Genomic DNA, 47,159 nt, shown 5'->3' on the forward strand with positions numbered 1-47,159 from the left:
CCAACTACGTGCTGGCCCGGCTGCTGATCGAGAAGGTCACCGGCCGCCCGGTCGCCGAGGAGATGCGGCGCCTCATCCTGGAGCCGCTCGGCCTGACGGGCACCCTCCAGCCGGCCACCGAGCAGGACATCCCCGCCCCGCACGCGCACGCCTACTACCGCTACGAGGAGGACGGCGAGCAGAAGACGGTCGACGTCACCCGGCACAACCCCTCCTGGATCTCCAGCGGCGGCGACATGATCTCCACCACCCGGGACCTGCAGACGTTCATCACCGCACTGGTGGGCGGCAGGCTGCTGCCGGCCGAGCTGCTGACCGAGATGTGCACGCCGGAGTCCAAGGCCGGCTACGGCCTGGGCGTGTTCGTGCAGCCGACGCCGGGCGGCGGCACCGTCATCACCCACAACGGCGGCATGGCCGGCCACGCGGCGCTGATGTACAGCACGCCCGACGGCCGCACGACCCTGACAGCCGCGCTGAACTACGTCGACGACGCCGCCATGTCCATGGCGGCGGCGTTCCAGCAGGCGACGCAGCGGCTCGTCGCCGAGGTGTTCGGCCGCGGCCAGGCCGGACCGGCTCAATAACCGGGGCCGAGCACCGGAAACACCCCCGGGGACGTACCTGCCGGTAGGCGAGCTGACGGGACACGCGGCCGCCCACCGGCACCCGGCCTCCCATCCCCGCATCGCCCGGCGAGCCGTTCGCCCGGGCACGACACCGAAGACGAGGAACGATGAGAACCCAACTCACATCAGCGACCAAGGCGCCGCGGCGCGTAGCCGTCACAGCGCTGGCCGCCGCGCTGCTGGCCGGAACGGCCACCCCCGGATCGGCCATCGCGGACAGCGGCGTGACCGTGCCGACAGCGGCCGCCAGGCAGGACCGTCCGGAGCTGCAGAAGGCCATGCAGGCGTTCGTCGATGCCGGTTTCACCGGGGTGCAGTTGCGCGTGAACGACCGGCGGGGCGAGTGGGTCGCCGGCACCGGAGTGCGCGAGCTGGGCGCGGCCGCGAAGCCGCCGACGAACGGGCGGTTCTGGACAGGCAGCGTCGTCAAGACCTTCTCCGCGACCCTGGTGCTGCAGCTGGTGGCCGAGGGCAGGATCGGACTGGACGATCCGGTGGCCGGCTACCTGCCCGAGTTCGGGCTGGACCGGCGGATCACGGTGCGGATGCTGCTGCAGCACACCAGCGGGTTGTTCAACTACACCGGCGAGTACTACGACGACGGCAGGTTCGTGCCGGGGATCCCCGCCGCCGGCGACGCATGGCTGAACAACCGGTTCCACAGCTACCGGCCGGAGGAGCTGGTACGGCTGGCGTTGTCCAAGCCGGCGCGGTTCGAGCCGGGCACGGACCAGAACTACTCCAACACCAACTACACGCTCGTCCTGCTGCTGATCGAGAAGGTCACCGGCCGCTCCTACGACGAACAGCTGCAGCGACGGATCCTGGGACCGCTCGGGATGTCGGCCACCAGGACCGCGGGCAACCGGACACAGCTGCCCGGGCCGCACGCCCACGCCTACTACAGCTACCAGGGCACGACGGTCGACATCTCCCGTCAGAACCTGTCCCTGCTGGTCGGCGCCGGTGACCTGATCTCCACCACCCAGGATCTGACCACGTTCTTCTCCGCGCTGAACGGCGGCAGGCTGCTGCCGGCCGAGCTGCTGGCCGAGATGCGCGAGCCGTACGGGAAGCTCGGCTACGGCCTCGGGGTGTTCGCCCAGGACCTGGGCCCGAACTGCGGCACCGTCTACCAGCACAACGGCAGCCCGCCCCACGGCTACGGCGCGCTGATGTACAGCTCGCCCGATGGCAAGACGACCCTGACCGGCTCGGTGACCTGGGTCGACTCGGCCACCCGGGGGCCGGTGAAGGACTTCCAGAAGCTGCTGGACGGGCTGGTCGAGGAAGTGTTCTGCGGCACGCCGGCCGGGTCGGCCAACGAGACCAAGCCGCTGCGGTGAGCCGAAACACTCGCGGATATCCGCCCGGTGCGCCTTGATCGTCCGGCCGCCCTACTCATACGACCCCGGCTCGGAGGCCGGCATGTCGACCAGGCGCGCCACGTAGGCGGCCGCCTGGCCGGGGATCTCACCGCGGCCGGTCGGGAACCTGCCATCACCCCCGGACGGCGCGGCGCCGTGGAACGAGGGCGGGCCCGGTTCGCCGTCCGCGGAGCACGGTGGTTGGATGTCCGCATGATCGTGCGTGACGCCCGCCCCGAGGAGATGGCGAGCACCGGAGAGCTCCGGGTCGCGGCCTACGAGGCGCAGCGGCTGCTGGACGTCAGCCCCGGCTACGCCGCCACCCTGCGCGCCCTGGGCGCCGGCGACGGCCCCGGCGAGGTGCTGGTCGCGGTGGAGGAGGACCGGCTGCTGGGCACGGTCATGTTCGAGCCCCGGCACGAGGGCAGCGAGGTGGCACGCGACCCCGCGGAGGGTGAGATCAGGGCGCTGGCCGTGGCGCCGGACGCCCGGGGGCGGGGCGTCGGCCGCGCGCTGGTGCGGGCCGTCACCGACCTCGCGGCCCGCCGGGGCGTCCGGCTCCTGCTGCTGTCGACGCAGTCGTCGATGACGGCCGCCCAGGGGCTGTACCTCTCGGAGGGCTTCCGCCGCCTCCCCGAGCGCGACTGGCAGCCCCTCCCCTCCTTCACGCTGCTGGCCTTCGGCCTCGACCTGCCCCGCTGATCCGATCCCGACGCACCTCGCGGAGCAGAGGTGGGGCGGTGAGAGGATGAACGGCGTGAACGTTGCAAAACGGAACAATGTGACGGTGACCGGACAGAGGGGCGCGCCGGTGGTCATGCTGGCGCACGGGTTCGGCTGCGACCAGAACATGTGGCGGCTGGTCGTGCCCGCCCTCGCCGAGCACTTCGAGGTGGTGCTGTTCGACTACGTGGGGGCGGGCCGCTCCGACCTGTCGGCGTGGAGCGAGGAGCGGTACGCGTCGCTGGACGGTTACGCCCGGGACGTCGTGGAGATCTGCCGGGAGTTGGACCTGCGGGACGTGACGTTCGTGGGCCACTCGGTCAGCTCGATGATCGGCGTACTGGCCGCGGCGCGGGAACCCGGCCGGTTCGCCCGCCTCGTCCTGGTCACCCCCTCCCCCCGTTACATCGACGACGGCGACTACCGCGGCGGGTTCAGCAAGGCCGACATCGAGGAGCTGCTGGAGTCCCTGGACGCCAACTATCTGGGCTGGTCGGCGACGATGGCTCCGCTGATCATGGGAAACCCCGACCGCCCGGAGCTGGGTCAGGAACTGACCAACAGCTTCTGCGCCACCGACCCCGACGTCGCCCGCGTCTTCGCCCACGCCACGTTCCTGTCCGACAACCGCGCCGACCTGGCGGCGGTCGCCGTCCCGACCCTGATCCTGGAGTGCACGCAGGACTTCATCGCCCCGCGCGAGGTCGGCGCCTACGTCCACGCGGCGATCCCCGGCAGCACGCTGGTCACCCTCGACGCCACCGGTCACTGCCCGCAGCTGAGCGCCCCCGAGGCGACCGCGCAGGCCATCCTCTCCTTCACCGGCGCCGCCCCGTGATGTGCCGCACCGAGCAGGAGCAGGAACCGGAGCGGGCCGGCGGCGACGGTAGCCTGACACAGGACGCGGCCTTCACGGCCCTCCTGGAGGACAGCGCCGTGGACCTGTACGAGAACGCTCCGTGCGGCTATCTCTCCACCCTCCTGGACGGGAAGATAGCCAAGATCAACTCCACCTTGCTCGCCTGGCTCGGATACACCCGTGAGCAGGTGGTGGGCCGCATGAGCTTCACCGACCTGCTCACCGTCGGCGGCAGGCTCTACCACGAGACCCACTACGCCCCCCTGCTGCGCATGCGGGGGGAGATCAGCGGCATCGCCTTCGACCTCAGGGCCGCCGACGGCTCCCGCCTGCCGGTCCTCGTCACCTCCGCCGTCAAGACCGGCACCGACGGGCAGCCCCTGCTGATCCGCACCAGCGTCTTCGACGCCCGCGACCGCCGCGCCTACGAGTCCGAGCTCCTGCGGGCCCGCAAGGAGGCCGAGGAGGCCCGGCGGGAGGCCGAGGAGGCCCGCCTCCGGGCCGAGCGGGAGCGCGAGCGGCTCCAGAACGTCCTCGTGACCCTCCAGCGCAGTCTGCTGCCCCCCGTCCTGCCGGAGATCCCCGGCCTGGAGACCTCCGCGCACTACCACACCGCCTCCCCCGACCGTCTGGGCGGCGACTTCTACGACCTGTTCTCCCTGGGCGACGGGCGCTGGGGCTTCTTCCTCGGTGACGTGTGCGGCAAGGGCCCGGCCGCGGCGGCGATGACCTCGCTGACCCGATACTCCCTGCGCGCCGCGGCGATCCACGACCCCGACCCGGTCACGGTGCTGACCACGCTCAACACCGTCCTGCTGGAGCGCTACACCGGCCGCGAGCCCCGCTTCTGCACGGTCGTGTTCGGGGTCCTCGAACCGGAGGGGGAGGGCTTCACCCTCACCCTGGCCAGCGGAGGGCACCCCCCGGCGCTGCTGCTGCGGGCCGGCGGCGGCGCCGAGTACCTGCCCACCCCGGGCGGCGTGCTCGTCGGCGTGCTGCCCCACCCGCCGTTCACCCGCACCAGCACGGTGCTCTCCCCCGGCGACACCGTGCTGATGTACACCGACGGTCTCACCGAGGCCCGCGTCGATTCCGGCCGTGCCCTCTTCGGCGACGGGGCGCTGCTCGACTTCGCCGCCCGGCTGGCCCCCGCGACCGCCAAGGACACGATCACCGCGGTCACCGGCCTGCTGCACGGTTTCGGCGACGGCCTGGACGACGACACCGCGACCATGGCCTTCGGCGTGCCCGCGTCCGGCGCGGCCGGGAAACCGGCGTGACCGCCCTGACCGTCGACGTCCGCGGCTTCCCGGCCGGCACGGTCCTGGAGGTGACGGGGGAACTCGATTTCACCACCGTCGAGGGGTTCCACGACGTACTCCGGCGTCTCGTCCTGCGTCCCGGGCAACGGCTGGTCATCGACCTGGGCGGGCTGACGTTCTGCGACTCCACCGGGATCACCGCCCTCCTGGCCGCCCGCAACGTCGCGCTGGACGCCGGAGCCGACATCGCGCTGGCGGCCGTCCCCGCCCCCACCCTGCGCGTTCTGGGCGTCATCGGCCTCGACCAGGTGTTCCCCGTCCACCCGGACGCCGGGGCGGCCGGTGTCCCCGCCGCTCCGGCGTCCGGCCCTCCGGCCCGTGAGCCGGAACCGCCGGATTCGCTGGGGACCATGGCCTGGGCGGGCCCGGAGGCGTGACGCGGAAGGGCGCCGACGGGGCGCGCCGCTTGCGGCCGGAGGGCGGGCGACACCGCCTGCTACCCGCGCGGCACCACGGTGCCTGAGCAGCGTGGCACCGCCGGCGCGTGGGAGGACCCGGTGTTCGAGAACGACAGGCGCGGGCGGCCGCGGCATCCTCATCCACCGGCACATCGAACGCGGATCCATCGTCGCTGACCAGGGCCATGCCACATCCGCTCCGCCATCTCCCCTCTCATGTGGTGAGAAGCTTGAGCCGGCCCGCGTGCGCCGGCTGTGTCGCGCACCGATCGCTAGCGGGGCGTCCCGTCGCGCTCGCTTCTCCGGGCGAGGCGTTGGAGCTGCCCTTCGTGCACGTCGCTCACCCACTCCCAGCCGGGCTTGGCCGATGGGCCGACCCGTGGGTCGGTGGGGGCTTGACCGTTCCGCAACGCGAGCACGTACGCGCGGTCCTGGTCGATCCGTGCCTGTACCTGGTCGGATCCGCCGACGGAACCGTGGCCCGGGACGACGACGTCAACGCCGCCCGCCACGCCCTCCAGCAGTCGCAGTGCGGCGAGGTAGTCCTCGATCGGGTCAGCGGTGCCGTCCACGTCGAGCATCGGAATCAAGACGTCGGAAAGCATGTCGCCGGCGACGAGAACCCCGCGTTCCTCGATCAGCAGCGCCGCATGGCCCGGGGCATGAGCCTGATGCTCGATGATCCGGATCCCGGGGCCGTCCCAGGGAATCTGCGCGGTTCCGGCGGGCAGGCCGGTGATGAGGCCGAACAGGTCCAGCGGTACCTGCCCGGCGATTTCCGTCTCCAGCAGGTGGGCGGCGATGCGGGCCTTCGCACCTGCGTCCGACAGCTGATCTCGGACAGTGGCCGCGCAGCGCGCCGTGCCGTAACGGGGCGCCTCGCCGAGCTTGGCGTGCCAGAGCAGGTGATCCCAATCCGGATGCGTGGAAAACCCCGCCACAACGGGCTGACCCAACTCGCGAAGGTCGTTGGCGAGGCAGTCGATCTCGGAGCCGGTCACCCCGGGGTCGATGAGCAACACACCGGCCCGGCCCCGCACCGCAACGGCGTTGCTCTGCACGAACCCGCTCTCGTGGACCCACACACCCTCCGCGACCCGCCTCAGCACGAGCCCGCCTCCTTCGCATCCAGGATGGCGTAGCGATGCATCGTGACGCCCTGCTCGAACGATCGCTGCTCCAGCAGGTCGAGATCGATCGGCAGGTCGTAGTCGTCGAACAGCGGCCGGCCGAAGCCGAGGATCGCGGGATGGGTGAAGAGCAGCAGCTCGTCGAGAAGCCCCGCCCGGAGCAGCTGCGTCGCAAGCGCCGCGCCGCCCACGCTGATGCCGCCGTCGGTCTCGGCCCGCAGGGCGGCGAGCTGCTCGATCGCGTCGTCTCCACCGATGATCCGGGTGTTGTGATCGGCGCTGCGGCGCGTGCGGGAGACGAGCACCTTGGGCTTGGCGGTCCAGATCTCGCCGTACTCACGCATGACATCCGGCAGCGACGCGTCCTCGCTCGCCCGTGGCCAGTACTCCTCCATGACCTCGTAGTAGACCCGGCCGTGGACCATGAGCGCGAGCGCCCGCGTCCGCGCGTTGGCCTCGCGGTGCAGTTCCTCGTCGATGCGCAGCCACTCACCGGCACCACCGTCCCCCGGGACCTGCTCGATCCGCAGGTCGAGGGACACCTGCATCGAGTAAACGAAGCGGCCCATCGGCTCCTCTTCCCAAAAGTGATTGCATTCTGCAACCACTATATTGGGAGCGAAATACCCGTCAAGGAGGAATCGTGGAACCACGGTCCGGGTGTCCGATCAACGCCGCCGTCGAGGTGCTCGGGGATCGCTGGTCGTTGCTCGTGCTGCGCGACGTCATCTTCGGCGACCGCCGATACTTCCGCGCGCTGCTCACCGGGTCGATCGAGGGCATCGCCTCGAACATCCTCGCCGACCGCCTCAAGCGGCTCATCGATGCGGGGCTCCTCACCCGCGGCGCCGCGGGCCGCGGGCAGCGCGCGCGCTTCAGCCTCACCGAAGCCGGCATCCAGACACTGCCGATCATCTACGCTCTCGGCAACTGGGGCCTCGACTGGCGCCCGGGCAGCGACGAGCTCCGGAGCCGGCAGCGGCTCATGCGCGATGAGGGTCCGGCGTTCATCGAGGAGCTCATGGACGAGCTTCGCGTCCGCCACCTCGGCGCCCCGCCGAAGCCGCACGACGGTCCAGGCCCGTTCGAGCGCCTCGACGCCGCCTGCGCGTCCCCGCCTGCTCAGCCCTGACGACGAGGAGTCGCCGTGGCGACGGCCACCACCCGCCCGGCCGAGCTCGGTCGGCCCTCGTCCTGACACGCCGCTCACAACCGCGGTCGGCCCCAACCTGGCGAGCCGATGCGATCCCGGCTCCAGCCGAGCCTCCGTGGGGTGATCTGACTCACACCCTGTCACAGCGGCCGAGGACGCGGTGACTTAAGGCCGAACACCTGGAAACCGAGGAGGCACCATGACCGGGAACACGCATGTGGTCGTGATCGGCGGCGGCTACGCGGGCGTGATGGCCGCGAACCGGCTGACGCAGCGCGACGACGTGACCGTGACGCTGATCAACCCGCGCCCGGAGCTTGTCCACCGGGTCCGCCTGCACCAGCTGGTGGGCGGGTCCGACGACGCGGTCGTCGCCTACCAGGCCGTCCTGGCCCGGCGTGTCCGGCTGGTGGTCGACACCGTGACCCGGATCGACGCGGCCGAGCGCAGCGTGACGCTCGCGACCGGCGGCACGCTCGCCTACGACTACCTGATCTACGCCGTGGGCAGCGGCAGCGCCGAACCGGGCGTACCCGGGGCGGCGGAGTTCGCCTACCCGATGGCCACCCTGGAGGAGGCACAGCGGCTGCGTGCGGTCATCGACGCCACGCCCGCGACGGCCCCTGTGACGGTGGTCGGCGCCGGTCCCACCGGCATCGAGACCGCCGCCGAGCTGGCGGAACAGGGCCGCAGGGTGACCCTGGTCTGCGGCGGCGTTCTCGGTCCGTACCTGCACAGCCGGGGCCGGCGCTCGGTTGCGAAACGGCTGGCCGAACTCGGTGTGGCGGTCGTCGAGGGCTTCGGCTCGAAGGTGACGGTGGTGACCCGCGACGCCGTGCGGCTCGCCGACGGCCGTGAGCTGCCGAGCGAGGTCACCGTCTGGACCGTCGGCTTCGGCGTTCCCGACCTGGCCGCGCGCAGCGGGCTGAGCACCGACGCCGTGGGCCGGCTGCTCACGGACGAGACGCTGGCGAGCGTGGACGACGCGCGCATCGTCGCGGCCGGGGACTCGGCGGCGCCGTCCGGCCTGCCGCTGCGGATGAGCTGCCTGAACGCGACGCCGCTGGGCGCGCGGGCCGCCGACACGGTGCTCAGCCGGCTCGCGGGTGAGCAGCCGGAGAACCTCCACCAGTCGATGTACGCCCAGTGCATCAGCCTGGGCCGAAGGGCGGGCATCTACCAGTTCGCCAACAGGTCCGACGTCGCCGTGTGGCTGCACATCGGCGGCGGCCCGGGGGCCAGGATCAAGGAAGTGGTCTGCAAGGGCATCCCCGAGCACCTGGCGGGAGAGGCGCGCAAGCCCGGTTCGTTCAGCCTGCACCGCATGCGGGGAGGTGTCGCCAAGCGCCGGCGGTTGCTGCGCGCCCACCGCGCCGAGGCACCGGCCGCCGCCGGCCGGGCAGCCTGACCGGTGCGTGCTGTGAGGATCCCGCGGTGGACGCACGCGGACGCGGTCGGCCGCCGGGACCGACGACCGCGAAGGACGGGGAGATGGGACGAGAGTTGAGCGGTGACGCGACCGACCCGGCGACCGAGGCGTTCCTCGCCCATCGCAACCTGCTCTTCACCGTCGCCTACGAGGTGCTCGGATCGGCGGCCGACGCCGAAGACGTCCTGCAGGAGACCTGGCTGCAATGGGTCAAGGCCGACCAGGACCAGGTACGCGACCAGCGCGCCTTCCTGGTCCGGATCATCACCCGCCAGGCGCTCAACCGGCTGCGCACCATCAAGCGCCATCGGGAGGCATACGTCGGTTCCTGGCTGCCCGAGCCGCTGCTCACCGCGCCGGACGTGGCCGAGGACGTCGAGCTCGCCGAGAGCGTGTCGATGGCGCTCATGCTCGTCCTGGAGACGCTGTCACCGACCGAGCGGGCCGTCTTCGTGCTGCGCGAGGTGTTCGACATCGGCTACGAGGAGATCGCGGCCGCCGTGGGCAAGACTCCCGTGGCCGTTCGCCAGATCGCGCACCGCGCCCGCCGGCACGTCGATGCCCGGCGCCCCCGCCGGGTGGTCTCCTCGAACGAGGGCCGGGCGGTCCTGGAGTCGTTCCGGCGCGCCGTCGAATCCGGGGACCCGCAGGCCCTCCTTGAGGTGCTCGCCCCCCAGGTCGTCCTGATCAGCGACGGCGGCGGCTTCAAGCACGCCGCGCTGCGGCCGGTCACCGGTGCCGAGCGGGTGGCCCGTATGTTCGCCGGCGGCATGGGCAAGTTCGAAGGCACGTTCACCACCGAACCGGCCGTGGTCAACGGCAGCCCGGCACTTCTGGTCCGCCTGGACGGTGAGATCGACGGCGTCATGGCGATCAGTGTCGTGGACGCCCGCATCACCGGCCTCTACTACGTCCGCAACCCCGAGAAACTCTCGCACGTCACATCCTCGACCCCGCTCACCCTGCGCTGAACACCACTGGTCTCCGACAGGCGGGGGTCGAATCCTTCCCAAGACCCGACAGCGATGTGAGGAGGGCCGTATCGAGGCGCTGGGACGCCGCGCACCATGCAGGCGGAGCCCGCCCCCGTGAGGTCCTTGGGCTCACGGCCCCGAGGTGGCGGGCGCGGCCGGTTCGGGGGTGAGGCGGTTCCGCGGGGCGACGCGCGACCGGGTGGGCCGCCAGGTCGTCACCAGCGCCAGGGCCAGCAGCAGCTCGGCGATGTCGCCGCCGTAGTACATGATCTCCGCGGCGCCCAGCAGCTCAGGCCCGGGGGCCGTCACGGCGACGAACAGCCCGGCGTACATCAGTTGCGACAGCGTGGCGTGCGCGGCGATCGACACGCCCAGCACGACCAGCCGCTTCGGCACCGAGGGGCGCCGCGGCGCCGGGTCCGGCCCGGCGATCACCCAGGTGAACAGGAAGCCCGCCAGCACGAAGTGCAGGTGGACGAGCGGGTGCAGCAGCGGGTCGGCGCAGGCGATGCCGTACAGGGGGGTGAAGTACAGCGCGGCCATGCCGCCGACGTTCAGCGTGAACGCCACCCAGGGGTCGGTCAGCACGTGCGCGGGACGGCTGCGCAGCACGGCGGTGACGCGGCGCGCGCGGGCGGCGGGCAGCGACCGCAGCAGCAGCGTCACCGGGGCGCCCAGCACCAGCCCCAGCGGGGCGAGCATCGCGATGAGCAGGTGCTGCAGCATGTGCCCCCGGAAGTCGGTCTCGGCGAACGCGGCGACCGGCCCGGTCAGGCCCGCGGCGAGCAGCACGGCCCCGGCGGTGAAGGCCGCCGTGCGCCACCGGCTCCACCCCCTGGGCTCGCGCCGCCGCAACGCCGCCGCCAGGTACGCCGCCAGCAGTACGGCGACGCCCGCCACCGGCAGCGTGCCGGAGAGCCCGCCGTGGTGCGCCTCGTGCGCCAGGAGTGAGGCGTCGCCGGCCCGCCGGGTGAGGAGGCCCGCGGCGACGGGCGCCTCGTACGCCGGGGGGATCGCGGCGGAGAGCACGGCGAGGCTCACGGCGGGGCTCACGGCGTCGCCGTGGTGGTACGCGGGGTGTCGCGGCAGAGGTCCACCGTCGGGCCGCCGCGCTGCAGCAGCCAGCCGGCGACCATCAGCAGCACGCCCAGCAGCAGGAAGCCGATGTCCCACCACGTCTGGTAGGCGTCGGTGCGGACGTGGTGGATGCCCAGGATGTGGTGGTCCATGATGCCCTCGACGAGGTTGAACAGCCCCCAGCCGAACAGGATCCAGCCCCACAGCATCCGTGAGCCCCACACCCGGCCCCGGGAGTGGGTGACCCGCGCGTGCAGCAGGCTCAGGCCCACCAGCACCGCCAGCCAGCAGAACACGTGGAAGAACCCGTCCCACAGCGTGTTCATCCGCAGGCCCGGGACGGTGTCGGCAGGGTAGTACCTCACCCCGATGTTGTCGGTGTTCGTGCTGGTCAGCATGTGGTGCCACTGCAGGACCTGGTGCAGGAGGATCCCGTCGACGAACCCTCCGAGCCCGACCCCCAGGAGTGTGCCCGGCAGGGCGATCTCCCGTCTCGTCGCCCCCGTTCCGGCCGTGGTGTCTGTCATGTGCGAACCTCCTCGTCCGTCTCCGTCCGGTGCCGCCACCGCGTCGTCCGTCCCGAGCCCGGCGACGGCCCACCGGTACCTGCCGCCGATCCGGACGAATATGCCTGAACTCTCCTCGTTCCGGCGGGATGACGTGGGAGAACGGGCCGTGAAAAGCCCGGAACAGATCGAATGTAGGTCTCTGGATCATCGCGGCGAGGTGCGGAAACGCCGCCGCGGAGGGTCCTTGGCCCGGCCCTTACCCGGGCGCGGCGTGGGCCTGGACGCACGGACGGGTGGGGCCGGACCCACTTCGCGGCCGGGGACGGTCCGGGCGGCGGGAACGGAGGTCAGCCGGCGTCGGGAGCGGCGAACGCCCGGCGGGCGTGCGCGAGCAGCTCGCGCACCGCGGGGTTGGACGTGCTCTTCCACACCAGGACGAGCAGGGCCGGCGTCTCGACGTCGTCGAGGGGCAGGGTGACGAGCCGGTCGCGATGGTGTTCGGTCATCGAGGCGCTGAGTACGGCGACGGCCAGCCCGCGGGCGGCGAGGTCGGCGACGGCGTCGGGGGCGCTCGCCTGCAGCGTGACCGCCGGTTCGAGCCCCCGCGCGGCGCAGGCGCGGTCGAACACGGTGCGCACGCCGGTGCCGGGCGGCATGCACACGAGCGGGTGCGCGCACAGCTCGGCCAGGGTCGTCCGCGGCCGTCCCGCCAGGGCGTGGTCCGCCGGGACCGCCGCGACGAGCCGCTCGCTGACCACCGTCAGCGTCTCCAGCCCCTCGGGGAGGGCGGCCGTCCCGGCGAGGGCCAGGTCGAGGGCGCCGGTGCGCACCCCCTCCACGAGCCGGTCGGAGCCGTCCTCCAGCAGCGAGATCTCCACGCCGGGGTGGGCCCGGTGGAACGCGGCCAGCGCCTCGAACAGCGGCGTGACGGTGCAGCCGACCACCATCCCGGCGCTGAGCCGTCCCCGGACGAGGCCGGTCACCTCCCCCACCGCCCGGCCGGTCGCGCCGGCGGCGGCGAGCGCGGCGCGGGCGTGTTCGAGCGCGGCCTTGCCCGCGACGGTGAGGGTGGCGACGCGCGCCGAACGGTCGAACAGCTCGGCGCCCAGCTCGCGCTCCAGCCGGCGGATCTGGGCGCTGACGCCGGACTGGCTGATGTGCACCCGCTCGGCGGCGCGGGTGAAGCTCCGCTCCTCGGCGACGGCGACGAAGTACTCCAGCTGACGCAGCTCCATAACCGCTGATTCTAGATCACAGCAGAACCATCTGTTGGACTTCTGCTCCGGGGCCGTCCAGGCTTGGAGACACCGGCGGCCCGCGCCGGCCCCCGAGCCGATTCAAGGAGCACGACCATGACGACCTTCGTCCTCGTCCCCGGCATGTGCCACGGTGGCTGGAGCTACCGGCCGCTCACCGAGCGGCTGCGCCGGCACGGCCACGAGGTGTACCCGCTGACGCTGACCGGAGTCGGCGAGCGCGGCCACCTGCTGACCGCCGGGGTGAACCTGGAGACGCACATCCTGGACGTGACCGCCGCGCTGGAGGCCGAGGAGATCCGCGACGCGGTGCTGGTCGGCCACAGCTACGGCGGCATGGTCGTCACCGGGGCGGCGGACCGCGTCCCGGACCGGGTGGACTCCCTGGTGTACCTGGACGCCGTCGTGCCCGGGGACGGCGACTCCTGCTGGGACCTCGTCCCCGACCGGGAGCGCGAGTGGTACCTGGACGTGACGGAGACCGGGTACGCGACACGGCCGCTGCCGTTCTTCGACCCGCGCGCCACGCCCCATCCCCTGGCCTCGCTGCTCCAGCCGATCCGGCTGGCCGGCGACCTCACGCGGTTCCGGCGCAGGGACTACGTGTACGCCACCGAATGGGACGGCGAGTCGCCGTTCGCCTCCGTCTACCGGCGGCTGAGCGAGGACCCGTCGTGGACGACGCACGCGCTCGCCGCCCGGCACAACCTCATGCGTGACGCGCCCGACGACCTGCTGAAGATCCTCCTTGAGGTCGCCGGGGCCGCCTGAACCCGCCCGGCGCTCCATCCGCCGCCGCCACGCCGAGGGCGAGGTGTCCCCGGCCGACCTGGCCACCGAGTACAGCGTCGGACGCTCCACCATCCACCGCATCATCCACGGGCCGGAATCCCCAGGTAGAGCGATCACACGCCGAAGCCGGACGCATACTCCCGCGCAAGATCATTATCAGCGCCGATGGCTGTCCGCTCGTTCCTCAACCCCGTGATCCCCCATGAGAGCTACCGCGATGTCCGTTCCAAGGGGATGGCACGCCCGGCTCCGATCCCTAACCTCTCTTAAGCCGCGGAAGACACCGCGGAAACCTGATCGAAAGGATCGCGATCGTGGCGTCCACGGAGCACCCGGAAAGCACCCTCCCGCAAGCCGGCCCCGCCACGGGCCGCGGCCGGTTGCGCAGGTTCCGGTTCCCCGTCCTGCTGGTCGCGTTGTTCGGTGTGATGGTGGTGACGGGCGGGATAAACCAACTCGTCTCGCCCATCCCTGTCCTCGCCCTGCCGGTGGGGGTCGGCCTGGCCGTCGCCGCTGTGGCCTGTTACCACTGGTTGTGCCGGGCCGTCGAGCTCCGCCCGGACATCCCCGAACTCGCGAAGACGGGCCGGTGGTCCCGGCTGCGGCGCGGGACGCTGCTCGGGTTCGGCCTCTTCGCCGGGTTGATGGTGCTGATCGCGGTGTTCGGTGGCTGGCAGGAGGTGTCCTGGGGTTCCCTCGGCGGCTTCCTCGGCACCGCAGGCATGATGGCGAGCGTCGCCGTCACCGAGGAACTGCTGTTCCGCGGGGTGGTGTTCCGCATCATGGAGGAACGTACCGGCACGGTGATCGCCCTGGTCGTATCCATGTTGCTGTTCGGTGCGATGCATCTGGTCAACGCCCACGCCACCCTGTGGGGCGCGTTGGCGATCGCCTTGACGGGCGGAGTCATGCTGGCCGCCGCCTACGTCGCCACCCGCTCGCTGTGGCTGCCCATCGGCCTGCACTTCGCCTGGAACTTCACCCAAGCCGGGATCTTCGGTGTCACGGTCTCCGGATCGGCCGTACCGTCGGAGGGCCTGCTGAACGTCACGCTGTCCGGCCCGTCCGCGTTGACCGGCGGCACCTTCGGCCCCGAGGCCAGCCTTTTCGCGCTGCTGGTCTGCATGGTGCCCACGATCCTCCTGCTGCGGCGGGCCGCCCGCACCGGCCGGATCCGGCCTCGCCCGAGCCGCGTCAAGCTCCCCGCCTGACCGGAACGACGCCGGCCGCAGGAGCCGGCGCCGCGTCAACCCTGATCGGCGGAGACCAATCCCACGCGATAGGCGAGAACGACCGCCTGTACACGGTCCCGCAGGTCGAGTTTGGCCAGGATCCGCGACACATACGTCTTGACGGTCTCGGCGCTGATGGACAATCGTGCGGCGATCTCCGCGTTGGACAGGCCCTCGGCGAGCTGTTCGAGTACTTCCAGCTCCCGCTCAGTCAGTGCCCGCACGATCTCCTGCAGGGCCGTCCGGGAGGAGTCGGTGGGGCGCAGGCGCTCGGCGAAGCGGCCGATGAGGGCACGGGTGACGGCGGGCGCGAGCAGGGAATCACCGCGCGCGATGGTGCGTACGCCGTCCACCAGTTCTTTCGGCCGCGCGTCCTTGAGCAGGAACCCGCTGGCGCCTGCCCTGAGCGCTTCGTAGGCGTACTTGTCGACGTTGAACGTGGTCACCACCAGCACCTTCACCGGATCGGCGACGCCGGGCCCGGCCAGTTGCCTGGTGGCCGCGATGCCGTCCAGGATGGGCATCCGGATGTCCATCACGACGACGTCCGGCAGCAGCCGCCGGGCGGCCTCGATCGCCGCGCGGCCGTCCGCGGCCTCGCCGACGACCTCCATGTCGGGCTGGGCGGAGAAGACCGTGGTGTAGCCGGTGCGCACCAGCTCGTGGTCCTCGCAGATGAGCACCCGGATCGGCGTACTGGTCATGCAGTGCTCCTGGACGGGATGGAGGCCCGGACGCTGAACCCGCCCCCGGGCCGCGCCGCGGCGGTCAGCTCACCGTTCAGCATGTGTACGCGCCGGCGCAGCCCGTCCAGCCCCCGTCCCCCGGACGGCACGGCGGGGCCTTCCGCGAGAGCGGACCCATCGGTGGTCACCTCGATGTCGATGTGACCGGCGCGGTGGTGGACCGTGACCCTGGTGGGCCGGCCCGTCGCGTGCTTGACGGCGTTCGTGAGGGCCTCCTGAACCACCCGGTACGCGGCCAGCTCGACGTCGATGGGCCGGGGCAGGCGCTCACCGTGCTCGGTCAGTTCGACGGGCTGGCCGGACAGGCGGGCCTGTTCGACCAGGTCGGCAACCCTGCCGAGGGCCGGCGTATGCTCCGTGAGCGCGGCGTCGCCGGTCGCCTCAAGCACACCGAGCAGATACCGGAGTTCCGTCAGCGCCCGCCGGCCGGTGTCGCTGATGGCGGCCAGCCCTTGCCCTGCGCGTTCCGGTGCGGTGCCGACCAGAAACTGCGCCGCGTCTGCCTGCACCACTATGGCGGTCACGTGATGCGTGACCACGTCGTGCAACTCACGGGCTATGCGGGCGCGTTCGGCGGCGCCGGCCGCCAGCGCGCCGAGCCGCCGCCGTTCGGCCTCCTCGGCCCGCCACCGGCGCATCCCGGCGCCGCCCATCCAGATCACGACCAGAACCAGGTAGAAGGCGAGGAAGTCCGGGATCCGGTTGGGGGATCCCAACCGGCTTAGAAGGATCGCGAGTGCGGCGTAGCCGGCGCTCACCGCCGCCGCGAGCATGCGACGGTGCCGGGACTGTTGGGCTCCGGCCGTATACAGAGCCAGGTAGAAGCCGATGCTGGCGAACGTCTGCGGATAGCGGAGCGCCTGATGAACGGCGAAGGCGACGCCGATGACGGCAAGGCAGGCCGCCGGGTGACGGCTGCGGAACGCCAGCGGCGCCGACTGCGCCACGGTCAGCACCACCGCCAAGGCGTCGGCCGGGCGCTTCGGCAGGTCACTGAGCTGCGCTCCGATGGCGGACAGCGTCGGTACGAATGCCAGCGCGGTGAGCGTCGCCGCGAGCGCGCCGTCCTTGGCCGAGGCCTGCCGGGCTCTCCACCAGACCGGCCATGAGCGGACGGCCAGGGAAACGCTCGCGATCATCGGTGTAGTTTAACGACCCTCTGCCTGTACCTGGGCGCTCACGGCCTTTCGCCATCGCGTGCGGGATGTCACAGATGGCGGTTGGTGGGGCCGGCCTTGCCAACAGGCCGGGTCCGCCCCGCCGCGCTTCGGGGTCCGGCGGACGCCCGGTCAGCTGGGCCGGGTCACGTAGCTGACCATCGCCGGACGGGCGATCCGGGTCGCACCGTCGTAGCAGGCGTGCAGGCTGAGCACGAGCGACGTGGACCTCGTCCAGAGGCCGTACAGGTTGCAGAACTCCGCGCCGTAGCCGAAGGCGGTGACCTGGACGTTGCCCATGCCGGCGTATCCCGCGTTGATGTCGCCGAAGGCGACCTGCCTCAGACCGGACCCGGCCCCCCTGATGTCCAGGCCCCCGGGCACCGAGTTGTAGCTGACCGGGTACGGCGTCGGCAGGTAGGGGGTCCCGGTGTCGGGGGCGTTGTCGAAGGTGTAGGCGAACTCCGAGTACGGCGCGAGGGGCGTCCAGACGACGGCGCTCTCCCGCTGGTAGGTCAGGTTCCACCCGGTGTTCAGCGGGGCGCCGGCGGCGTCGTAGCAGCGCACCGTGATGTTCTGCGCGGCCGTCGTCGCGCTCCAGCCGCCCATCTTGCAGCGCGCCGGGACGGCCGGGTCGACCGCGGTGACCTGGATGCTCCCGGCCAGGCCCGCAGAGCCGAGCCCCGGCAGGGTGACCCGCCACAGGCCCGGGGACGTCCCCGGCGTCACGGTGTTCACGGCGGTCGGCGCGGAGGAGTTGAACTGCGTGGCCACGGCGGAGCCGTCCCAGCGCACGTATCCCAGCGACTGGGACGGTATCGGGCGCGCGTACTTGCCGCTGTAGCCGAAGGTCATGGAGAACCGCGGGGTGACCATCGCGCCCACGCCGTACCGGTGGCACTGCACCGCCACGATCAGGTCGGCGTCCGACGGCCACTGGTCCTGGACCTGGCACCAGTCGGGGGAGGAGGAGATCGCCGTGACATGGGCCACTCCCCCGGCCGCCGCGCCGAACTGCGGGAACCTCACGAGCACCTGGCCGAGGTCTCCGGAGGTGGCCTGGGCCGTGAGCCCGGAGGCCCACGTGCCGAACTGGTAGGAGACGGTCGGGGTGGAGCCGCCCCCGACGACGGCCCACGCCCAGCGGGGCAGGTCGACGGCGGCGTCCGCGGCAGGCGCGGCGGGCGCGGCGAGCCCGGCCGCGACCAGGGCGGCGGCGCAGAGCGTGCGGGCGATCGCCTTCCACAACCGGAGCATGACGTCCTCCATCCGCGGCGGGGCGGTGGTCGTGAGCGTGGATGGCGCGGGTGCGCCCCTGGGCCCTTGATAACCCGCCGCCTGACCGCCGGGAAGGCCCAACCTTTTCGCCGCCGGGTCCCGGCCGGCCCGCCACCGGCGGTCCTGTCGCCGCCGCTGATCGCCGGCGTTGCCGGTCTTGCCGGACTCAGCGGGTCACGACGGTCTCCCGCTCCACACGCGACAGCTTCTCGGGATTACGCACGTGGTAGGCGCCGGTGACGTAGCCGTTCTCCACGCGCACCGCCACCACTCCGTCGATCTCCCCGTCGACCCTTACGAGCAGCCCGGGGCCGCCGTTGATCTGAACCGGCTCGACCGACCGTTCCGCGTCGCGCCTCCACCAGCCGACGGCCAGCAGGCGAGCCACGTCGTCGATCCCCACGACGGGCCGCAGCAGGGCATGTTTGACTCCTCCGCCGTCGCTCAGGGCGACGACGTCGGGGGCGAGGACGTCGAGCAGGCTCTGCAGCTCGCCGGTTTCGACCGCCCGCTGGAAGGCCTGGAGCGCGGCTCGGGTCTCGGCCGGGGAGGCGGTGCCGCGCGGCCGGCGCGCGGCGACGTGCGCCCGCGCCCGGTAGGCGAGCTGGCGTACCGCGGACGGGCTCCTGCCGACGGCGTCGGCGATCTCGTCGTAGTCCAGATCGAACACCTCGCGCAGCACGAACACCGCCCGCTCGGTCGGCTGCAGCGTCTCCAGCACCAGCAGCATCGCCATCGAGACGCTCTCGGCCAGTTCCACGTCCTCAGCCACGTCCGGCGAGGTCAGCAGCGGCTCTGGCAGCCACGGCCCGACGTAGGACTCCCTGCGCCGGCCGAGCGCGCGCAACCGGTCCAGTGCCTGCCGGGTGACGATCCGCACCAGGTAGGCGCGCTCCTCCCGCACGGCGCCGAGATCGACGCCCGCCCATCGCAGCCAGGTCTCCTGCAGGACGTCCTCGGCGTCGGCGGCCGAGCCGAGCATCTCGTAGGCGACGGTGAACAGCAGGTTGCGGTGGGCGACGAACGCCTGGGTGGCGGAGTCCACGGAGCCGATGTGGCCGGCGTGATCGAGCGGCTCGGCCGGGTCCGCACCTCGTTCGCCCCGCTCGGTCATGCCCTGCTCCCGCCTGTTCGTTCCCAGCACCGCCACACGCACAAGACGCCGGTCCCCACCGCTTCGTAACACCCACGGCAGGTGGCCTATGTCACACGGCCGCGCTGTTACGGGGATCGGGGCGCCGGCGTCTCGTGGTCGTCAGGACGCCGCGCGAACGCTCCGTACGGCACTACGACGAGTTGAGAACGAAGAAGGGAAGCCTTCCCCATGTCCACACCCACGACGGCCGACCGGCGGTCGCGCATGCCCAGTCCCCTCCCCTTCCTCCCCGAGATGGCGGTGGTCGGCGAAGGTCTGCACAAAGCCCTCCAGAACGGTGTGATCCCCCCAACGACCATCAGCCTGCTGCAACTGCGCGCCGGACAGATCCTCGGCAGCACGTACTTCACCATCAGGGAGACCACCGGCCTCCGCAGGCTGGGGGAACCGGAGGAGCGCATCACCGCCGTAGCCACCTGGCGGGACGCCACCTGCTTCACCGACGCCGAACGGATCGCGCTGGAACTCGTGGAGGCGGTCCTCACCCCGAACCCGTCGGGGGAACGCGTCCCCGACGAGCTGTACGCCAGGGCGTCGGCACTCCACGACGACAGGGCGATGTGGTCGCTCATCATGGCGATCGCCCACATCGGCTTCTTCACCCCCGCCGCTCTCATCGCCAAGCCGATCCCCGGCATGCCCCCCGGTCAGAACTACAGCGAGTGAGAAAGGCACACCCCATGAGCATCACCACGTTCGCGGTGGCCGGAGCGACCGGGCGGCTGGGCCGCCACGTCGTCGACGTCCTGACCGAGCGGGGACACCGGGCCGTGCCGATGTCCCGCGCCACCGGCGTGGACATCATCACCGGTGAGGGCCTCGCCGAGGCCCTCACCGGTGCCGAGGCCGTCATCGACGTCGCCTCCTGGCACTCCTCCGACCAGGACGCCGCGACGGAGTTCTTCCGTACGTCGGCCCGCAACCTGCACGAGTACGGCCGGAAGGCGGGGGTCGCCCAGATCGCCATGGCGTCCATCATCGGCGCCGACAAGGCCACCGCCGGTTTCCTCGCCGCCAAGAAGGTGCACGAGGAAGTCCTCCTGGCCGGTCCGATCCCCGTCCGCATCCTGCGGGCTGCGCAGTTCCACGAGTTCGTCGAACAGCTCCTGGACTGGCAGCGGGGCGACGTCGCCTACCTCCCGGAGCTGCCCACCCAGCTCGTGGCCTGCCGCACCGTGGCCGAGGAACTGGTCGACCTGGCCACCGCCCCCGCCGCCCCGGGAACACCGATCCCCGAGATCGCCGGACCCCGCAAGGAGATCATGGCCGAGGCGGGCCGGCTCCTCGGCGCCCGCCGAGGCGTCAAGGTCGTCGGCGTCGACGGGTCCGGCATGCCCGATGCCGACCTCGCCGCCGCCGGCGCGTTCCTGCCCGGCCCGCACGCCACGCTCGCCGGACCCACCTTCCGGGAGTGGCTCGACGCCCAGCCCTGAGCCGGCCTCGCCCTTGTTCCCGGAACCCCATCGCCCGGAGCCCCGGGAACAAGGGCTCCCCCCTCCCGAAGGAAGGCCGGCGCCGAGGAAGTCGCCTCCGGCCTGGTGACCGGCTCGTGGCGGCGGCTGGTGTTCGTCGACCCCGGTCTGCCGCATGACGTGGTCGACAGGGCCGCGTACTCGTTCTGCGTCCCAGAGCACCTGCGCCGCTCCCCGCGCCGGCGGGACACGGTCGCCGGGGACGGCGACCGCTGGGGCGAACCGCTGATCGTCCTGGAACATCAGCCGCCGCGTCGCATCCCCTCCCCCTCAAGGAGGGCGCGGAAGGTGCGCGGGGGCCGACCGGTGAGGCGCTGGACGGTGTCGGTGACGCGGTCCTCCGCCCCTCCGGCGATGGCACGGTCCATGCCGGCGAGAATCGCGGCGAACTCCACCGGCATCTCCGCCGTGAGGCGATCGCGCATCTGCTCGTAGGACAGATGGCGGTGGACCACGGGCCGACCGGTGACCTCGGTGATGATCGTGGCGATGTCGTCGTAGCCGAGCGCCTCGGGCCCGGTGAGGACGAGATCGGTGTCGGGGGTCTGCTCGTCGGTCAGAGCGCGGACGGCGACCGCCGCGATGTCCTCGGCGTCGACGAAGCCGACCCGGCCGCTTTCGGTGGCGGACCAGATGATGCCCTCGTCGCGGATGCTGCGGGCGTGCGCGTGCGTGCCGGTGAAGTTCTGCATGAACCACGAGGGCCGCAGTACCGCCCACTGTTCGAAGAGGTCGGGCAGGGCCTGGTGCACCGTTCCCACCGCCGGGCCGCCCTCGGGGACGGCCGATGAGCTCAGCAGCACCGCGCGGTGCACACCGGCGACGCGGGCCTGACGGAGGAACGGCAGCATGACCGCCGCGGGGTCGGAGTCGCCCACGGGCGGTAGGAGATAGACGCGGTCGACGCCGTCGAGGGCGGCCGCGTGGGTGGCGGGGTCGTACCAGTCGAAGGGGACCGGCTCGGCGCCGGCGACCGGGGTGGCCCGAGGGCTGGCGGCTTTGACGCGGTGGCCTGCGGCCGTCAGCCGTGCGGTGATGCGGCTGCCGGTGGTGCCGGTGGCGCCGATGACCAGAACAGCGGCGGCGGTGGTCATCGGCTGCTCCCGGCGAAGTCGGCGCCGGGTTCCTGGACGGCGAGGGGGTTCCAGTAGTCGCGGTAGGAGATGATGCGCCCGTCTCGAACGGTCACGACGACGACGTAGGTCATGTCGAAGGGAGCGCCGGTCTCCACCAGGCGGCCGACGCCGCGCATCTCGACCACGATGGTCTGCGGATCGGTGGTCTGGTGGATCCGCAGGTCGGGGAAGTCGTGCAGATCGATGTGGTCGGGATAGTGGCGCATGTAGGCGGCGATGGCCTCCTTGCCCTCCAGGCGCCGGGGCCAGCCGTCGGGGGCGAAGGGGAACTCCGCGAGGCCGTCCTCGGCCCACAGGACGACCCACGCGGGAATGTTCTTGTCGAGCAGCAGTCGCAGGCTGCAGCGGAACAGGTCCGCTGGGGAAGTCGGTGCGGACATGGGTATCCTCCAGCTCATAGAATGCGGACCTTGGGTCCGCTTTCACGATACGGACTACGGGTCCGCTTTGCAAACGAAGGAGCAGCATGCCCGAGCGCAGGTCCCGTAAGGACGCCGCCCGCAACCGGGAGGCCGTGCTCGCGGCCGCCGACGCCCTCTTCACCCGCCGCGAAAGTCCCGAGGACGTCACCATGGCCGACGTCGCAGCGGCGGCCGGCGTCGGCAAGGGCACGCTCTTCCGAGCCTTCGGCGATCGCGCCGGGCTGCTCCGCGCGCTGTACGAGGCACGGCTCGAACCGATCAGGGAGGCCGTCGAGGCCGGCCCACCGCCCCTGGGGCCCGCGACCCCACCGCAGGACCGCGTACCCGCCCTGCTCGATGCCGTCCTGTGTTTCAAACTCGACAACCGGCGCCTCGCGCTGGCCCTGGAGGAAAGCGGGAGCGGCAGCCCGTACCAGGCGGAGCACTACGAGTGGTGGCACGGCATGCTCCACGCCGTACTGGAGCAGATCCCCGGCCTGACCGACGGCGACTTCAACGCCCACGCCCTACTCGCCGCCACGCGAGCCGACCTCGTCGAGTACCTGGCCGGAGAGGAGGGCGTGCCGCGGGAAAGAATGCGGGCACAGTTGGCGAACTTCGTCACCAGGTTCCTGGCCTCCGGCCCGCTGGAGGGGCCGCCCGCGGAGGAGTGATCGAGGATCGGGCAGGTCCCTGATGAGCGGGGCCTCTCGCAGACGGCCCCCTTCGCCGGAGCAGCCCGAAAGCGATCCGCCGGGCCTCTGCCGATCTTCGGTCGGTTCCTGGTGCTGCGTCAGGCCGTGTTCGCCTCTTGACGATCCTGTGTAACCGCTCGTCGTTGGTGTGGCGGTTGCGCCAGGCGATGGAACGGCGGGGCTCCGGTGCTCAGTCCGCGTACTCGAGGCCCGTCTGGCGCTCGGCGGTGACCTCCAGGCCGACCACGCCCTCACGCGCAGGTATGACCTTGAACACGATCCAGTCGCCGCCCACCTGATCCGCGGCCAGTGGTTCGACCGTGTACCCGCCCTCATGGACCACGACGCGGCGGAACTCCGCACTCAGGCCGTGCTTGCCGACCTCGGCCAGCACATCGTCGACGGTCCGGCCGCTCACCTTGACGCCGGCCAGCGGCTCTCCGGGACGGGTGGCCGACTGCCAGTCGTTCTCGTAGGACTCCCCCGGCTTGGCCGGCCTGCCCAGCTCGAAGTGCACCACGTCGGGCGTACCCTTGATCGCCGCCGGGACGGTCACCACCATGAAGCAGCCGCTGTCGGCCAGATCACAGTCCGCCGGCTCCTTGCGGGCCCCGATGGGCATGTTCACCGGGGCGTTGCCGCCACCCAGGCTCACGATCTCGCCGACCGCGCTGGGCGAGACCGGGATCACCCTGAGCTCGACGTTGAGGCCGAGGGAACGGAACGCCTCGGAGAACTTCCGCTGGTCCGCGTAGGGGTCCTTGATCCGGGCGACGTAGGTGTCGGCCTCCTCGTGGATCTCCACCGCGGAGTTGGCGTAGGAGGTCGCGACGCCGCCGAGCAGGCTCGGTCCAAGGACGGCGCCGAGGGTGAGGACAGCGGAGGCGGCGAGCCCGAGCAGCGCGCGATGCCCGAAGCGACGCCCGCGCGGGCGTCGTGGGAGCGCCGCCGCCGTCGTCGTGTCCCGCTCCTGAGCGATGATGTCGGCGAACAGCGCCTGCGCGCGGGCACCGCCGGCACGCCCGCCTGGTTCGTCCGGACTGATCCGGGCCAGCGGCCTCAGCAGCTCGTTGATCTCGTCGATGTCCCTCATAGTGATCTCCCCGTGGGAACGACCGCGTCGGTCGGCGTGAATCGAACGTCGGCTACTTCGAGCGCCCGGGACAGGCGTCTGCGCGCGCGGTGGAGCCGGATACGGACGGCGTTGCGGGAAAGCCCCAGCATCGCGGCGATCTCCCTGCGGTCCAGGCCCTCCCACGCGACCAGCGCGAGCAGCTCGCGGTCGTCCTCGGGAAGCGTCGCGAACGCCTGGGCGATCGCGTTCCTCTCGACGCTGCGGTCGGCGAGATCACCGTAGAGGTCGGCCATCTCCGCGTCGAGGTCCCGGTGCCGCGCCTGGCGGCGCAGCGCGCTGCGGCGGTGGTCGGCCAGCACGTTGCGGGCCACTCCGTAGACCCAGAGCCTCGCCTGCGCGCCCGGGGGCAGTTCCTCGATCTTGCGCCAGACGATGACGAAGGTCTCAGCGACCACGTCGGCCGCGTCCTGCGGCGAGTCGCAGCGGCGTCCGGCGTAGGCGGTGATCTGGTCGTAGGTCGCCCGGTAGACCGCTTCGAACCTGTGAGTGTCATCTGACACAGGCGGTCTCCATCGTGACATCCTCCACTTCCGGTACGGGTGAACGCTCTCTTCATGGGTGGAGGCGCCCCGATCATTTCGCCCGGAACCGGAGAATTTTCGCGCGGCCTCGTCACTCTCCTGTCCGGAGTGGCTCGCGGAGAGCGGCGAGGCCGGCCTCCCGGGTCGTCGGGCATGATCACTTCAGAATGCGGGCATGGCTGAGCGAGTTCGCGTACGCGAGATCGATGATGACGAAGGCAGCCGGCTGCTACGGATCGTGCGGCGGGGCTCCGGCTCCGTGGTCACCTGGCGGTGGGCGCAGATGGTGCTGTGGCCGGCGCAGGGCATGACCGTCCAGAAGGTCGCCGAGCTGGCGTTCACCAGCGAAGACCGGGTTCGCGATGTGATCCACAACTTCAACGCCGACGGGTTCGGCTCGTTGTATCCCAAATTGGTCAGGTTGCGTCTGATCAGCAGCCACCGATATCCCTGGGTCTTGTTGTCATCGATGCATGCCCAGGCCCAGGCGTACCGGTGTGGGCCTTTGGCGCCCTGACCGGCGCGGTAGCGGTGCCAGTGCCGGTCGGCCACTCGCGCCGCGACCTCAGCGGCGCTGACCTGCCCGCCCTCCAGATCTATGCGCCGGTTGCCGGCGATGGCCGGCACGTAGCCCATCCGGCGCTCCTCCAAGGCGGCGCGCAGGCGGGGGTCTTGGCCAAAGCTCATCTCGTCCGGGATCCCGGCTGTCTGACAGCGGTCGGGGTCGGCCGGCCAGGTGTGCTCGGGCAGGTAGAGCCGCCGGTCCAGCGAAGCCCGGCCGCGCGTGGTGACGGGGCACTAGAACCCGTTGCTCACTCAAAAGCGGGTCGGACCCCCGGGCGCCGATGCCGCGCGAGTCCCGGCCGCCCTACGCGGTCACGCCCGTGTGCCGGAGGTCGTGGGGCATCTCCCAGCCCGCGGCGAGCCTGGAGGGGTGGAGGTTGTCCCCGCCGCCGAAGAACTCGCAGAACTTCATGATGAGCGGGTCCCACCCGACCGGGTCGATGTGGTCCGTCCCCGGGATGACCAGCTCCTCCTCGACGTGGACCCGCACGACCTCGACCTGGAAGGCGGTGGCGTGCGGCTCGGGGACGCCGAACGGGTGGACCCCGATGACCCGGCACTCCAGCTGGATCGGGCACTCGGCCACCCGGGGCGCCCGTACCAGGTCCGCGGGCTGTTCGGTCAGCCCCGCGACGGCGAACTTGTCCGGCTCGTACCGGTAGCCCTGCCGTGCCTTGTATGGCGGGACCACCCGCGCCCCGGTGGTCAGCGCGAGCCGGTCGACGGCGTCGACCATCGCCGAGGAGGGCAGGTTGAGCACGCACTCGCGCTCGCGCAGAAGGTTCGCCGTCGTCTGCCCGCTGTTCCCCAGGCCCAGCATGCAGCACTCCCCCAGCCACCACGCCGAGGACATCGGCGCGAGGTTGGCGGTGCCGTCCTCGTTGCGGGAGCCGATGAGCACCACGGGCGTGCCGAAGTACATCACCTTCAGGTCGAGGGGCTTGTGCACTGAAGCGTCCTTTGCGAGTTCTGTCCGATCAGGTCGTCCCCACTATGCGGGAATCCGTCCCCGGGCCGCTGGCGGTGATCGGACGCCGTTCCCGGATCGGCGTCCGGCGCCGCGCCGATCCGTCCGGCAGTATCGAGGCTGTGGACGTCGGGACGGAGCCGGTGCCCCGCTTCGCCGTCGGCGAGGGGTACGCGGTGTATCGAGGCCCGGTGACGGACAGCGCCTTCCACCGTCATGCCGCCTTCCAGATCGCCATCGCGGTTCGGGGCGAGGTCGTCATGGTGGACGCGGTGGAAACCCGCCACCGGGCCGTGGCGCTGGTCGTGCCGCCGATGACGCGGCATCGCATGCTCGCCGCGGAGCGGCTGCTCACCTTCTTCGTCGAGCCGCACTGCGTGTTCGCCGACCGGCTGCGTGAACGCTGCGGTGACGGCGTCGCCGCCGTCCCCGCGCTGCGCGGCCTGCGCGAGGAGGACATCGGCCGGGCGGGAGTGCGCACGTCCGGCCGGCTCGATCCCCGCCTGGTGGAGGCGCTGGACACGCTGAGGAACCGAAGTGTCCCGATGCCGGAGCTGGCCGCGGCGGTGGGACTCTCACCCCAGCGCCTGCGTGCCCTGGCACGGGACCAGGTGGGCATGCCGTTGACGCGCTGGCGGGTGTGGGCCCGGTTGCGCCGGGCGGCCGAGGCGCTGCGGGCGGGCCGGTCGCCGGCCGACGCGGCGATCACGGCGGGCTTCGCCGACCAGGCGCATCTCACCCGCTGGATGCGCGAGATGATGGGCCTCACGCCCGCGGCCGTGCTGCCGCTGCTGCGCGGTCACTCCCGGCGCGCGACGTAAACCGAGATCGAGCCGGTGGCCGTGGGGACCACCTCGGCTTCGCGCACGTCGCCGAACCCGGCTGCCGACATCAGCCCCGGGAGAGCGCCGTCGGCGTTGGGCTGGGTGTCGTCCCTGCCGTCCGCGAGCTGCACGATCCGGAACGCCAGACGCATCGGCCTCGTCCGCTGCCGCCCGTAGTCGGCGATCACCAGCCTGCCGCCCGGCCGCAGCACCGCGGACATCGACGCGAGCACCGCCCGTTTCACCGCGACCGGGCACTGGTGGAGCACGAGGCTGGACACGACGGTGTCCGCCGAGCCCGCGCCCAGCGACTCCGCCAGCTCGTCACCCATGCCGACGTGCCATCGCACCGCCACGCCGGCGGCCTCGGCCTTGCGCCGCGCCACCGCCAGCACGTCGGGATCGGGGTCCAGGCCGACGATCCGCGCCCGCGGCTCCACCCGGCCCAGCAGCAACGCCAGCGAACCGGTGCCGCACCCCACGTCGACGATCACCTCGCCGGGCCGCGGCGCCACGTACATGACGGTCAGCGCCCGCCACAGCCGCTCGCGCGTCAGCGCGATCACGTGGTCGTAGAACCGGGTGGGGGCGAAGCGCCCCAGGGCGGGGGTGAAGGTGTTCTCGCTCATGCCCGCAGTCTCGTCCGCGTGACGCCACCCGGTCTTGAACGAACCGCTCGCGGGCGGCGGCCTCCCGGCCGGTGGGCGCGGCGCTGAGGACCGCCGAGCCGGTGGGTGCGTCGTGTTCCGGGAGGAGCACGGCCGGCCCAGAGGCGGGCCTGGCGCCGCTGGACGCGGTCCCCTCCCCCGGCGAGGCCGATCCGGCCGGGACGGCCTGACGCCCGGGACGGCCTGACGCCCGGGACGGCCTGACGCCCGGGACCGCCTGGCCCCGCCGTGCGGCCGCCGTCCCGGCCGCCCGCCGTACGGCGGGACCGCGCCGGCCGCCCGCCGTACGGCGGGACCGCGCCGGCCGCCCGCCGTACGGCGGGACCGCGCCGCCTTCAGCGGGTGAGCAGGTCCCGCAGGGCCGCGGTGACCTCGGCGGGCGCCTCCTCGGCCATGAAGTGGCCGTGGGCGACGGTGGCGTGCCGCAGATCGCTCGCCCAGGCGCCCCACAGCGCGGCGGCGTCGTAGCCGAGGGCGGCGCCCCAGTCCTGCTGGAGCACGGTCACCGGCATCCGCAGCCGGTTCCCGGCCTCCCGGTCGGCCCGGTCGTGCTCGACGTCGACGCCGGCCGAGGCACGGTAGTCGGCGACGATCGAGGGCACCGCGTCGCGGCAGGCGTCCAGGTAGGCGGCGCGGACGTCGGCGGGCACGGCCCCCGGATCGCCCGTCCACGCGTCGAGGAAGTGGCCGAAGAACGCGTCGGCGCTCGCGGAGATCATCCGCTCCGGCAGGCCGGGCGGCTGGGCCATCAGGTAGAGGTGGAAGCCGACGGCGGCGGTCACGCCGTGCATCGCCTCCCACATGTCCAGGGTCGGCAGCACGTCCAGGCAGGCCAGATGGGTGATCGTCCCGGGGTGGTCGAGCCCGGCGCGGAAGGCGACCAAGGCGCCGCGGTCGTGCCCGGCCAGCGCGAAGCGCTCGTGTCCCAGCGCGCGGGCCAGGGCGACGACGTCGGCGGCCATGGTGCGCTTGGCGTAGACGTCCGGGCCGGTCTCGGCGGGTTTGTCGCTGGCGCCGTAACCGCGCAGGTCGGGGCAGATGACGGTGTGATCGGCGGCGAGGCCGGCGGCGACGTGCCGCCACATCAGGTGTGTCTGCGGGAAGCCGTGCAGCAGCACGATCGGGCTGCCCGAACCGGCGACGGCGACGTTCAGCGACACCCCCTCGGCGACGGGGACGCGCCGGTAGTCGAATCCGGCGATGGCAGGCGGCATGGTCTCGCTCCTGGTTGTCTTTTCGGATGGGAACGTCCTCAGCCTGCCGGGCGCCGATGAGCATCCGATGAGCACGCGCCCGGGCCCACGGGACCGGATGCCCGCCGGGCCCGCCGCCGCGTGGCCGGGCGCCTCACGGCCGGACGCCGCACGGTCGGGGGCCTCACGGTCGGGGGCCTCACGGCCGGACGCCGCACGGTCGGGGCCTGCCGGGCCGGCCGCCGCACGGCCCGGCTCCGGCCGGACCGGCACCGCGTGGCCGGGTCTCCGCCGTTCCCGGCACCGTGGCCCGAGCCGGTAGCTTGACCGGGGGCGATGCCGGGGGGCGATGCCGGGGCGGGACGGCCGGACGCCCGGAGAGGACGATCGAGGGATGCGGGTCACGTTCGGGGTGCTGGGGCCGGTGGCGGCATGGGACAGCGCCGGGGACGCGATCGCGCTCAGGGGGCCGCGGCACCGCGCGGTGCTGGCCCGGCTGATCGTCGCCCGCCGCCGCGTCGTCCCGGTCACCCGCCTGGTGGAGGACCTGTGGGAGGACCCCTCCCCCGACGCGGTGGACGCTGTGGGCGCGGTGCGCACCTTCGTGGCCGCGCTGCGCCGCGCGCTGGAGCCGGAGCGCCCGCCCCGAGCCCCGGCCCGGCTGCTGGTCACCGAGGGGCCGGGGTACGCGCTGCGCGCCGAGCCCGGCGCGGTGGACGCCTGGTGCTTCGAGGATTCGGTGACCGCCGCCGCGACGCTGCCTCCCGCCGAGGCGCTGGCGCGGCTGGAGGAGGCGCTGGACCGGTGGCGCGGACCCGCCTACGCCGAGTTCGCCGACGAGGACTGGGCCCGCGCGGAGCGCTCCCGCCTGACGGAGCTGCGGCTGCACGCCGTCGAGCGCCGGGCCGAGGCCCGGCTGGCCCTGGGCCTGGCGGCCGAGGCGGTGCCGGACCTGGACGCGCACGTGTCCGGGCATCCCTGGCGTGAGGACGCCTGGCGTCTGCTGGCCCTCGCGCTGTACCGCACCGGCCGCCAGGGCGACGCCCTGGCGGTGCTGCGCCGGGCGCGGACGCTCCTGGTCGAACAGCTCGGGGTGGACCCGGGACCGCGGCTGCGCCGCCTGGAGGCGGACATCCTCGGCCAGGCCCGCCACCTCGACCCCGACTCCGCGACGGCCGGCGCGGCCCGGGTGTGGGCGCGGGCGGCCGCGGCCTACGACCGCGCCGTGGCCTCCGGCGCCCGGGCGCGGCTGGAGTCGACGGTGGGCCTGCTGCGCAACCTCGCGGTGACCGGCGCGGGCGGCCTGGAGGAGTCGCGGCGGCACCGGGTGGCGGCCGTCGCGGCGGCCGAGGAACTGGGCGACGCCGAGCTGACCGCCCGCGTGATCGGCGCCTACGACGTCCCGGCGATCTGGACCCGGGTCGACGATCCGGAGCAGGCCGCGCGGGTGCTCGCGGCGGCCGAGCGCGCCCTGGCCGCCCTCCCGCCCGGCGGGCACGAGGCGGCGCGGGCGCGGCTGCTGGCCACGATCGCCGTGGAGTCGCGCGGCGGCCGTACGGCGCGCGGGCTTCAGGCGGCCCGGCAGGCCGAGCGGCTCGCCCGCGACCTGGACGACCCCGCGCTGCTGGCGTTCGCCCTCAACGGCGTGTTCATGCAGACCTTCCACCGGACGGGCCTGGCCGCCCGTCGCGACGGGATCGGCGCCGAGCTGGTCGCCCTGTCCGCCCGGCACGGCCTGGTCACCTTCGAGGTGCTCGGGCATCTCATCCGCCTGCAGGCCCGCGGCGCGCTCGGCGACTTCCCGGCGGCCGACCGCCACGCGGAGGCCGCCGACCGCTTGGCCGGGCGCAACGAGCTGCCGCTGACGGGCGTGTTCACCCGGCTGTACCGGGCGATGCGGCTCGCCGAGGCCGGCCGCGCGCCGCAGGCGGAGGTGGAGGCGGCCTACGCCGCCGCGCGGCCGGACGGCGCCGGCATGCCGGGGCTGGAGCGCGGTCTGCCGCCGCTGGCGCTGCTGTGCCTGCGGGTGCGCCGGGACCTGCCGCTGAGGATCGACGGGCACACCGACTGGGGACCGTACGAGCCGTGGGTCCTGCCCCTGGCGCTGCTGGACCGGGATCGCCGCGACGAGGCGGCGGCGGCGCTGCGCGCGGTCCCGGACCCGCCCGGCGACCTGCTGCAGGAGGCCCTGTGGTGCCTGGTGGCGCGTGCGGCGATCGCCGTCGGCGACCGGGAGGCGATGGAGCGCGCCCGCGCCGCGCTCGTTCCCGCGGCGGCGGAGCTGGCCGGGGCGGGCAGCGGCGTGCTCAGCCTGGGCCCGGTCTCCGGGCACCTGGGCGACCTCGCCGCCGCACTGCGCCGCACCCGGTGAGCGGATCCGGGTGAGCGGAATCCGGCGGGCGGGCCGCCCCGGGCCGTGACCGTCCGGGGCGGGGGCCGGGGGCGGCTCCCCGCGGGGGACGTTCCCCGGCGCACACGGTCGAGTGGCTCACCGAGACGTTGACGGCGGTCCCGCCGGTCGGTCAGCATCAGTCCAGGTCAGCGGCGCGTCGCCAGGTGGCGCCTCGCAGCAGGCGCAGGCCGTTGAGGCCGACGATGACGGTGGAGCCCTCGTGCCCGGCGACGCCGAGCGGCAGCGGCAGGTCGCCGAGCAGGTCCCAGGCCACCAGCACGGCGATGAACGTGGCGGCGATGACGAGGTTGGCGGCCACCAGGCGGCGGGCGCGCCGGGCCAGCGCGAGTACGGCGGGGACGGTGGCCAGCTCGTCGCGCGTGATGACCGTGTCCGCGGCGTCCAGCGTCAGGTCGGCGCCGACGCCTCCCATCGCGATCCCGGCGTGGGCGGTGACCAGGGCGGGGGCGTCGTTCACTCCGTCGCCCACCAGCGCCACCCGCGCCTGCCGCTGCAGCTCGCGGACCGCGCTCACCTTGTCCTGCGGCAGCAGCCCGGCACGTACGTCGATGATGCCGGCCTGCCCGGCCACGCGGGCCGCCGCGCGGGGGTTGTCACCGGTCAGCAGGACGGGGGCCATCCCGGTCAGGCCGGTCAGCCGCTTCACCGCCTGTGCCGCGCCGGCGCGCATGCGGTCGGCCAGGCCGAGCACCGCCACGGGGCGGCCGTCCAGGAGCATCAGCACGGCGCTGTGCCCGTCGTCTTCGAGTTCGGCCACGGCCTGACGGGCCTGCTCGGCATCGCCGGACGTGGCGCCGCCTGCGGTCTCGACCAGCAGGTGGGCGGGACTGCCGATCTCGACCAGGTGGCCGTCGACGCGGGCGCGCACCCCTCGCCCGGGCAGGGCGGCGAAGTCGGCGGCCGCGGGCAGCGGCAGGCGCCTGTTGTGGGCGGCGGCGACGGCGCGGCCGAGCGGGTGTTCCGAGCCCTGCTCGACGGCGGCCGCCAGCGCGAGCAACCGATCGGCCTGCGTCTCGGCGCCGTCGTCTGATCCACTCCTTGCGGTGGTCGCCGTGCCGGGCAGGACGCGCAGGTGAGCCAGGTGCGGACGGCCCTCGGTCAGGGTGCCGGTCTTGTCGAAGGCGACCCGGTCGATGTCGGCCAGCCGCTCCATGACCACAGCGGACTTGACCAGCACGCCGTTGCGTCCGGCGGTGGCGATGGCGGCCAGCAGCGGCGGCATGGTGGCCAGCACCACCGCGCACGGCGAGGCCACGATCATGAACGTCATGGCCCGCAGCAGGGCCTCTTGCACCGGCGTGCCCCAGAACAGGGGCAGCGCGAACAGGACCAGGGTGGCGGCGACCATGACGACGGAGTAGCGCTGCTCCACCTTCTCGATGAACAGCTGGGTGCGTGCCTTGGTGGCGCTGGCCTGCTCGACCATGGCCACGATCCGGGCGATCACCGTCTCCGACGCCGGCCGCGTGACGCGGACGCGCAACGCGCCGGCGCCGTTCACCGTACCGGCGAACACCTCGTCGCCCGGCTGCTTGTCCACCGGCAGGCTCTCACCGGTGATGGTGGCCTGGTCGACGTCGCCGGACCCGTCCACCACCTGGCCGTCGGCGCCGATGCGCTCGCCCGGCCGCACCACGATGACATCGCCGACGCGCAGGTCGGCGGCCGCCACGACCTCCTCCTCACCGTCATCATCGATGCGGGTGGCCTGGTGGGGTGCGAGGTCCAGCAGGCCGCGCACCGAGTCGGCGGTGCGTTTGGTGGCGACGGCTTCCAGCGCGCCGGAGGTGGCGAAGATGACGATCAACAGCGCGCCGTCGAAGACCTGCCCGATCGCCGCCGCGCCGATCGCCGCGACGACCATCAACAGATCGACGTCCAGCGTCCGCTCGCGCAGCGCCTTCAGCCCGGCCAGGCCGGGCTCCCAGCCGCCGGCGGCATAACAGGCCAGATACAGCCCCCACCACAGCCAGGAGGGGGCTCCGGCCAGTTGACAGATGCCGCCGCCGGCGAACAGCGCGGTGGCCGCGGCGGCCCAGCGCACCTCGGGCAGCGATCCGGCTCCGGTCCGCCACCAGGCCGTCATCTTCGACGTGACCGTGGATGAGGGAGCGGCCCGCGTCGCGGCGGACGGAGAGGGACTCAGTTCGGTTGTCACCGTGCCAGGTTATATGCGTATATACGCAGATATGCAAGTAGGCAGATCCGGAGGTATGCTGACCGCATGCACAAGTCGCTGCCCGACTTCGAAATGCCCAACGAGGAGCAGGTGCACCTGGCGGCCGAGTCGTTCCGATTGCTGTCCGACCCGACGCGCATCAAGATCCTGTGGGCGTTGCTGCAGGGCGAGTCGTCGGTGGCCTGCCTGGCCGAGCTCGCCGACGCCGCCCCGACCGCCGTCAGCCAGCACCTGGCCAAGCTGCGTCTGGCCGGGCTGGTCAAGGGCCGGCGTGAGGGGACCTTCGTCTACTACAGCGCCGCCGACGAGCATGTGCGCCGCCTGCTGGCCGAAGGCCTCTTCCACGCCGACCACATCGATCGCGGCCAGGACTCCTCCGCCGCGGTCTGGCCCGCACCCGCCGCCTCCTGAGACGACGCCGCCACGACACACCGCCGCGGGCCCGGGCGCCGACACTCACCGCCTCGGGGTCACGGCCTCCCGAATCCGGGCACCGACGCCCCGGTTCGCGCGAGGACAGGCGGTTGATCTCCGAAAAGGGGGCGACCGGGCGCCGTGCCCGGCGCGCTTGCTCAGCGGCTCAGCGCGGCCGGGTCGAACACGGCCTGGGCGGCGACGAAGGCCGCCACGGCGAAGACCAGGTAGGCGAACCAGCGGCGCAGCCGTACCGGATCCAGGCGGTGGCCCAGCCGGGCCGCGGCCAGCGATCCGGCCACCGCCGCCGCGGTGAAGGACGCGATGACACCGTAGTCCAACGTCGCCTTCCCGGCATGGGCGGCGAATCCGGCGGCCGAGTTGACCACCACGATCAGCAGCGAGGTGCCGACCGCGGCCGTCATCGGCAGTCCCAGGCCCAGCACCAGGGCCGGGATGATGAGGAACCCGCCGCCGACCCCGAACAGGCCGGTCAGCACGCCCACGGCGGCGCCGACGCCGACGGCCTTGGGCAGGCAGCTGCGCCAGTTGACGCCGCCGCCGGGCAGATCGCACGCCCCGCCCGTGGCGGTCCGCCCGGCCAGCATCCGCCGCCCGGCCACCGCCATGAGCGCGGCGAAGCCGATCAGGATCGCCTGCGGCGGCAGAAGCCGGTTGAGGGCGGCGCCGCCGAACGCGGCCACCGCGCCGGCGCCGCCGAAGACGGCGGCGATGCGCCAGCGCACCTGATGCGCGCGGATGCGGGGCAGGGCGGCGGTGGCCGAGGAGACGCCCACCACCAGCAGGGAGGCCGGTACGGCGGAGTCCAGTGGCAGGCCCGCGCCGTAGACCAGGGCGGGCACCGCCAGGATGGATCCGCCGCCGCCCAGCAGCCCGAGCAGGATGCCGATCACGGCGCCGAGGCCGAGAGCGGTCACCATCGCCGGCTCACCCGCGCCCGCCGGCCAGGGTGCCCAGCACGGTGGCGATGTCGGTGCGCGGGCCGCGGTTGTAGGGCAGCTTGGCCAGCAGCATGCCCATCGCGCAGGTGTTGGACAGGGCGGCGAAGGTCAGCCCGCCGCCGATGGCCGCGGCGAGCCACTTGGCCGGCGGGAACGCCGTGCTGACCAGGACGGAGCCCAGCACGATCGAGCCGGCCACCAGGCGGACCTGGCGCTCCAGGTCCCAGCGCGGTTTGCCCGCCGCGACCGGCGCTCCGGCGGCCTGCCAGGCGGAGACGCCGCCGGTGAGGACGCGCAGGCCGGGCAGGCCCGCGGCCGCGAGGTCCTGGCCGGCCTGCGTGGCGCGCTGGCCGGACCGGCAGATCAGCACCGTCTGCTCGTCCAGGTGTCCGCGCAGCTCCGCGCGGTGTTCACGCAGCAGGTCCAGCGGCACGTTGCAGGAGCCGGGGATGTGGGCGGTCTCGAACTCGCCGGGGGTGCGCACGTCGATCAGCCGGGGCGCGCGGCCGGACTCCAGCAGCCGTCGCAGGGTGGCGGCGTCCAGGGTGGCGGGGGTCGCCGGGTTCGCGGCGGTGGTCATGTGGTCCTCCTCGTCGGGACGTGATGGTGGTCGGCCGGTTCCGGTGCGGGCCACGGCGGTCTCGTGGGCACGGCCCGCCCCGGAACCGGTTCTTCGGAAGGCGCCGGCCGTTCGCCGGGCGGCGCCGCCACCCGGAAGACCACCCCCGGACGGGTCCGGGGGTGGTCTTCCGGGTGGTCAGCTCTCGGGGGTGACGACGGTCAGGCCCGCACCGGCGGCGCCGGCGTAGGCGTCGTCGATGTGCACCACCCGGTGTCCGGCCCGCCGCAGCAGGCTGGTGGCCGCGGCGGCCCGGTAGCCGGAGCCGCAGTGCACCCACACCGTCCCGTCCGGCACGTCGGCCAGCCGGCCCGGCAGGTCGGGCAGCGGGATGTGCGCGGCGCCGTCGATGTGCCCGGCGCGCCACTCGTTCGTCATGCGCACGTCCAGCACCGCGTCCGGGGCGGGCAGCCCGTGCGGCGCCTGCCCGGCGCGGGCGGCGGCCAGGTCGGCGAACGTGGCGACGGGCATTTCGCCGAGGCGGGTCTCGTCGCCGCCGGCCCACTCCTCCGGGTCACCGGTCGCGGCGGCGGCCGGGCGGTCGACGCCGATGCGGGCCAGCTCGCGCTGGGCCGCGGCGACCTGCTCGGGAGACTCGCCCAGCAGGGTGATGGGCGCGCCCCACGGGGCCATCCAGCCCAGCCAGGTCGACATCGGTCCGTCCAGGCCGAAGCTCAGGGTGCCGGTCAGGTGCCGCTGGGCGAAGGCCTTGCGTGAGCGCAGGTCCACCACCCACTCGCCGGCCGCGATCCGCTCCCGCAGCCGCCCGGCGTCGGCGACCCCGGCCGGGGTCAGGTCGATCAGGCCGGCGCCGGCGCTGTTGCGCGCGCCCATGTGGGCGTAGTAGGCGGGGTAGGCGTCCAGCCCGGCCAGGGTCTGGGCGACGAAGTCGTCGGCCTCCAGCCGCAGCGCCGGGTTGGCCCGCCTCTCGCGGCCGATGGTGGAGTCCGGGGCGTCGGACTGGGTGGCCGAGCAGAAGCTGCCGAACCCGTGGGTGGGCCAGACGTGCGCGCCGTCGGGCAGCAGGTCGGCCAGGCGGCGCACCGAGGCGTGCTGGTGGTGGGCCAGGGTGTGGGCGTGCTGTTCGCCGAGCAGGTCGGTGCGGCCGGTGGTGCCGAACAGCAGCGACCCACCGGTGAAGACCCCTTCGGGACCGGCGGGGCCGGACAGGACGTACGACAGGTGGTGGAAGGTGTGTCCCGGGGTGGCCACCGCCGAGACGCGCATGGCCTCGGACAGGGTGATCTCGTCGCCGTCGGCCACCGGCAGCCGGTCGAAACCGACGGTGTCGGCTCCGGCGACCAGGTAGGTCGCGCCGGTCACCTGGGCCAGGGCCAGGCCGCCGGAGACGTAGTCGTTGTGCAGGTGGGTCTCGGCCACGTGCGTGACGCGCACGCCGAGCCGGCCGGCCAGGGCCAGGATCCGGTCGATGTCGCGCTGCGGGTCGACCACCAGCGCGACGCGGCCGTCGTGGGCCAGGTAGCTGCGGTCGCCCAGGGAGGAGGTCTCCACCACCTCGACGTGGATCGTGGTCATCGTCGTTACCGCCTTCGCGTTGTCGGGGTCGGAAGCAGGGCCGGGTCGCCGCGGTACGGCTCGCGGGCGGCCGTCTCGGTGACCGTCATCGTGCGACTCCTTGTCGAAAATACCGGGTGGGGTATCCATCGGTCAGAAGAATATACCTAGGGGGGTATCCGTCGGTCAGGGGTATCCCCAGTTCGGAAGGGGTGCCCGCCCGCCGGGGTCGGCGAACGGGCATCCGGGCCGGACGTCCCCACCGGGCCCGCGAGGCCCCGGGACGCCTCAGGACAGGGCCAGGAACAGCTTCTCCAGCCGCTCGGGGGTGATGGGCGGCTTCTCGCCGTTCTCCCGCGCCAGCTGGCACTGCTGCAGTCCGGTTGAAATGATCTTGAATCCGGCCCGGTCCAGCGCCTTGGACACCGCCGCCAGCTGGGTCAGCACCCGCTCGCAGTCCTCGGCGTTCTCGATCATCGCGATCACCCCGCCCAGCTGGCCGTGGGCCCGCTTGAGCCGGTTGAGGGCGTCCGACAGGACCGCCGCGTCCATCTCCATGCTTCACCTTCTCGCCCGAGGTGCGCCCGGCCGTGGAAGAAACGCGAGTCTTCCCCACCCCGGGCGGGGCGGCCCGGCGGCGCCCCACTCCCCTGCAACCATACCCCCACCCGTATCCTTCCCCGCAGAACCGTCCGGCCCCGCCCCCTGCCCGCCCTCCTCCCGCCTTCCTCCCGCCCTTCTCCCTCCCGGCGAGCAGACGGTGGCAGACGGTGGCCGACGGGAAGCGGTCCGGCTGCGAAACCGAACGGGACCCTCGGCTCGGTGTCGCCGCGCATCACGTGCCGGAGGCGCCGGAGCCGGTCGCCGAGGGCCGGGCCGGCTCAGCGAAGATCGCCGGTGATGATCCAGAGATGCCCGAACGGGTCACGAATACGGCCCGAGCGTTTGCCGTAGGGCCGGTTCTCGATCGGCACGAGCACCTCGGAACCGTGTTCGACCATGCGTTCGCCGACCGCATCCGGATCGTCGACCTCGATCTCAAGGAGGACCGCGGAGCCGCCGAGGTCGCTTGGCGACAGCCACCCCCACGAGGAGACGGCGGGCGAGACCCGGAAGGGCGAACCACCGATGCGGTGCTCCACGACGGAGGGACGGCCATCGTCACCCAGAGGGGCCCGGAACACCTCCTCGGCGCCGAGGACGTCATGGTAGAACGCCGATGCGCGGTCCGGGTCGGGCACGATCAGACGGGGAATGAAACGGATACTCGATGTCATACCCCCATCGTGGGGCCGGGTGGCGGCGGTGTATTGAACATTTGGGAACGACCACACCCGTACCGGCCGGCCGTCAGCCGGAGACGCGCTCCTCACCCGGTGACCGGTCGCCGGCCGACGGACCCCGCACGGCCAGCCCCTCGGCGCGCAGCCACTCGGTGGGCGTGCACCCGGCCATGGCCCGCCACTCCCGGGTGAAGTGCGCCTGGTCGGCGAATCCCGACGCGGCGGCCACCGCCGCCAGAGCGACTCCGCCGGCGCCGGCGGCGGCCACGAGCCGGCCCCGGGCGGTCTCGAAGCGGACAAGCCGTTGGTACTCCTTCGGCGTCACCCCGAGCTCGGTCCGTACCACGCCGCTCAGGTGCCGCCGGGAGCACCCGAGCAGTTCCGAGGCTTCCCGCACCCGGGAAGTGCCGGCCAGGGCCGCGAGCGTGGCCCGCATCCCGTGGTGGTCGGCGCGCTCGCCGTACCGGGCCAGGCCGGCGAGCAGGGAGCGCTCGACAAGGGCGCGACGTTGGGGCCAGGACCGGCAGGCCGTCAGGCGCTCCGGCAGCTCGGCCATCGCCGGGACGACGTCGGCGAGGTCGATGACATGCCCGGCCAGCGCCGCCGCCGGGACTCCCAGCAGCGCGCGGACACCCGGTGGGCGGAGCGTCAGCCACACGCCGCGCGTGCACCCCTCTTGCCTGAGCTCGGCCGCGCTCAGGTGGAGCCCGGCCACAACGGCCCGGAGCCGTGTGCGGGACCCGGGCCGCCCGACCCACGCGATCTCGAGCGGGTCCTCCTCGGGGATCGTGATCGACACCGTGGACGAGGGAAGCCCGCGATGAACGCCGGCCTGCTCCGACCCGAGATCGTACGAATTCAGCGTCGCCACGAACGGCGCCAGGGCCGTGGACATCAGATTTGCGCACACGGTCACTCCGCCACCCTAGGTGCCGGAACCATGGGGCGTGATCTGTGAGCGGTCGAACGGCAGGCGCCGTCGTCCGTTCGGCGGCCCTCAGCCGATCTGTTCGGCCAGTCCGACGATGATGCCCTCGGGGCCGCGGACGTAGCAGAGCCAGAAGCCGTCCTCGTACCGCGTCACCTCGCCGACGAGTTCGGCGCCGTGGGCGCGCAGGCGGGCGACGACGTCCTCGATGTCGTCGACGGCGAACATGATGCGGCGAATGCCCAGCGTGTTCGACGGCGCGTCCTTCGGCTCGGGGCTGATCGCCTTCGGCGTGTGGAACATCGCCAGCTCGATCCGGCCGTGGCCGTCCGGGGTCCGCAGCATCGCGACGTCCTGCCGGACGTCGTCGACCCCGATGACACGCTCCACCCAGCGTCCCTCGATCGGCCCCCTGCCCTCCAGTTCCATGCCGAGTTCGACGAAGAACGCGATGACGGCGTCGAGGTCGTCGACAACGATGAGGACGTTGTCCATCCGCTGGATCGTCATGCCGGGTCTCTCCTCGGTGTGGTGCGGCCACGGCGGCCGCATCCATCCCTGGGACGGAGCCGCCGGGCCGTTCTCGACATCTTTCATGACATCTTCTTCGAGTCGCGCCCCTGTCACGGCGGTGCACCTGCTGGGAACGCGCGGCCCGCTCCGTCCGGCTCATGGACACGCCGGACGGGCGCGCCGGCCCCGGGCTCCCGGCCCCTCGGTCCGGCTCGCCGGGGCGGCGGTGTTCAGCGTGGGATCGTCCAGGCCGGCGTCCAGGTCCCGGCGGCGTCGTGGCCGGCCGCCGCGGCGGCGAGATGGGCCCGGAGGGTGGCCAGCGCGGGATGGGCGTTGTCGCGGTGCCACAGGAGCGAGTGCGGGTAGACGGGCGTGGGGTCGGTCACCGGGATGCGGCGCAGGCCGTGGTCGGCGGGCCAGACGAGGCGGGTCTGCCCGCCCATGAAGGTGGCCAGGGCCGGGGTGTCGGCGATGGTGTCCAGGAGCGCGTCGGAGCCGAAGTTGGGGCCGGTCGCCTCGATGGTGAGACCGAACTCGGCGACGAGGTCGTCGTAGTAGGCGGCCCACTCGGTACCGGGGACGACACCGGGCATCCAGATCCGGTGCCCGGTGAGCTGGGCGACGGTCACCGATCGGGCGCCCGCCAGCGCGTGGGCGGGGCCGGTGAGGAGCTGGAGCGGCTCGTCGATCACCCGGACGGACTCGATGTCCTCGGGAAGGGGGCGGCCGGGCATGGCGACGGCGCGGAAGGACGCGTCGATCACACCGGACCGGATGGCGGCGACGGCCCTCTCGATGTCGAACAGCATCACCACGTCGAGGTCGATCTCGGGGTGCGCGCGGTGGAAGCCGCGCATCATGCCCGACTGCGCGCTGCGCGAGGTGATCACGTCGACGCGCAGCGGACGGCTGCCGGCGCGCACGGACGCGACCGCGCGCTCGGCGACGCGCAGCAGCTCGCGCGCGTGGGGCAGGAACGCCTGCCCGTCGATGGTGAGCTCGGCGCCGCGCGGCGTGCGGGTGAACAACCGCACGCCGAGGTCGCGCTCCAGCGCGGCGATGCGTTTGGAGACGGCCTGCTGGGTGACCGCCAGCTCGGCGGCGGCCTCCTGGAACTGCCCCGCGTCGACGGCGGTGACGAAGGTCCGGACGATGTCGAGGTCCATGCGGACACCCTATGAGTACAACCACTGGTTGTGGCAGGGCGGCTCTGCGGTTGTTTGATCTCCAGGCCTGGCGCTCGCTTTGATGCTTCCGATCGCGAATCGGTTGTGCGGGTGAGAGACGAGGGGCGTCGGACATGCGGAACGGGCACCGGCTGGGACGGTCATTCGGGTGGCTGTGGGGAGCGTACGGGGCCAGCGCGCTCGGCACGTGGCTCGCCTTCGGCGCGTTCCCGCTGATCGCGATCCAGGTGCTGCACGCCGGGCCGGCGGAGGTCGCGGCGTTGTCCTCCGTGGGGGCGGCGGTGGGCGCGGCCGTGGCGGTGCCGCTCGGCCCGTGGGTGGAGTTCCGCCGCAAGCGGCCGGTGCTGATCGGGATGGACCTGGTGCGGTTCGCGGCGCTGCTGACGATCCCCGCCGCGTTCGCGCTCGGTGTGCTCTCCTTCGTCCAGCTCCTGCTGGTCTCGGTCGTCGTCGCGGCGGCCGACATCACCTTCCGCGCCGTCTCCGGCGCGTACCTGAAGACGTTGCTGCCGGCCGAGGACCTGCTCGTCGCCAACGCCCGGTTCGAGTCCACGACCTGGACGGCCACGATCGTCGGGCCGCCGCTGGGCGGTGCCGCGATCGGGCTCCTCGGTCCGGTGGCGACGGTGGTGGCCGACGCGGTCAGCTACCTGCTCTCGGCCCTGGGCATCCGCGCGACGGGCGGCCACGAGCCGCGGCCCGAGCGCCGGGAGGCCGCGCGCATGCGGGCCGGGGACCTGCTCGACGGCTGGCGGTACATCCTCGCCGACCCGACGCTGCGCCCGCTGTTCTTCAACACCGCTCTGTTCAACGGCCTCGTGATGGCCATCGACGCGCTGCTGGCCGTCCTGATGCTCGGCCGGCTCGGGTTCACACCGTGGCAGTACGGCCTCGCCTTCGCCGCTCCCGCGATCGGCGGGCTGTTCGGTTCGCGGCTGGCCCGACCGCTCGTCACCCGGTTCGGGCAGCACCGGGTCCTGGTCGTGTCCGGGGTGCTGCGCGCGTTCTGGCCCGTCGGCCTGGTCTTCCTGGGGCCGGGCACCGGAGGGCTGCTGCTGGTGATGGGCGTCCAGCTCGGGCTCATCTTCTGCTGCGGGGTCTTCAACCCCGTCTGCGCCACCTACCGCCTGGAGCGCACCGCGACCGACCGGATCACCCGCACGCTGTCCGCCTGGGCGGTGACGACCAAGGCCTCGACCGCGCTCCTGACGGCCGTCTGGGGAGTGCTGGGCGGACTGCTCGGCCCGCGCACGGCCATCGGCCTGGCCGGCGTGCTCCTGCTGGTGACCCCGCTGCTGCTCCCCCGGCGCGCCGCGGCGTCCCTCGCCGAGCCGGAACCGGAAACGGAGCCGGAAGCGGAGACGGCGCCGTCACCGGGCCGTGCCTGACAGGCCCCCGGCCGTCACCGGGCCGTGCCTGACAGGCTCCCCGGCCGTCACCGCGACCGGGCCGGCCGCCCCTCTTCGGAACGGTCCGCCCCTCCGCGTACGGCTCGGCGACGAGCACGACGGCCTTCGCCGTGGCCGCCGTGGCCGGTGTGGCCGCGGCGCGGCGAATCGTGGCTCACGTACCCGATGCGCAGTCGGCCCTCGGCACGCGATCGCGCGTGTCAGGGCGCCCTCATCACCCAAGGAGAGAAAATGACCGTCACTACCCCGGCGCTGGACCCCCGGACGACCGCACTGCTCGTCATGGACTACCAGCGGGGAATCCTGGCCTCGCTCCCCGGCCCGGCCGGCCCGGAAGCGCTGCTGTCACGGGTGGCCGGCGCCATCGCCGACATGCGGGCGCGCGGCGCCGTCATCGCCCACGTGCGGGTCGGATTCACCGAAACCGACTGGGCGGCGATCCCGCCGGCCAACAGGATGTTCTCCCTCATCGGCGGGCAGCGCCTCATGCACCACGCGGATCCCGCCACGAGCATCCACCACCGGCTCGCCCCCGAGCCCGGCGACATCACCGTCCGCAAGACCCGCCTCGGCGCGCTGTCCACGACGGACCTGGACCGGCGGCTGCGGGATCGCGGAATCACCACGCTGGTCATCGCCGGCATCACCACCAGCGGCGCCGTACTGTCCACCGTCACCGACGCCGCCGACCGCGACTACCGGCTCCACGTCCTCTCCGACGGCGTCACCGACCCGGACCCGCAAGTCCACCACACCCTGATGACCGGCGTTTTCCCGAGGCTGGCCCACATCATCGACACCGCCGAACTGCGCTCGCTCCTGCACGAGGGCCATCCCGGCCGGGCGGAGGACGGCGGGACGGCCGGGCCCGGCCGCTGACCGGGTCCGGGTCGCCGGCGACCCGGGGCGACTTCACCGGTGACGCGGCGGTGAAGCTCGCCGGGGCGGCCGAGCCGTTGCGCGGCCGTCCCGCCGCGAGCGATCCCGGCGGGAGGATTTCGCCGTAGGCACCGGCACCGGCCGGTGCCGTCACCTGCTCGGCACGAGTGACGGTACCGGCGGCCGGCGCCGTACTGGCCCCCCAACCCGTGTCCTGACACCTCATGCGGATCCCCGCTGGCATCCCGGCGCAGAGGGCATTTAAGGAAGATCGGTACAGAAATCAGCGGTAGAGGCTGCCACTTACGGCAACGTGGAAGCCGAGCCCGGAAGAATCGACGTTCTCTGCGGGACGAGCAGGCGCCACCGTACTTCCCGCAGGCTCGGCCCGTTGTCGCGGTCGCATGGACAACGGCTTGTGACGCCCGCCTGGGGCAGGCCCGTACGATCGCGCGCTGGCGCGCCCGTGGCCGAGCACCGCGGGCGCAGGGTATTCGGCGTGACCCGGTGGACCTCCCCCGTCTCCCGGCGGTCATCGGACTTCGGTGATAGGCCATCCGCTCGCCCCAAAACGCCCAAATTTCTCCTTGGCCATCAATTGTGGAAAATGCCATCCAGGATCCCTTAAATCAATTCGCCGTCACCTGTTACGGCAGACTTGGGGACGCCTTTCGTGGTTCACTTCAATTTCAAAAATATCCTTTACGAGCGGGAGGGCTTAAGTGCGGGAGGAGAACCCTGCGCCTCGGGACGAGGTGCTCTATCTGGCCGCCGGTTTAAGTGATCTCCTGGTGGAGGGGCTGCGAAGTGTCACCCACCACCTTCCCAGCCTGAGCCAGGTGCGCCAGGAACTGCGCGCCCGCGGCGAGTTGGCGGTCAAACGCCTGGGCACGACCCCGCAGCCGCATCTGGAACTGCTGGCCCGGCAGGTTGTCGAGCGCGGCCGGTATGAGTGACCTCCGGCTCCGGGTGGACCGGGCGCTGGAGCAGTTCGTCGAGGCGGAGATCGCCGAGTTGTCGGCGCTGGACGCCGAGCTGGCCCCCATCGCCGACCAGGTACGCGTCTCGATCGCCGGAGGCAAACGGATCCGCCCGGCATTCTGTTATTGGGGATGGCGAGCGGCGGGCCGGCCCGACACCGACGCGGTGGTCCGCGCCGCCGCGGCGTTGGAACTGGTGCACGCCGCCGCGATCGTGCACGACGACCTCATCGACCGCAGTCCGCTGCGGCGCGGCCGGCCCACGGCTCACGAGAAGCTCGGCGACGCCCTGGCAGTCATGATCGGCGATCTGCTGATGGCCTGGGCGGGGCAGCTGTTCCACACCTCGGGCCTGCCACTGACGTTCCTGGCCCGGGCCGTGCCTTCATGGACGATGCTGGGCCGTGAGCTGGTGGCGGGCGAGTGCCTGGAGATCCTCAGTACCGGAGGCGCCCCCGACCTCGCTCGGTCGCTGACCATCGTCCGGTTCAAGACCGGCTCCTACACCGTCGAGCGGCCGCTGCAGATCGGCGCCGTGCTCGCCGGCGCGAACCCCGCGACGCTGAACACGTTGGCGGCGTACGGACGTCCGCTCGGCGAGGCGTTCCAGCTGCGGGACGACCTGTGGGGCGTGTTCGGCGACCCCGAACGAACCGGCAAGTCGGTCCTCGATGATCTGACGGGCCGCAAACCGACCGCGCTGCTGGCCCTGACGCTGGACAGGGCGTCCGAGCCCGACCGCCGGCGGCTGCATGACCTGCTCGGCGGACCGCCCACCCCGGCCGACGCCGCGGAGATACGGGACATCATGCAGCGGTCGGGAGCCGTGACCCATGTACGGCAGATGATCGACGAACGCGCCCAGGCCGCACAGGCGGCTGTCGACAAGGCCCGGCTGACGCCGGACGCCGCTGAAGCCCTGACCCGACTGATACGCGAGGTGGTCGCGGATGCATGACTACACCGAGGAGTACATGAACGGGCTCCGGCTCGAAGGCGACCGGCTTGCCGACGCGACCGTCGAGGCCCTGTTCGCCGGTGGCGACGTAGGCAGATTCAACACCCTCATGCGCTGGTTCACCACCTCCGGTCAGGCACTGCCCGAAGGCCTTCCCGACGCCGCCCGCGAGTATCTGAACGCCACGGCCACACCGCCGGACTGGGTCGACTGGACGGTCATGGAGCAGGCCAGGCAGTTCTTCATCGACAACGACGTGCACATCTCCACCGCCCTGTCGTTCGCGGCGATGCCGGCGTGCTACATGATCCCGCACGTGGCCAAGCTGCTGTCGGCGACGCACTCGCTGGCCTACCCCTCCCGGCGAATGGCTGAGACCGGGCAGTTCACCGTCTATCTCATGCAGCCCGACGCGTTCCAGGCGGGCGGGCGGTTCCTCCCGGCCGCGCAGAAGGTACGGCTCCTGCACGCCTCCATCCGCCGCCACCTCAAGCAGGAGGACAGGTGGCCGGAGCCCGTTCCGATCTGCCAGGAGGACATGCTCGGCGGGCTGATGATGTTCAGCCTCCAGGTGCTGGACGCCCTGCACCGGATGGGCGTCCATATCAGCCCCGACGGGGCCGAGGCCTACTACTACGCCTGGAAGGTCGTCGGCACCATCCTGGGCATGGATCCGGCGACCATCCCCCCGGATCTGGAAGCGGCCCGCCGGTTCTCCGACCGGTACATGCTCCGTCACATGGGACCTTCCCCAGAAGGGGCGCAGCTGACGCGGCAGCTGATCGACATGTACGAACAGGTCGTCCCCGGAACGTTCCTCGACCCCGTCGTACCCGCCCTCATCCGCTTCCTGATCGGTGACACCGCGGCCGACTGGCTTCAGGTCCCCGGTTCCCGCTGGGACTCCATCGTGAAGATCGGTCCGGTGCTCCTGGACGCGCTCGAACGGCTCGAAGACAGCGGTCCCTGGGCCGAGCAGCTGTCCGACCGGCTGGGCCGCCTGGTCACGAAGCTGGAACTGTCGTCGCTGACCCGAGGCCGTGTCATGCACTACGCCATCCCCGAGGAGCTCAAACCCGACTACGGGATCGCCCCGCGAGCGGCACGCTGGACTCCGCCTCCGCCCGCCTCGACATCAGCCCCCGGCGGAACACCGGCAGGTGAACGGCCACTTCCGGCACCGGGGTCGCCGTAGTCTCAGGAAAGATCGGGCAGGTGCCGTGGATCCGTTGATCAGCGGACGGGCCGGGCGTCGGCCACTCGCATCGTGTGGGAGCCGATCAGATACAGGCGGTATTTCCCGGTGGGTCGTCGGGGCCTCTCCGGTCAGCGCGCCTGCGGCTGCAGCATGGCGAGCATCCGCTCCACGCCCGAAGAGAGCATCATGCGACCTGAGGTGCTGTGCTCGGCGTTCGGGTGCGCCTTGATCCACGGTCAGTACGGCACGACCGCGGCCTGGTGGATGGCGCGGATGGCCGAGCCCAGGTGATCGAGCCATTCGGGCTCGCCGTCCGCCAGCCGCCCGGACCAGGAAGGCAGCCTCCGCCGGCGAGCGGTGTCGTCGATCTCGCACCGTAGCGTCGCACGAGTGCGGTGCCGCAGATTGTCCAGGCCGTGCTCCAGCGTGTCCGACAGCCCGCAGGGTGTGAACAGGTCGACCATCCAACTCCGGGCGGGCAGCAGGGAGGCGAGCATGGCCGCCTGCGGCTGCGCCGTCAGCCGGTCTCGCGCATGCCGGCGCCAGCCTCTAAGAGCTCCTAACGCAATGAGCTGAGGCGGCGCCGGCAGATCAAAGCGCAACCGAGGCTGGGGAAGGCTTCGTGGATGTCGTCGCGGATCTCCCATCGGATGCGCAGGCGGCGGAAGTGGTGCGGAAGAGCAAAGGCCTGCTCGACGACCCAGCGGTGTTTGCCCAGGCCGGAGCCGTTCTCGGTGCCGCGCCGGGCTATGAGCGGGCGGATGCCGAGGGCACGGACCTGCTTGCGGTACTTGTCGTGGTCGTAGCCGCGATCGGCCAGCACGACGTCGGGACGCCTGCGGGGCCGGCCGCGCCTGCCACGCACCGGCGGGACCGCCTCCAGCAAGGGGATCAGCCGGGTGACGTCATTGCGGTTGCCGCCGGTCAGGATCACCGCCAAAGGGATGCCGGTGGCATCG

General features: G+C 72.6%; 50 protein-coding genes and 1 pseudogene. 23 read left to right on the forward strand and 28 right to left on the reverse strand.

Annotation, left to right across the window (positions count from 1 at the left end; all coding sequences use genetic code 11):
- From IEZ10_RS35550 to IEZ10_RS35575, 6 genes are all read left to right on the forward strand, one after another.
- Positions 1-587: serine hydrolase domain-containing protein (locus tag IEZ10_RS35550; protein ID WP_189250910.1), on the forward strand; the 587-nt coding region annotated here is incomplete at its 5' end.
- Positions 588-736: 149 nt separating this feature from the next.
- The gene (locus IEZ10_RS35555; RefSeq protein ID WP_189250911.1) at positions 737-1,975 is read left to right on the forward strand and encodes a serine hydrolase domain-containing protein; all 1,239 of its coding nucleotides are present in this window, start codon (positions 737-739) and stop codon (positions 1,973-1,975) included.
- 234 nt (positions 1,976-2,209) lie between these two features.
- Entirely contained in the window at positions 2,210-2,698 is a 489-nt protein-coding gene (locus IEZ10_RS35560) for a GNAT family N-acetyltransferase (RefSeq protein WP_189250912.1), read from the forward strand.
- 85 nt (positions 2,699-2,783) lie between these two features.
- Positions 2,784-3,557 carry an alpha/beta fold hydrolase gene (locus IEZ10_RS35565; RefSeq protein WP_308426336.1) on the forward strand — a complete coding sequence of 258 codons (774 nt, stop codon included), beginning with the start codon at positions 2,784-2,786 and terminating at the stop codon, positions 3,555-3,557.
- Entirely contained in the window at positions 3,557-4,858 is a 1,302-nt protein-coding gene (locus IEZ10_RS35570; RefSeq protein ID WP_189250914.1) for a SpoIIE family protein phosphatase, read from the forward strand. The genes IEZ10_RS35565 and IEZ10_RS35570 overlap by 1 nt, the downstream gene beginning before the upstream one ends.
- The gene (locus IEZ10_RS35575; protein WP_189250915.1) at positions 4,855-5,277 is read left to right on the forward strand and encodes an STAS domain-containing protein; all 423 of its coding nucleotides are present in this window, start codon (positions 4,855-4,857) and stop codon (positions 5,275-5,277) included. The genes IEZ10_RS35570 and IEZ10_RS35575 overlap by 4 nt, the downstream gene beginning before the upstream one ends.
- A 293-nt stretch (positions 5,278-5,570) precedes the next feature.
- On the opposite strand, the gene IEZ10_RS35580 is transcribed toward IEZ10_RS35575, so the two are convergent.
- Both IEZ10_RS35580 and IEZ10_RS35585 read right to left on the reverse strand, forming a co-directional pair.
- Positions 5,571-6,407 carry an MBL fold metallo-hydrolase gene (locus IEZ10_RS35580; protein WP_189250916.1) on the reverse strand — a complete coding sequence of 279 codons (837 nt, stop codon included), beginning with the start codon at positions 6,405-6,407 and terminating at the stop codon, positions 5,571-5,573.
- Positions 6,401-6,997, reverse strand: coding sequence for a dihydrofolate reductase family protein (locus tag IEZ10_RS35585; protein ID WP_189250917.1), 597 nt, complete (start codon positions 6,995-6,997; stop codon positions 6,401-6,403). The genes IEZ10_RS35580 and IEZ10_RS35585 overlap by 7 nt, the downstream gene beginning before the upstream one ends.
- 74 nt (positions 6,998-7,071) lie before the next feature.
- Here IEZ10_RS35585 and IEZ10_RS35590 point away from each other — a divergent pair, with 74 nt between their 5' ends.
- The 3 genes from IEZ10_RS35590 to IEZ10_RS35600 all read left to right on the forward strand — a co-directional run bounded on the left by IEZ10_RS35590 (position 7,072) and on the right by IEZ10_RS35600 (position 9,981).
- A complete protein-coding gene (locus IEZ10_RS35590; RefSeq protein ID WP_189250918.1) occupies positions 7,072-7,560 on the forward strand; it encodes a winged helix-turn-helix transcriptional regulator in 489 nt (162 codons plus the stop codon).
- A 220-nt stretch (positions 7,561-7,780) separates the two neighbouring features.
- Positions 7,781-8,989 carry an NAD(P)/FAD-dependent oxidoreductase gene (locus tag IEZ10_RS35595; protein WP_189250919.1) on the forward strand — a complete coding sequence of 403 codons (1,209 nt, stop codon included), beginning with the start codon at positions 7,781-7,783 and terminating at the stop codon, positions 8,987-8,989.
- An 83-nt stretch (positions 8,990-9,072) separates the two neighbouring features.
- Positions 9,073-9,981, forward strand: coding sequence for an RNA polymerase sigma-70 factor (locus tag IEZ10_RS35600; protein ID WP_189250920.1), 909 nt, complete (start codon positions 9,073-9,075; stop codon positions 9,979-9,981).
- A gap of 132 nt (positions 9,982-10,113) precedes the next feature.
- Here the strand turns inward: IEZ10_RS35600 and IEZ10_RS35605 are convergent, their stop codons facing one another.
- The 3 genes from IEZ10_RS35605 to IEZ10_RS35615 form a co-directional block, all read right to left on the reverse strand.
- On the reverse strand, positions 10,114-11,037 hold the full coding sequence (locus tag IEZ10_RS35605) for a cytochrome c oxidase assembly protein (protein WP_229811982.1): 924 nt from the start codon (positions 11,035-11,037) through the stop codon (positions 10,114-10,116).
- Entirely contained in the window at positions 11,034-11,588 is a 555-nt protein-coding gene (locus tag IEZ10_RS35610) for a DUF2243 domain-containing protein (RefSeq protein ID WP_189250921.1), read from the reverse strand. Before IEZ10_RS35610 ends, IEZ10_RS35605 begins: the two co-directional genes overlap by 4 nt.
- 329 nt (positions 11,589-11,917) lie before the next feature.
- Positions 11,918-12,805: a LysR family transcriptional regulator gene (locus tag IEZ10_RS35615; RefSeq protein WP_189250922.1), complete on the reverse strand. Its 888-nt coding sequence runs from the start codon at positions 12,803-12,805 to the stop codon at positions 11,918-11,920.
- 117 nt (positions 12,806-12,922) lie between these two features.
- On the opposite strand from IEZ10_RS35615, the gene IEZ10_RS35620 reads away from it, so the two are divergent.
- Both IEZ10_RS35620 and IEZ10_RS35625 read left to right on the forward strand, forming a co-directional pair.
- A complete protein-coding gene (locus tag IEZ10_RS35620) occupies positions 12,923-13,597 on the forward strand; it encodes an alpha/beta fold hydrolase (RefSeq protein ID WP_189250923.1) in 675 nt (224 codons plus the stop codon).
- Between the two features lie 335 nt (positions 13,598-13,932).
- Complete coding sequence (locus tag IEZ10_RS35625) at positions 13,933-14,829, forward strand: CPBP family intramembrane glutamic endopeptidase (RefSeq protein ID WP_229811983.1); 897 nt, start codon at positions 13,933-13,935, stop codon at positions 14,827-14,829.
- 35 nt (positions 14,830-14,864) lie between these two features.
- On the opposite strand, the gene IEZ10_RS35630 is transcribed toward IEZ10_RS35625, so the two are convergent.
- The 4 genes from IEZ10_RS35630 to IEZ10_RS35645 form a co-directional block, all read right to left on the reverse strand.
- Positions 14,865-15,554, reverse strand: coding sequence for a response regulator (locus tag IEZ10_RS35630; protein ID WP_189250924.1), 690 nt, complete (start codon positions 15,552-15,554; stop codon positions 14,865-14,867).
- Positions 15,551-16,735 carry a sensor histidine kinase gene (locus tag IEZ10_RS35635; protein ID WP_189250925.1) on the reverse strand — a complete coding sequence of 395 codons (1,185 nt, stop codon included), beginning with the start codon at positions 16,733-16,735 and terminating at the stop codon, positions 15,551-15,553. The genes IEZ10_RS35630 and IEZ10_RS35635 overlap by 4 nt, the downstream gene beginning before the upstream one ends.
- A 150-nt stretch (positions 16,736-16,885) precedes the next feature.
- Positions 16,886-18,010: a hypothetical protein gene (locus IEZ10_RS35640; RefSeq protein ID WP_189250926.1), complete on the reverse strand. Its 1,125-nt coding sequence runs from the start codon at positions 18,008-18,010 to the stop codon at positions 16,886-16,888.
- Between the two features lie 187 nt (positions 18,011-18,197).
- Positions 18,198-19,145, reverse strand: a complete 948-nt coding sequence (locus tag IEZ10_RS35645; protein ID WP_189250927.1) for an RNA polymerase sigma-70 factor — start codon at positions 19,143-19,145, stop codon at positions 18,198-18,200.
- Positions 19,146-19,355: 210 nt separating this feature from the next.
- On the opposite strand from IEZ10_RS35645, the gene IEZ10_RS35650 reads away from it, so the two are divergent.
- Entirely contained in the window at positions 19,356-19,853 is a 498-nt protein-coding gene (locus tag IEZ10_RS35650; protein WP_189250928.1) for a carboxymuconolactone decarboxylase family protein, read from the forward strand.
- A 14-nt stretch (positions 19,854-19,867) separates the two neighbouring features.
- Complete coding sequence (locus IEZ10_RS35655; RefSeq protein WP_189250929.1) at positions 19,868-20,620, forward strand: SDR family oxidoreductase; 753 nt, start codon at positions 19,868-19,870, stop codon at positions 20,618-20,620.
- Between the two features lie 281 nt (positions 20,621-20,901).
- Here IEZ10_RS35655 and IEZ10_RS35660 read toward each other — a convergent pair whose 3' ends face one another.
- Both IEZ10_RS35660 and IEZ10_RS35665 read right to left on the reverse strand, forming a co-directional pair.
- Positions 20,902-21,753, reverse strand: a complete 852-nt coding sequence (locus IEZ10_RS35660; RefSeq protein WP_189250930.1) for an NmrA family NAD(P)-binding protein — start codon at positions 21,751-21,753, stop codon at positions 20,902-20,904.
- Positions 21,750-22,175, reverse strand: coding sequence for a nuclear transport factor 2 family protein (locus IEZ10_RS35665; RefSeq protein ID WP_189250931.1), 426 nt, complete (start codon positions 22,173-22,175; stop codon positions 21,750-21,752). The genes IEZ10_RS35660 and IEZ10_RS35665 overlap by 4 nt, the downstream gene beginning before the upstream one ends.
- 86 nt (positions 22,176-22,261) lie before the next feature.
- Here IEZ10_RS35665 and IEZ10_RS35670 point away from each other — a divergent pair, with 86 nt between their 5' ends.
- A complete protein-coding gene (locus tag IEZ10_RS35670) occupies positions 22,262-22,870 on the forward strand; it encodes a TetR/AcrR family transcriptional regulator (protein ID WP_189250932.1) in 609 nt (202 codons plus the stop codon).
- Between the two features lie 211 nt (positions 22,871-23,081).
- Here the strand turns inward: IEZ10_RS35670 and IEZ10_RS35675 are convergent, their stop codons facing one another.
- Entirely contained in the window at positions 23,082-23,984 is a 903-nt protein-coding gene (locus IEZ10_RS35675; protein WP_189250933.1) for a hypothetical protein, read from the reverse strand.
- On the reverse strand, positions 23,981-24,526 hold the full coding sequence (locus IEZ10_RS35680) for an RNA polymerase sigma factor (protein WP_229811984.1): 546 nt from the start codon (positions 24,524-24,526) through the stop codon (positions 23,981-23,983). The genes IEZ10_RS35675 and IEZ10_RS35680 overlap by 4 nt, the downstream gene beginning before the upstream one ends.
- A gap of 196 nt (positions 24,527-24,722) precedes the next feature.
- Between IEZ10_RS35680 and IEZ10_RS35685 the strand changes: the two genes are divergently transcribed.
- Positions 24,723-25,064, forward strand: coding sequence for a helix-turn-helix domain-containing protein (locus tag IEZ10_RS35685; protein WP_229811985.1), 342 nt, complete (start codon positions 24,723-24,725; stop codon positions 25,062-25,064).
- Here the strand turns inward: IEZ10_RS35685 and IEZ10_RS40590 are convergent.
- Both IEZ10_RS40590 and IEZ10_RS35690 read right to left on the reverse strand, forming a co-directional pair.
- A pseudogene (locus tag IEZ10_RS40590) lies at positions 24,962-25,336 on the reverse strand (transposase family protein); the annotation flags it as partial. The gene IEZ10_RS35685 and the pseudogene IEZ10_RS40590 overlap by 103 nt on opposite strands.
- A gap of 79 nt (positions 25,337-25,415) precedes the next feature.
- Positions 25,416-26,060, reverse strand: a complete 645-nt coding sequence (locus IEZ10_RS35690) for a flavin reductase family protein (protein ID WP_229811986.1) — start codon at positions 26,058-26,060, stop codon at positions 25,416-25,418.
- 140 nt (positions 26,061-26,200) lie between these two features.
- On the opposite strand from IEZ10_RS35690, the gene IEZ10_RS35695 reads away from it, so the two are divergent.
- Positions 26,201-26,899 (forward strand): helix-turn-helix domain-containing protein, encoded by a 699-nt coding sequence (locus IEZ10_RS35695; RefSeq protein WP_229811987.1) that lies wholly within the window; start codon positions 26,201-26,203, stop codon positions 26,897-26,899.
- Here the strand turns inward: IEZ10_RS35695 and IEZ10_RS35700 are convergent.
- Complete coding sequence (locus IEZ10_RS35700) at positions 26,878-27,531, reverse strand: class I SAM-dependent methyltransferase (RefSeq protein WP_189250936.1); 654 nt, start codon at positions 27,529-27,531, stop codon at positions 26,878-26,880. The genes IEZ10_RS35695 and IEZ10_RS35700 overlap by 22 nt on opposite strands.
- A gap of 374 nt (positions 27,532-27,905) precedes the next feature.
- A complete protein-coding gene (locus tag IEZ10_RS35705) occupies positions 27,906-28,784 on the reverse strand; it encodes an alpha/beta fold hydrolase (RefSeq protein WP_189250937.1) in 879 nt (292 codons plus the stop codon).
- Positions 28,785-29,157: 373 nt separating this feature from the next.
- Here IEZ10_RS35705 and IEZ10_RS35710 point away from each other — a divergent pair, with 373 nt between their 5' ends.
- Entirely contained in the window at positions 29,158-31,134 is a 1,977-nt protein-coding gene (locus tag IEZ10_RS35710) for an AfsR/SARP family transcriptional regulator (RefSeq protein WP_189250938.1), read from the forward strand.
- 157 nt (positions 31,135-31,291) lie between these two features.
- Here the strand turns inward: IEZ10_RS35710 and IEZ10_RS35715 are convergent, their stop codons facing one another.
- A complete protein-coding gene (locus tag IEZ10_RS35715) occupies positions 31,292-33,334 on the reverse strand; it encodes a heavy metal translocating P-type ATPase (protein WP_444545406.1) in 2,043 nt (680 codons plus the stop codon).
- A 66-nt stretch (positions 33,335-33,400) separates the two neighbouring features.
- On the opposite strand from IEZ10_RS35715, the gene IEZ10_RS35720 reads away from it, so the two are divergent.
- On the forward strand, positions 33,401-33,766 hold the full coding sequence (locus IEZ10_RS35720; RefSeq protein ID WP_189250939.1) for an ArsR/SmtB family transcription factor: 366 nt from the start codon (positions 33,401-33,403) through the stop codon (positions 33,764-33,766).
- A 161-nt stretch (positions 33,767-33,927) separates the two neighbouring features.
- Here IEZ10_RS35720 and IEZ10_RS35725 read toward each other — a convergent pair whose 3' ends face one another.
- From IEZ10_RS35725 to IEZ10_RS35760, 8 genes are all read right to left on the reverse strand, one after another.
- The gene (locus IEZ10_RS35725; protein ID WP_189250940.1) at positions 33,928-34,710 is read right to left on the reverse strand and encodes a sulfite exporter TauE/SafE family protein; all 783 of its coding nucleotides are present in this window, start codon (positions 34,708-34,710) and stop codon (positions 33,928-33,930) included.
- A 7-nt stretch (positions 34,711-34,717) separates the two neighbouring features.
- Positions 34,718-35,311: a rhodanese-like domain-containing protein gene (locus IEZ10_RS35730; protein WP_189250941.1), complete on the reverse strand. Its 594-nt coding sequence runs from the start codon at positions 35,309-35,311 to the stop codon at positions 34,718-34,720.
- A 177-nt stretch (positions 35,312-35,488) separates the two neighbouring features.
- On the reverse strand, positions 35,489-36,886 hold the full coding sequence (locus IEZ10_RS35735) for an MBL fold metallo-hydrolase (protein ID WP_189250942.1): 1,398 nt from the start codon (positions 36,884-36,886) through the stop codon (positions 35,489-35,491).
- A 267-nt stretch (positions 36,887-37,153) separates the two neighbouring features.
- Positions 37,154-37,423 carry a metal-sensitive transcriptional regulator gene (locus IEZ10_RS35740; RefSeq protein WP_189250943.1) on the reverse strand — a complete coding sequence of 90 codons (270 nt, stop codon included), beginning with the start codon at positions 37,421-37,423 and terminating at the stop codon, positions 37,154-37,156.
- A gap of 323 nt (positions 37,424-37,746) precedes the next feature.
- The gene (locus IEZ10_RS35745; RefSeq protein ID WP_229811988.1) at positions 37,747-38,106 is read right to left on the reverse strand and encodes a VOC family protein; all 360 of its coding nucleotides are present in this window, start codon (positions 38,104-38,106) and stop codon (positions 37,747-37,749) included.
- A gap of 109 nt (positions 38,107-38,215) precedes the next feature.
- The gene (locus IEZ10_RS35750) at positions 38,216-39,064 is read right to left on the reverse strand and encodes a helix-turn-helix domain-containing protein (protein WP_229811989.1); all 849 of its coding nucleotides are present in this window, start codon (positions 39,062-39,064) and stop codon (positions 38,216-38,218) included.
- A gap of 81 nt (positions 39,065-39,145) precedes the next feature.
- A complete protein-coding gene (locus tag IEZ10_RS35755; RefSeq protein ID WP_229812002.1) occupies positions 39,146-39,571 on the reverse strand; it encodes a VOC family protein in 426 nt (141 codons plus the stop codon).
- 248 nt (positions 39,572-39,819) lie between these two features.
- Entirely contained in the window at positions 39,820-40,755 is a 936-nt protein-coding gene (locus IEZ10_RS35760; RefSeq protein ID WP_189250945.1) for a LysR family transcriptional regulator, read from the reverse strand.
- A gap of 134 nt (positions 40,756-40,889) precedes the next feature.
- Between IEZ10_RS35760 and IEZ10_RS35765 the strand changes: the two genes are divergently transcribed.
- The 5 genes from IEZ10_RS35765 (at position 40,890) to IEZ10_RS35785 (ending at position 46,197) form a co-directional block, all read left to right on the forward strand.
- On the forward strand, positions 40,890-42,164 hold the full coding sequence (locus IEZ10_RS35765) for an MFS transporter (RefSeq protein WP_189250946.1): 1,275 nt from the start codon (positions 40,890-40,892) through the stop codon (positions 42,162-42,164).
- A 252-nt stretch (positions 42,165-42,416) separates the two neighbouring features.
- Positions 42,417-43,064, forward strand: a complete 648-nt coding sequence (locus tag IEZ10_RS35770) for a cysteine hydrolase family protein (RefSeq protein ID WP_189250947.1) — start codon at positions 42,417-42,419, stop codon at positions 43,062-43,064.
- 722 nt (positions 43,065-43,786) lie between these two features.
- Positions 43,787-44,020: a hypothetical protein gene (locus IEZ10_RS35775; protein WP_189250948.1), complete on the forward strand. Its 234-nt coding sequence runs from the start codon at positions 43,787-43,789 to the stop codon at positions 44,018-44,020.
- A complete protein-coding gene (locus IEZ10_RS35780) occupies positions 44,013-45,002 on the forward strand; it encodes a polyprenyl synthetase family protein (RefSeq protein WP_189250949.1) in 990 nt (329 codons plus the stop codon). Before IEZ10_RS35775 ends, IEZ10_RS35780 begins: the two co-directional genes overlap by 8 nt.
- A complete protein-coding gene (locus IEZ10_RS35785) occupies positions 44,995-46,197 on the forward strand; it encodes an oxygenase MpaB family protein (RefSeq protein WP_189250950.1) in 1,203 nt (400 codons plus the stop codon). The genes IEZ10_RS35780 and IEZ10_RS35785 overlap by 8 nt, the downstream gene beginning before the upstream one ends.
- A gap of 239 nt (positions 46,198-46,436) precedes the next feature.
- On the opposite strand, the gene IEZ10_RS35790 is transcribed toward IEZ10_RS35785, so the two are convergent.
- Both IEZ10_RS35790 and IEZ10_RS35795 read right to left on the reverse strand, forming a co-directional pair.
- Complete coding sequence (locus IEZ10_RS35790; protein WP_189250951.1) at positions 46,437-46,697, reverse strand: hypothetical protein; 261 nt, start codon at positions 46,695-46,697, stop codon at positions 46,437-46,439.
- A gap of 62 nt (positions 46,698-46,759) precedes the next feature.
- On the reverse strand, positions 46,760-47,159 hold a 400-nt coding region (locus tag IEZ10_RS35795; RefSeq protein ID WP_189250952.1), incomplete at its 5' end, for a transposase.

This window comes from Streptosporangium pseudovulgare (assembly GCF_014648055.1).
GTDB classification, from domain to species: Bacteria; Actinomycetota; Actinomycetes; order Streptosporangiales; family Streptosporangiaceae; genus Streptosporangium; species Streptosporangium pseudovulgare.

Excerpts from the sequence above, each read along its gene's own strand:
- IEZ10_RS35785 (WP_189250950.1), top strand. The coding sequence starts at position 44,995 with ATGCATGACTACACCGAGGAGTACATGAACGGGCTCCGGCTCGAAGGC.
- IEZ10_RS35650 (WP_189250928.1), top strand. The coding sequence starts at position 19,356 with ATGTCCACACCCACGACGGCCGACCGGCGGTCGCGCATGCCCAGTCCC.
- IEZ10_RS35645 (WP_189250927.1), bottom strand. The coding sequence starts at position 19,145 with ATGACCGAGCGGGGCGAACGAGGTGCGGACCCGGCCGAGCCGCTCGAT.
- IEZ10_RS35660 (WP_189250930.1), bottom strand. The coding sequence starts at position 21,753 with ATGACCACCGCCGCCGCTGTTCTGGTCATCGGCGCCACCGGCACCACC.
- IEZ10_RS35700 (WP_189250936.1), bottom strand. The coding sequence starts at position 27,531 with ATGAGCGAGAACACCTTCACCCCCGCCCTGGGGCGCTTCGCCCCCACC.
- IEZ10_RS35595 (WP_189250919.1), top strand. The coding sequence starts at position 7,781 with ATGACCGGGAACACGCATGTGGTCGTGATCGGCGGCGGCTACGCGGGC.
- IEZ10_RS35570 (WP_189250914.1), top strand. The coding sequence starts at position 3,557 with ATGTGCCGCACCGAGCAGGAGCAGGAACCGGAGCGGGCCGGCGGCGAC.
- IEZ10_RS35630 (WP_189250924.1), bottom strand. The coding sequence starts at position 15,554 with ATGACCAGTACGCCGATCCGGGTGCTCATCTGCGAGGACCACGAGCTG.
- IEZ10_RS35720 (WP_189250939.1), top strand. The coding sequence starts at position 33,401 with ATGCACAAGTCGCTGCCCGACTTCGAAATGCCCAACGAGGAGCAGGTG.
- IEZ10_RS35705 (WP_189250937.1), bottom strand. The coding sequence starts at position 28,784 with ATGCCGCCTGCCATCGCCGGATTCGACTACCGGCGCGTCCCCGTCGCC.
- IEZ10_RS35780 (WP_189250949.1), top strand. The coding sequence starts at position 44,013 with ATGAGTGACCTCCGGCTCCGGGTGGACCGGGCGCTGGAGCAGTTCGTC.
- IEZ10_RS35740 (WP_189250943.1), bottom strand. The coding sequence starts at position 37,423 with ATGGAGATGGACGCGGCGGTCCTGTCGGACGCCCTCAACCGGCTCAAG.
- IEZ10_RS35640 (WP_189250926.1), bottom strand. The coding sequence starts at position 18,010 with ATGCTCCGGTTGTGGAAGGCGATCGCCCGCACGCTCTGCGCCGCCGCC.
- IEZ10_RS35655 (WP_189250929.1), top strand. The coding sequence starts at position 19,868 with ATGAGCATCACCACGTTCGCGGTGGCCGGAGCGACCGGGCGGCTGGGC.
- IEZ10_RS35585 (WP_189250917.1), bottom strand. The coding sequence starts at position 6,997 with ATGGGCCGCTTCGTTTACTCGATGCAGGTGTCCCTCGACCTGCGGATC.
- IEZ10_RS35670 (WP_189250932.1), top strand. The coding sequence starts at position 22,262 with ATGCCCGAGCGCAGGTCCCGTAAGGACGCCGCCCGCAACCGGGAGGCC.
- IEZ10_RS35770 (WP_189250947.1), top strand. The coding sequence starts at position 42,417 with ATGACCGTCACTACCCCGGCGCTGGACCCCCGGACGACCGCACTGCTC.
- IEZ10_RS35635 (WP_189250925.1), bottom strand. The coding sequence starts at position 16,735 with ATGATCGCGAGCGTTTCCCTGGCCGTCCGCTCATGGCCGGTCTGGTGG.
- IEZ10_RS35725 (WP_189250940.1), bottom strand. The coding sequence starts at position 34,710 with ATGGTGACCGCTCTCGGCCTCGGCGCCGTGATCGGCATCCTGCTCGGG.
- IEZ10_RS35730 (WP_189250941.1), bottom strand. The coding sequence starts at position 35,311 with ATGACCACCGCCGCGAACCCGGCGACCCCCGCCACCCTGGACGCCGCC.
- IEZ10_RS35555 (WP_189250911.1), top strand. The coding sequence starts at position 737 with ATGAGAACCCAACTCACATCAGCGACCAAGGCGCCGCGGCGCGTAGCC.
- IEZ10_RS35765 (WP_189250946.1), top strand. The coding sequence starts at position 40,890 with ATGCGGAACGGGCACCGGCTGGGACGGTCATTCGGGTGGCTGTGGGGA.
- IEZ10_RS35665 (WP_189250931.1), bottom strand. The coding sequence starts at position 22,175 with ATGTCCGCACCGACTTCCCCAGCGGACCTGTTCCGCTGCAGCCTGCGA.
- IEZ10_RS35615 (WP_189250922.1), bottom strand. The coding sequence starts at position 12,805 with ATGGAGCTGCGTCAGCTGGAGTACTTCGTCGCCGTCGCCGAGGAGCGG.
- IEZ10_RS35675 (WP_189250933.1), bottom strand. The coding sequence starts at position 23,984 with ATGAGGGACATCGACGAGATCAACGAGCTGCTGAGGCCGCTGGCCCGG.
- IEZ10_RS35755 (WP_229812002.1), bottom strand. The coding sequence starts at position 39,571 with ATGGACAACGTCCTCATCGTTGTCGACGACCTCGACGCCGTCATCGCG.
- IEZ10_RS35790 (WP_189250951.1), bottom strand. The coding sequence starts at position 46,697 with ATGCTCGCCTCCCTGCTGCCCGCCCGGAGTTGGATGGTCGACCTGTTC.
- IEZ10_RS35600 (WP_189250920.1), top strand. The coding sequence starts at position 9,073 with ATGGGACGAGAGTTGAGCGGTGACGCGACCGACCCGGCGACCGAGGCG.
- IEZ10_RS35760 (WP_189250945.1), bottom strand. The coding sequence starts at position 40,755 with ATGGACCTCGACATCGTCCGGACCTTCGTCACCGCCGTCGACGCGGGG.
- IEZ10_RS35685 (WP_229811985.1), top strand. The coding sequence starts at position 24,723 with ATGGCTGAGCGAGTTCGCGTACGCGAGATCGATGATGACGAAGGCAGC.
- IEZ10_RS35620 (WP_189250923.1), top strand. The coding sequence starts at position 12,923 with ATGACGACCTTCGTCCTCGTCCCCGGCATGTGCCACGGTGGCTGGAGC.
- IEZ10_RS35560 (WP_189250912.1), top strand. The coding sequence starts at position 2,210 with ATGATCGTGCGTGACGCCCGCCCCGAGGAGATGGCGAGCACCGGAGAG.
- IEZ10_RS35710 (WP_189250938.1), top strand. The coding sequence starts at position 29,158 with ATGCGGGTCACGTTCGGGGTGCTGGGGCCGGTGGCGGCATGGGACAGC.
- IEZ10_RS35735 (WP_189250942.1), bottom strand. The coding sequence starts at position 36,886 with ATGACCACGATCCACGTCGAGGTGGTGGAGACCTCCTCCCTGGGCGAC.
- IEZ10_RS35610 (WP_189250921.1), bottom strand. The coding sequence starts at position 11,588 with ATGACAGACACCACGGCCGGAACGGGGGCGACGAGACGGGAGATCGCC.